Origin of the sequence: Helicobacter muridarum (assembly GCF_000765805.2) — a bacterium.
Classification (GTDB): domain Bacteria; phylum Campylobacterota; class Campylobacteria; order Campylobacterales; family Helicobacteraceae; genus Helicobacter_A; species Helicobacter_A muridarum.
This window is the reverse complement of the sequence record NZ_JRPD02000010.1, coordinates 1-57,671: the sequence shown is the minus strand read 5'-3', so window position 1 is coordinate 57,671 and position 57,671 is coordinate 1. Positions and strand designations below refer to the sequence as shown.

46 protein-coding genes, 4 tRNA genes and 1 pseudogene (1 of these 51 running past the window's edge) are annotated in these 57,671 nt (G+C 32.0%); 21 read left to right on the top strand and 30 right to left on the bottom strand.

The genetic code is table 11. The features are described 5' to 3' along the window. The 4 genes from LS73_RS05680 to adhP form a co-directional block, all read right to left on the bottom strand. On the bottom strand, positions 1 to 1,411 hold the 5' portion of the coding sequence (locus LS73_RS05680) for an anaerobic C4-dicarboxylate transporter (protein ID WP_034558620.1). Its footprint begins 314 nt before the window's first position; 1,411 of the gene's 1,725 nt are visible here — the first part of the coding sequence; its start codon is at positions 1,409 to 1,411; its stop codon lies off the left edge, out of view. Between the two features lie 247 nt (positions 1,412 to 1,658). Continuing rightward, positions 1,659 to 1,734, bottom strand: a tRNA-Phe gene (locus LS73_RS05675). A 451-nt stretch (positions 1,735 to 2,185) separates the two neighbouring features. After that, positions 2,186 to 2,578, bottom strand: a complete 393-nt coding sequence (locus tag LS73_RS05670) for a DUF779 domain-containing protein (RefSeq protein ID WP_034558618.1) — start codon at positions 2,576 to 2,578, stop codon at positions 2,186 to 2,188. A gap of 153 nt (positions 2,579 to 2,731) precedes the next feature. Beyond that, positions 2,732 to 3,790 (bottom strand): alcohol dehydrogenase AdhP, encoded by a 1,059-nt coding sequence (adhP, locus tag LS73_RS05665; RefSeq protein WP_104692120.1) that lies wholly within the window; start codon positions 3,788 to 3,790, stop codon positions 2,732 to 2,734. Positions 3,791 to 4,214: 424 nt separating this feature from the next. Here adhP and LS73_RS05660 point away from each other — a divergent pair, with 424 nt between their 5' ends. Beyond that, complete coding sequence (locus tag LS73_RS05660; RefSeq protein WP_034556852.1) at positions 4,215 to 4,691, top strand: tRNA (adenosine(37)-N6)-threonylcarbamoyltransferase complex ATPase subunit type 1 TsaE; 477 nt, start codon at positions 4,215 to 4,217, stop codon at positions 4,689 to 4,691. 212 nt (positions 4,692 to 4,903) lie between these two features. On the opposite strand, the gene lpxB is transcribed toward LS73_RS05660, so the two are convergent. The 5 genes from lpxB to LS73_RS05635 all read right to left on the bottom strand — a co-directional run bounded on the left by lpxB (position 4,904) and on the right by LS73_RS05635 (position 10,138). Continuing rightward, a complete protein-coding gene (gene lpxB / locus LS73_RS05655; RefSeq protein ID WP_052089462.1) occupies positions 4,904 to 6,016 on the bottom strand; it encodes a lipid-A-disaccharide synthase in 1,113 nt (370 codons plus the stop codon). Next, positions 6,013 to 7,068, bottom strand: coding sequence for a nickel-binding protein Mua (gene mua, locus LS73_RS05650; RefSeq protein ID WP_034556854.1), 1,056 nt, complete (start codon positions 7,066 to 7,068; stop codon positions 6,013 to 6,015). Before mua ends, lpxB begins: the two co-directional genes overlap by 4 nt. Before the next feature lie 10 nt (positions 7,069 to 7,078). Then, complete coding sequence (locus LS73_RS05645) at positions 7,079 to 7,426, bottom strand: hydrogenase/urease maturation nickel metallochaperone HypA (RefSeq protein ID WP_034556856.1); 348 nt, start codon at positions 7,424 to 7,426, stop codon at positions 7,079 to 7,081. 55 nt (positions 7,427 to 7,481) lie between these two features. Further along, positions 7,482 to 8,066, bottom strand: coding sequence for a hypothetical protein (locus tag LS73_RS05640; RefSeq protein WP_034556857.1), 585 nt, complete (start codon positions 8,064 to 8,066; stop codon positions 7,482 to 7,484). A gap of 152 nt (positions 8,067 to 8,218) precedes the next feature. Beyond that, a complete protein-coding gene (locus LS73_RS05635; protein WP_034556858.1) occupies positions 8,219 to 10,138 on the bottom strand; it encodes a dynamin family protein in 1,920 nt (639 codons plus the stop codon). 123 nt (positions 10,139 to 10,261) lie between these two features. Between LS73_RS05635 and LS73_RS05630 the strand changes: the two genes are divergently transcribed. The 4 genes from LS73_RS05630 (at position 10,262) to thiD (ending at position 14,595) form a co-directional block, all read left to right on the top strand. Then, positions 10,262 to 10,522, top strand: coding sequence for a hypothetical protein (locus LS73_RS05630; protein WP_034556859.1), 261 nt, complete (start codon positions 10,262 to 10,264; stop codon positions 10,520 to 10,522). Between the two features lie 32 nt (positions 10,523 to 10,554). Next, positions 10,555 to 11,748, top strand: a complete 1,194-nt coding sequence (locus tag LS73_RS05625; RefSeq protein WP_052089463.1) for a glycosyltransferase family 10 domain-containing protein — start codon at positions 10,555 to 10,557, stop codon at positions 11,746 to 11,748. 128 nt (positions 11,749 to 11,876) lie between these two features. After that, the gene (locus LS73_RS05620; RefSeq protein ID WP_034556860.1) at positions 11,877 to 13,682 is read left to right on the top strand and encodes a nitrilase-related carbon-nitrogen hydrolase; all 1,806 of its coding nucleotides are present in this window, start codon (positions 11,877 to 11,879) and stop codon (positions 13,680 to 13,682) included. 106 nt (positions 13,683 to 13,788) lie between these two features. Continuing rightward, positions 13,789 to 14,595 carry a bifunctional hydroxymethylpyrimidine kinase/phosphomethylpyrimidine kinase gene (gene thiD, locus LS73_RS05615; protein WP_034557395.1) on the top strand — a complete coding sequence of 269 codons (807 nt, stop codon included), beginning with the start codon at positions 13,789 to 13,791 and terminating at the stop codon, positions 14,593 to 14,595. A gap of 457 nt (positions 14,596 to 15,052) precedes the next feature. Here thiD and LS73_RS10210 read toward each other — a convergent pair whose 3' ends face one another. The 3 genes and pseudogenes from LS73_RS10210 to LS73_RS05605 form a co-directional block, all read right to left on the bottom strand. Beyond that, positions 15,053 to 15,670: a methyl-accepting chemotaxis protein gene (locus LS73_RS10210; RefSeq protein WP_412917694.1), complete on the bottom strand. Its 618-nt coding sequence runs from the start codon at positions 15,668 to 15,670 to the stop codon at positions 15,053 to 15,055. A 126-nt stretch (positions 15,671 to 15,796) separates the two neighbouring features. Then, positions 15,797 to 16,714 (bottom strand): annotated as a pseudogene (locus tag LS73_RS10530) (cache domain-containing protein); the annotation flags it as partial. A 369-nt stretch (positions 16,715 to 17,083) separates the two neighbouring features. Then, the gene (locus LS73_RS05605; protein ID WP_034557856.1) at positions 17,084 to 17,977 is read right to left on the bottom strand and encodes a 3'(2'),5'-bisphosphate nucleotidase CysQ family protein; all 894 of its coding nucleotides are present in this window, start codon (positions 17,975 to 17,977) and stop codon (positions 17,084 to 17,086) included. Positions 17,978 to 18,147: 170 nt separating this feature from the next. Here LS73_RS05605 and LS73_RS05600 point away from each other — a divergent pair, with 170 nt between their 5' ends. Next, positions 18,148 to 18,663 carry a DinB family protein gene (locus LS73_RS05600; protein WP_034557857.1) on the top strand — a complete coding sequence of 172 codons (516 nt, stop codon included), beginning with the start codon at positions 18,148 to 18,150 and terminating at the stop codon, positions 18,661 to 18,663. Positions 18,664 to 18,721: 58 nt separating this feature from the next. Here the strand turns inward: LS73_RS05600 and rsmI are convergent, their stop codons facing one another. Together rsmI and rpmE are read right to left on the bottom strand one after the other, a co-directional pair. Next, complete coding sequence (gene rsmI, locus LS73_RS05595) at positions 18,722 to 19,567, bottom strand: 16S rRNA (cytidine(1402)-2'-O)-methyltransferase (RefSeq protein WP_034557859.1); 846 nt, start codon at positions 19,565 to 19,567, stop codon at positions 18,722 to 18,724. A 104-nt stretch (positions 19,568 to 19,671) separates the two neighbouring features. Beyond that, positions 19,672 to 19,875, bottom strand: a complete 204-nt coding sequence (rpmE, locus tag LS73_RS05590) for a 50S ribosomal protein L31 (RefSeq protein ID WP_034557861.1) — start codon at positions 19,873 to 19,875, stop codon at positions 19,672 to 19,674. A gap of 134 nt (positions 19,876 to 20,009) precedes the next feature. Between rpmE and xseB the strand changes: the two genes are divergently transcribed. Together xseB and LS73_RS05580 are read left to right on the top strand one after the other, a co-directional pair. Further along, positions 20,010 to 20,420, top strand: a complete 411-nt coding sequence (gene xseB, locus LS73_RS05585) for an exodeoxyribonuclease VII small subunit (protein WP_034557863.1) — start codon at positions 20,010 to 20,012, stop codon at positions 20,418 to 20,420. Between the two features lie 88 nt (positions 20,421 to 20,508). Next, positions 20,509 to 21,303 carry a carbon-nitrogen hydrolase family protein gene (locus tag LS73_RS05580; RefSeq protein WP_081955550.1) on the top strand — a complete coding sequence of 265 codons (795 nt, stop codon included), beginning with the start codon at positions 20,509 to 20,511 and terminating at the stop codon, positions 21,301 to 21,303. Positions 21,304 to 22,131: 828 nt separating this feature from the next. Here LS73_RS05580 and LS73_RS05575 read toward each other — a convergent pair. The 3 genes from LS73_RS05575 to LS73_RS05565 all read right to left on the bottom strand — a co-directional run bounded on the left by LS73_RS05575 (position 22,132) and on the right by LS73_RS05565 (position 26,957). Further along, positions 22,132 to 24,249, bottom strand: coding sequence for a carbon starvation CstA family protein (locus LS73_RS05575; protein WP_034557864.1), 2,118 nt, complete (start codon positions 24,247 to 24,249; stop codon positions 22,132 to 22,134). Between the two features lie 185 nt (positions 24,250 to 24,434). After that, on the bottom strand, positions 24,435 to 26,291 hold the full coding sequence (locus tag LS73_RS05570) for an NAD(P)H-hydrate dehydratase (RefSeq protein ID WP_034557865.1): 1,857 nt from the start codon (positions 26,289 to 26,291) through the stop codon (positions 24,435 to 24,437). 96 nt (positions 26,292 to 26,387) lie between these two features. Next, positions 26,388 to 26,957 (bottom strand): anthranilate synthase component II, encoded by a 570-nt coding sequence (locus LS73_RS05565; protein WP_034557866.1) that lies wholly within the window; start codon positions 26,955 to 26,957, stop codon positions 26,388 to 26,390. 87 nt (positions 26,958 to 27,044) lie between these two features. Here LS73_RS05565 and LS73_RS05560 point away from each other — a divergent pair, with 87 nt between their 5' ends. From LS73_RS05560 to LS73_RS05520, 9 genes are all read left to right on the top strand, one after another. Beyond that, on the top strand, positions 27,045 to 28,253 hold the full coding sequence (locus LS73_RS05560; protein WP_034557867.1) for an HD domain-containing protein: 1,209 nt from the start codon (positions 27,045 to 27,047) through the stop codon (positions 28,251 to 28,253). Between the two features lie 531 nt (positions 28,254 to 28,784). Beyond that, positions 28,785 to 29,006, top strand: coding sequence for an acyl carrier protein (locus LS73_RS05555; protein ID WP_034558026.1), 222 nt, complete (start codon positions 28,785 to 28,787; stop codon positions 29,004 to 29,006). Further along, positions 29,003 to 30,079, top strand: coding sequence for a 3-oxoacyl-[acyl-carrier-protein] synthase III C-terminal domain-containing protein (locus LS73_RS05550; protein ID WP_034558025.1), 1,077 nt, complete (start codon positions 29,003 to 29,005; stop codon positions 30,077 to 30,079). The genes LS73_RS05555 and LS73_RS05550 overlap by 4 nt, the downstream gene beginning before the upstream one ends. A gap of 101 nt (positions 30,080 to 30,180) precedes the next feature. Then, entirely contained in the window at positions 30,181 to 31,251 is a 1,071-nt protein-coding gene (locus LS73_RS05545; protein WP_034558023.1) for an aromatic ring-hydroxylating oxygenase subunit alpha, read from the top strand. Positions 31,252 to 31,268: 17 nt separating this feature from the next. Then, a complete protein-coding gene (locus LS73_RS05540; RefSeq protein ID WP_034558022.1) occupies positions 31,269 to 32,051 on the top strand; it encodes an SDR family NAD(P)-dependent oxidoreductase in 783 nt (260 codons plus the stop codon). 49 nt (positions 32,052 to 32,100) lie between these two features. Then, positions 32,101 to 32,844 (top strand): SDR family NAD(P)-dependent oxidoreductase, encoded by a 744-nt coding sequence (locus LS73_RS05535; protein ID WP_104717600.1) that lies wholly within the window; start codon positions 32,101 to 32,103, stop codon positions 32,842 to 32,844. Between the two features lie 93 nt (positions 32,845 to 32,937). Further along, the gene (locus tag LS73_RS05530; RefSeq protein WP_052089605.1) at positions 32,938 to 33,615 is read left to right on the top strand and encodes an LbetaH domain-containing protein; all 678 of its coding nucleotides are present in this window, start codon (positions 32,938 to 32,940) and stop codon (positions 33,613 to 33,615) included. 15 nt (positions 33,616 to 33,630) lie between these two features. Next, the gene (locus LS73_RS05525; RefSeq protein WP_114985977.1) at positions 33,631 to 34,629 is read left to right on the top strand and encodes an FkbM family methyltransferase; all 999 of its coding nucleotides are present in this window, start codon (positions 33,631 to 33,633) and stop codon (positions 34,627 to 34,629) included. Next, the gene (locus LS73_RS05520) at positions 34,574 to 34,810 is read left to right on the top strand and encodes an FkbM family methyltransferase (protein ID WP_104692271.1); all 237 of its coding nucleotides are present in this window, start codon (positions 34,574 to 34,576) and stop codon (positions 34,808 to 34,810) included. Before LS73_RS05525 ends, LS73_RS05520 begins: the two co-directional genes overlap by 56 nt. Positions 34,811 to 35,521: 711 nt before the next feature. Here LS73_RS05520 and LS73_RS05515 read toward each other — a convergent pair. From LS73_RS05515 to dnaE, 12 genes are all read right to left on the bottom strand, one after another. Further along, on the bottom strand, positions 35,522 to 37,414 hold the full coding sequence (locus LS73_RS05515) for an NAD(P)-binding protein (protein WP_034557012.1): 1,893 nt from the start codon (positions 37,412 to 37,414) through the stop codon (positions 35,522 to 35,524). A gap of 156 nt (positions 37,415 to 37,570) precedes the next feature. Further along, complete coding sequence (locus tag LS73_RS05510; RefSeq protein ID WP_158654965.1) at positions 37,571 to 38,266, bottom strand: ABC transporter ATP-binding protein; 696 nt, start codon at positions 38,264 to 38,266, stop codon at positions 37,571 to 37,573. 56 nt (positions 38,267 to 38,322) lie between these two features. After that, a complete protein-coding gene (locus LS73_RS05505) occupies positions 38,323 to 39,054 on the bottom strand; it encodes an ATP-binding cassette domain-containing protein (protein ID WP_034557011.1) in 732 nt (243 codons plus the stop codon). A 330-nt stretch (positions 39,055 to 39,384) separates the two neighbouring features. Further along, entirely contained in the window at positions 39,385 to 40,263 is an 879-nt protein-coding gene (gene nikC / locus LS73_RS05500) for a nickel ABC transporter permease subunit NikC (RefSeq protein WP_233708890.1), read from the bottom strand. 8 nt (positions 40,264 to 40,271) lie between these two features. Further along, complete coding sequence (locus LS73_RS05495; RefSeq protein ID WP_034556705.1) at positions 40,272 to 41,231, bottom strand: ABC transporter permease subunit; 960 nt, start codon at positions 41,229 to 41,231, stop codon at positions 40,272 to 40,274. Between the two features lie 86 nt (positions 41,232 to 41,317). Beyond that, positions 41,318 to 43,003 (bottom strand): nickel ABC transporter substrate-binding protein, encoded by a 1,686-nt coding sequence (gene nikA, locus LS73_RS05490; protein WP_236097214.1) that lies wholly within the window; start codon positions 43,001 to 43,003, stop codon positions 41,318 to 41,320. Between the two features lie 504 nt (positions 43,004 to 43,507). After that, positions 43,508 to 43,584, bottom strand: a tRNA-Arg gene (locus tag LS73_RS05485). A 5-nt stretch (positions 43,585 to 43,589) separates the two neighbouring features. Continuing rightward, a tRNA-Leu gene (locus LS73_RS05480) sits at positions 43,590 to 43,676 on the bottom strand. Between the two features lie 53 nt (positions 43,677 to 43,729). Continuing rightward, positions 43,730 to 43,813: transfer RNA gene (locus tag LS73_RS05475), tRNA-Leu, on the bottom strand. Positions 43,814 to 43,897: 84 nt separating this feature from the next. Then, positions 43,898 to 44,233, bottom strand: a complete 336-nt coding sequence (locus LS73_RS05470) for a F0F1 ATP synthase subunit C (protein ID WP_034556704.1) — start codon at positions 44,231 to 44,233, stop codon at positions 43,898 to 43,900. 503 nt (positions 44,234 to 44,736) lie between these two features. Continuing rightward, the gene (locus LS73_RS05465; protein WP_081955475.1) at positions 44,737 to 45,948 is read right to left on the bottom strand and encodes an epoxyqueuosine reductase QueH; all 1,212 of its coding nucleotides are present in this window, start codon (positions 45,946 to 45,948) and stop codon (positions 44,737 to 44,739) included. Positions 45,949 to 46,094: 146 nt separating this feature from the next. Next, positions 46,095 to 49,919, bottom strand: a complete 3,825-nt coding sequence (gene dnaE / locus LS73_RS05460; RefSeq protein ID WP_052089436.1) for a DNA polymerase III subunit alpha — start codon at positions 49,917 to 49,919, stop codon at positions 46,095 to 46,097. Between the two features lie 257 nt (positions 49,920 to 50,176). Here dnaE and murI point away from each other — a divergent pair, with 257 nt between their 5' ends. Then, positions 50,177 to 50,968, top strand: coding sequence for a glutamate racemase (murI, locus tag LS73_RS05455; protein WP_034556702.1), 792 nt, complete (start codon positions 50,177 to 50,179; stop codon positions 50,966 to 50,968). Between the two features lie 86 nt (positions 50,969 to 51,054). On the opposite strand, the gene LS73_RS05450 is transcribed toward murI, so the two are convergent. Continuing rightward, a complete protein-coding gene (locus LS73_RS05450) occupies positions 51,055 to 52,128 on the bottom strand; it encodes a hypothetical protein (RefSeq protein WP_034556700.1) in 1,074 nt (357 codons plus the stop codon). A 248-nt stretch (positions 52,129 to 52,376) separates the two neighbouring features. Between LS73_RS05450 and LS73_RS05445 the strand changes: the two genes are divergently transcribed. The 3 genes from LS73_RS05445 to LS73_RS05435 form a co-directional block, all read left to right on the top strand. Continuing rightward, positions 52,377 to 52,784, top strand: a complete 408-nt coding sequence (locus LS73_RS05445; RefSeq protein WP_233708891.1) for a hypothetical protein — start codon at positions 52,377 to 52,379, stop codon at positions 52,782 to 52,784. A gap of 298 nt (positions 52,785 to 53,082) precedes the next feature. Next, complete coding sequence (gene carB, locus LS73_RS05440) at positions 53,083 to 56,451, top strand: carbamoyl-phosphate synthase large subunit (RefSeq protein ID WP_034556697.1); 3,369 nt, start codon at positions 53,083 to 53,085, stop codon at positions 56,449 to 56,451. Positions 56,452 to 57,126: 675 nt separating this feature from the next. Next, a partial coding sequence (locus LS73_RS05435; RefSeq protein WP_201273578.1) for a restriction endonuclease subunit S occupies positions 57,127 to 57,671 on the top strand: 545 nt, incomplete at its 3' end.

The following is a 57,671-nucleotide window of genomic DNA, read 5'->3' as shown; positions in this document are numbered from 1 at the left end:
ATGCCACTGCCAACAAGAATGGATATTCATTAACAAATTTACCAGCTAACTCTCCAATCTCGTGCTTATATCCTCCCACAAAGGTATTGCCAAGCCAAGCTACTCCTAACACACATACACATGCAGTCATTCCAGACTTAAATGTGCTAGTGTCCAATAACCTAGAAGTATCTACTTTGCATAATATGACAATGAAGGTTGCAATAGCTAGCATAAAGCACATAATTGCCCCATCTCTTGGAAGTCTAACGGGATCTATATAGCTTTTTACAATCTTTGCTAACTTTGTGATTAAGCCCTGATTGGCGGGGGAATTTTCTATCTGCGTAGCAATATTTGCAAAGCTAGATTCTAAAAAAATCCTAAATGTTTCTGCTGTATTATCATGTATTAAAACATCACTCAATATATTTTTTTTAGCCTGTTCTAATGCAGCAATGTAATCATTAGAACGATTAGAATCTTTAGTAAATATATCTTCTGTAAAGCTAGTGTGCAATCCTAATATTTCAGATGAGATAGTTTTCTGTAGGGATTCTATATTGCCTTGCATAAGACTAGTTTTATTTATAGCATCTGTCTTAATTTTATCCAACTCCTTATGTATATCAGCTGGTATAAAACTATTGACATAATTTAGCATTGGCTTACGAAGAACATCAGATATACTAGTAGCATAAAACACTACACAAAGCACGCCTACTAGGAATATTAAAACAGATAGCTTTGCTTGTTTTGGCAACTCCTTGTAACCTTCACCACTGTGAATCTTAATAAGACCCTTTTGCAATCTTTCCTGATATACGGCATCTTTGCGTAAATCAAGAGGAAAAAATTTGCTAACAATAAATGCAGTAACCATACAACCAGAGAATGTAGTTACAATCCAAATTAGAATTAATGTAGGATAGCTCCAGCCAAATTCCTCTAATGCGCCGCTCATATATACTACAGCTGCACTAACGGGGCTAGCTGTAATAGCAATCTGTGAAGATACTACAGCCACAGAAAGTGGGGCTGATGGTTTGATATTTTGCTCTTTTGCAACTTCAACAATGACTGGTATCATAGAGAAAGCAGTATGCCCAGTCCCAGCAAAAATAGTAAGAAGATATGTAACTGTTGGTGCTAAATAGTTTATATATTTTGGATTCTTACGTAGCACTCGCTCTGCTACTTGAACCATATAATCAAGCCCACCTGCAACTTGCATAGCAGTAATAGCCGCAATTACAGACATAATAATGAGAATCACATCAAAGGGAATATCACCTGGTTTCATACCAAGCAACAAACAGAGAACAAGCACACCAAGACCACCAGCATAACCAATCGCCATACCGCCAAGCCTAATCCCCAAAAAGATTGCACCAAATAGCACAAATAATTGCAAAATCAACATAATATCCATTGATAACCTTTTAACTAAAAAATTGTTAATTATACATGGTAAAATTACACATTTATATCATAAAAAACAAAATTAATATCAACAAAAAATATGAAAACTTAAAAGTTTAGTTATAGATAAGCTTAGTTAATTTTGAATTCAAGCATTAAAATAAATTAGAAGAATAGATGATGAAATATCGTTCAACTATTATAAAGGCTACTTTAATAGTAAGCAATAGAATACAAATACATTCTATAAGAAATAATGGTGGCTCGAGGCAGAATCGAACTGCCGACTCAAGGATTTTCAGTCCTTTGCTCTACCGACTGAGCTATCGAGCCAAATAAACCAAGGACATAATTATATCTCAAAAGCCTTAAAAATTACTTAAATAAAGGTTTAAAAGTAAATAAGCCTATAAATAGAGATAATTCTTCAAAGACTAGATTTATTATACTTAAATATTGCGTTAAGATTATAGTCGCATTTAAACAAAAAAATCTAATTGGACTTTTTGCTTGGCTAATTCATCAATCTTTACTAAATCAACATAAAAAGGATCGTAATAATACTAATAATTAGAAACAATAACGGACTTTTAATGAATATATAAAACTGCTCTCTTAAATTACAAGCAAAACATCTATGATTAAGCAATAAAAAAGTAGTATTTCATAAATTGAAACAGTAATTCATATCACTTTTATATCATATTAATCTTTGAATACATCAATATGACGAAATCAATATGAAGTCTTTAAGTCTTAAGTAATGCAATAATGTTAAATAATGCTAAATCTTATTAGCATCTTTTAGTGCGCTATATTCTTCCTCACTAAAAACTCTAGAATCCAAGAAAAAACTCCTGCCACAGCCATATTCTAGAGAGAACTCGCTGCCATTACCATCTTTTACATCAATAATTAATTGGGTATGTTTCCAATATTCAAATTGTGCGCTATGAATATAAAATGGTGCATTCTCTATATAACCAAGCAAAACATCATTATTACCAACCTTAAAATCAGCTTTAGCATAACAATAAGGCACAGAGCCATCGCAACAACCACCAGATTGATGAAAGAGCACTTCTCCATGTTTATTTTGCAATTCTCTAATAAGAGAGGCTGCGCCTTGAGTAGCAACTACTTGTGCTGGCAAATCTAATTGAAATATATCTGACATAAACAATCCTTGATGATAATTAAATATTCAATAATATTAAGATAATAATAGGTATTCTAAATTAATAGTGAGTTAGCAAGCGTGAGAGTAGTCTCCCACGCATAGAAGAAGAATAAGGGCTTAATATATTAAGTTCAACAAATAGAAGCAGAATTATTTTCTGAAATCAAGAACCATTCTACCATCTATCCCGCCCTTCTTCATTCTATCAAAGACATCGTTGATTTCTTCCAATTTAGCAGGAGCTACATGTGCATGCACTTTTTCCTCCTCTGCAAAGTTAATAGCCTCTTGCAAATCTAATCTTGTACCAACAATTGAACCTCGAATAGTTACACCATTTAGAATCATATTGAATATATTAACAGGGAAATCGCCCGGAGGAAGTCCATTACAAGCCACTGTTCCACCTCTTCTAACAACACCTACAGCTTGTTTAAATGCTATTGGGTGAACAGCCGTTACAAGCACACCATGAGTTCCTCCATTTGTTTCCTTAACTATCTTATCAATAGTTCCTTGTTCGCCTAAGTCTTTTGCATTTGCAACAACCTTTGCACCATATTTCTTAGCTAATTCTAACTTATCATCAGCTACATCAATGGCGGCAACATTTAACCCCATAGCTTTAGCATATTGCACAGCCAAGTGTCCAAGTCCTCCGATTCCAGAGATTGTAACCCATTGACCAGGCTTTGCTTCTGTCATTTTAAGCCCTTTATACACAGTAACGCCAGCACAAAGTATAGGTGCAACATTTAAGAAATTGCTATCTCTTTTCAACACACCAACATAATTGGCATCGGCAATAGCATATTCAGCAAAGCCACCATTCACAGAATAGCCGCCATTTTCCTGAGATTTGCATAATGTTTCCCAGCCAGCCATACAGTGATCGCAATGTCCACAAGCACTATAAAGCCAAGGAATACCAACAGCATCACCCTCTTTAATATGAGTAACACCCTTGCCAACCTCTACAACATAGCCTACACCTTCATGACCAGGTATAAAGCCTCCATTTGGTAGTGCTTTTAAATTTGGTTTAACTGGCCAATCACCTTCAAGAGCATGTAAATCTGTATGACATACGCCGCAAGCCTCTATTTTAACAAGAACCTCACCATCTCTTGGTTTTGGAACTTCAACCTCTTCAATTACTAATGGCTTGCCAAATTCTTTAACTATTGCGGCTTTCATTTTTTTTGACATAAAGTCTCCTTGATTTATAACTAAAAAAGTAGCAAAACACAACTACTCCTGCAAAATTGCTACTACTAAATCTTGCAAGCTAACCTAAGTAAAAATCTATAATGTTATAAAATTCACAAATCACTATTGCAGAAATAGATATTTCAATAACATAAAGAATTATGATTTTAGAATATTTTCTAAAACCTTACCAACTAGGGTATATGATATTATCTTAAATAAAGCTTAAAAATAAATCCTTTTTGTAAAAACTCAAAAATATCTATGGATTGTAGATAATTTTGTAAAAAAATGAAACTTTTTGACATAACACTGCAAGACATACTTTACTTCTTTTTTGTAGAATCTTAGATATATGTATAATTTTGTAGCATGAAAGCACAATTTTTATTCATAATATAAATATAAATTCACAAGGAGAGTCATGCAAGCATTGCTAAGCATAGTAACCAAAGAAAATAGCATAGAACAAGTAATTGATTCCATATTGCATTACCAAACATTGGGTATATCAATATTCTTACTTTCTGGAGATATTGGTATTGGTAAAACATTCTTAGTATCACATTACGCAAAAAAGATTCATGCAAAAGGGGTTAGCTCTCCTAGCTTTAGCTTTATTCAAGAATATTCCATACCAAACCAAACAATACATATAAATTATGATAAACACATAGACAATATTCCAAGTATTTATCATTATGACTTATATTTGAAAGATTATTCTTTAGTGAAATATGAGCTTTTTGAATCAATTAGTAAACAAGGAGTGCATTTTATTGAATGGGGCAATAAAGAAATTGCAACACAAATAGATAAGCTAGGATTTTCAAACATACTAATAGAAATTAAGGTTAATAATAATGAAAGAATATACGAATTTTATTCATTTGCTAAATAAATAGTTGGGTTAAATAGAACCTTAAGCAATAAAAAGATTATAAATATACTTAAGAGTTAACAATATTAAAAAAATAAGAATCTTCAAATAAATATTAGCTTGATATGCGCTTTATTATTTGCTAAAATGCTTTAAAACACCTAGCTTAATTATATATCGATATATAATTTGTTATTTTAGATGTTCAACTATATAAAAATCAAATCGCATATTCAATATTCACTCTCAAGCAACCATTCTGCTACATTTTTCGCGCTACCATGCCCTAGATATTGCCTTAACTCCTGAATCCTCTCATAATATTTATTATAATCAAAATTATGATATGCTTGGAGCATGTTTTCGGCATTGCAATCCCATTGTATAAGCTCCTCATGCAAAAATTCATCACCTAGCCCAGCCTTTTGACTCTGCTTATTTTGATCTAATAGCATTGCCTGATAAATAATATTTGCTAATCCTATAAAATTCAGGTTTACAAAGATTCTTGCAATAAAATAATCTATCAATTTAGCCTTATACACAAGCACAAATGGAATCTGCATAAGACTTGCTTCAAGAGTAGCTGTTCCAGAGCAAATAAATGCAAAACAAGCCCCTCTTAATCCCTCCTTTGTATCATAACATAGCTCAAAGCCATCTAAATTGCCATAATGCTTCATCATATTTGTGTCTTTAAATTGAGGCGGAACAATAAGCCTAAGTTTTGCTTGCGGTTTTAAACTAGATAGTTTATTTGCTAGAATTTTATATTCAGGGATTAACTTTTTTATTTCAGTCTTTCTACTACCGGGCATGAATACAAATATATCAGAATTTTTATCACTAAAATTCTCATTATCTGTATAAATATCAAGCAGCGGATGTCCTACATAGCGAATCTTGCTATGATAATAAGGCAACTCAAACTTCCACACAGATGCTAACTTATCGCAAAGAGATTCTATTTCCTTAGCACGCCAAGGCTTCCAAGCCCATACCTGCGGCAAAATATAATACATAATAGATATTTGCGGATTATGCTCTTTGATTAGCCTTGCCAAACGAATATTAAATGATGAACTATCCATAAGCAACACTTGATCGCAAAGGCTAGCCTCAATGCTTAGAATCTTTAAGGCATTTCTAAAAAAAAATATTTTTTGAACTACGTCACTAAATCCCATAACAGAAAACTCATTTGGTAGAAATAAAGCATTGCCTACCTCTGGAGCGCACACACCCATAATCTCACAATGATTAGGCAATATGGAAGCAAGTTTCTTTAGATGTAAGTTTGAGCTAGGTTCTAAAGCACTTACAAAGATTTTCATTCGCCCGCTCATTTTTCATCCCTCAAGGCTTTTTTAATTGATTCTTGCGTCTTGGTGCTTACATCACTTTCTGCTAAAATCTCATTTAACCTGCTAAAAATTTGCTCTACGGTTTCTTTTTTCTTCTCTGCTCTTTGATTCAAATCAAGGGAATCTAAATCAAGCCTAGTGTTGCTTACACTATGGATAGTTTTAGTGGAATCATATGTTGATTGCTCATATTGGTTATTTAATTGCTGTTTGTCTATCTCATTATGTATAGATGATGTAAAAGAATTTTGAACTTTGGCTTGTGGTAGTGATGCAACCTGACTTGCTATGCTTATAGAATTTGCATTAATATCTTTTGGCGAAGGATTAAAGGAAATCGTATTTTCTAGTTTCTCATTTCTATATTTATCATTAGAATCTGTTTGCTCATGAAAGCTTAATGTTTCCTTGAAGCTGTCTTCCTCAAATAAATCTCTAAGTTCAACTGTTAACTTTTCGTTTGCAAGTTCTAATTCTGTAATATATTCCTTAAGCTTTAAAAGTCTGCTGCTAGCCTTTTGATAGGAGATGAGCAAAGAGTCATCATATATCGATTGAGCCGGCCTTGCCATGGCAGTCGAGCCGCTTTTTACAAACACGCTAACTGCGGATAGGGGCTGAAAATCTCTTATAATATCATTAAAATTTAGAACATCAATAACATCATCATCTTGATATTTCATCATTATTTGCTGATTTTTTTCCAAAGGATCAGAATCTAAAGCATTAGCATTTGAACGTATATAGCGAAGTCTTGAGTTAATATCATCTAATTCTTTATTAGCATCTTTTAGAAGATTATTTGCATCCATGATTTCAGAAGTTAGAATCTCAAGCTGCTTTTCTTTGTCCTTGATTTGCAAGTTATATTCGTGTAAACTTTGCTCAAATTCTTTTCTTTTGTTTTCAAATATCTTAACAATTTGCCAAGACTCCTTAATTGTGTCCGCCTTCGCAACAAACTCTAAAAATATTTCTTGCTCATCGATATTTTGGACAATATGCGCTAAAACTTCTCTTTCATCTTCTTTCAAAAATGATCCTTTATGAAATTTCTAATTCTAGTTTTTCCAATCGTATTTCTCTACCAGCAATTATTGTAGTATTCTGACTTTCACAAAAAGGGCAATCAGGACTATTAAGGCTATGAAAAGACTTATTGCAATCCTGACATTCCAGCAATAACTGTTCCATAATTATAGTGATTTTACATTCACATAGAGATTTATATTCTGTTTTTAATACATCAAAAGCACTTACAAGCAATGTCTTCTCTATATTTGCCCTTTCTCCAACACTTACAACAACCTCACTTACAAAATCAGCATTATGTTTATAAACTTCATCTAACATAATCTCAATAAGAGATGCTACAATAGAATACTCATGCATATTTATACCTCTTTACTATAATGTCTTATTTTTAGCATTTATAAAAATATATAATTCAATATCTTTTAGAAAATTTCATATATATTGCTTTGCTTGGCGAAATGCTTTGCATAAAGAATCCAAAAAATGCCACAAATGGATCAAATAACGCGTCATAGGTATTCATAAAACTAGGAATAAATAACCACAATACAAACGCAGTAAGAAGCAAAGTAGAAAGCACCCTATCAATACAATACACAATAGCAATAAGGCACGCACAAATAAACATCTCGCCGCTCAAATCAGCATATTCAAACGTAAGAAATCCCAAAGAATTAAATGAAATGAAACACCAAATAACGAATAATGCTATAAATCCGCGATAACTAATCTGAAAATTAATCTTAGGAATAAAGAATCTTAATAGACTTAGCATACATAAAACCGGCATAAACAAACTTGGCAAATCAAATACAATATATAAAAGCCAAGCAACACCAGAGTAAAATGGAATTAAACATAATATAAATACCACAATAATTAAAGCAAACTTTATCAAAGGATTAGAAAAATAATATGATGGCTTATAGAATGTAAGGCAGAACACTACAATAGAAACAATCATTAAGGCATAAACAAGCAACGCATAAATAACCATAATATCCCTTAAAACATACAAATATAAAAAAATCTAATAAATGCGAATGCCATTAATAAAAAGTCTGAATTATATCCAACTTACAAAACCAAATAAACATAGATAAAATCTAATTAACAACAATGCTCACATAACAATGAATAAACTACGCCCTAGCTTATACTCTGCAAATATGATAAAATATCATTATCACAATCTTGTAGTATCTTGAATTTATCATTATTGCTTTTTATCCAAGATTGTAATAATACCTTTTTATCTTGATGTAGCTTTGTAAGCTCTTCAGAGAGATTCCATAATGCCTTTTTGTATAATGGGAAGTTTAAGCTAAGCTTATCTTGTAGTATTGCATAGTGAATTCCGCTATTAATCAAAATACGCACATTCTCTAATGTTGGATTATATAAGGGCAGTGAATCAGGTGCGCTACGATGCTTATTTAGAGCATTTTCTACTTCAAAATTTAATTTCTCTAACGTAAGATTTATCATATTATTAAAGTCTATATTTAATATATTTTGCAAAAATTGTAATTCATCTTGCATAAAATGCACACAACGCAATGCGTTTTTATCATAATCATGAAATATCTCACACTCTAATGTCTCAATCCAAAATCTCCTATCTAGTACCATTTTACCTATTGCCAAATCATTACCATCATCACTGCAATCAAATTGAAATAATCGTAGGGATTTTGTTCTCCACTCTTCTATTTGCATATATAACTCTTTTGTTTGAGATTCCACAAATGCCTTAAATAAACTACCAAACTCAACAATTTCAAATCCTAGTTTTTTGAATCTTCGCGCAAAGTCATTTTCTTCATTGCAAAGGTAGCTTAGCAACTTTTCTTTAGGCAAAAAGCTAATATTTTTTGTTTGCCTTATCTCTTTTTTGAATCCAAGCTTGCTTTTAGTATCTCGCACAATAGTAATCTCTTTTAATTCGAAGCTATTAAAAATCTCTTGAGCCAAAGAACTAAGAGAGGATTCTAAACTTACAAAAAGAGTTTGAAATATCTTCTCAAGTCCACTTTGTAATGCAGCAAATCTAACCTGCTCTATATAAATTCCAAGCATGCTATCTAAACTAGCAAAGGATTGATTTGATCTGTGAATCCTTTTTTTTTCCATGATTAGTAATGTACGCAAACTTCTTAAAATTCTATATTCCTTAGCATAGATTGCTTGAGGCTTGATATGAATATCTATAAAGTCTAATACTGCTTTAATATTAGAATCTTTTAATAATGCTAAAGCCTCATTGCTATTTGATTCTAATTGCATAGAATCTATTGCCTGCTTTGCAGATATTGGTATTATATCTTCAAAGAATCCGCTAAAAGCTTTTTTGGCATACTCTAGGCTTGTAGCAACTTCATTATCATCTTTTAATCTATCCTTTTGATTTAGCACACAAAGGCTCTTGCTCGCATACTTTTGTAAATATTTTTGCAAAATATCCTTTTCGCTATTCTTGCCTACATTATCAATAAGACTTAACCAAATAATGCCATCGACTTCTTCTAGCAAAGCATTTGTCGTATCAGTATCGCTTTGATTTTGGGAATTAAATCCGGGAGTGTCTAAAAAGGTTACTTCACGAAGTAAATCAAGCGGAACAAATAATCTATAAAAATCAATTTTAGTATTCTCAATAGAGTCTACTTGCTTTAGATATTCTACATGTTTATTAATGACTTGTCCATTTTTATATCGAATCTCTAAGCTAATTTCATCACCATAAGTAATTTCACAAACCTTAGCTGTAACAGGAGTAATTCCACTAGGAAGTATTTCAGAGCCTAGCAAAGCATTTAAAAATGTGCTTTTCCCGCTACTAAACTGACCTATAATCGCCACTTTCATAGGCTTATTGCTATCGCTTAAAAGCCCATTTAGAATCTTTCTAGTATGAGCACTTATAGGCGAGCTTTGCGTAAGGGCATATTGAGATTTTATGATAAGGCTATGTATTGGGGTGCTACTTATTAATTTATTTTTTTCTTTAAGGCATTCTTGAATAAAGGTCTCAAGGATATTTGCGCAAGTAGTTGGTTCTAAAATCATGTTTTTCCTTAGGATAATTCTTACAAATCTTAGAGAAATTAACATTAAAGATTCTATCAGGATTTTTAAAAAAATTACTGCATGTTTATGTTAGAATCCTAGTGGTTTTATTTGGAGGAATAAATGAGATTTCTAAAATTTACACTACGCCGTGCAGATATTCTTCTTATCCCAATTGCTGCAGTCTCAATATTTGGCATACAATACTATACCATTCAAAATAGTGCAATAAACCATCAAGAAAAGCTAGAAAAAAGACTTGAAAAACTAAGTAAAAAATGCCAAACAGGAGAGCAAGAAGCATGCAATGAATATACGCTTGTATTAAATAAAGCACTAGAAGTAGAACTAGAAAAGCAAAAAAATAATCAAAATAATAAATAATTAGCATACAAAGATATAAATTAAGGACAATGATGAAAAAAACTATATCTATGCGCATAGTTGATTGGTGGAATGAGGAAAATGAGGAAAATTTCTATTCAGAACAAATCATTAAGATTTTAGCTAAAAGATATAATATAGTGTATTCATCTAAGCCAGACTTCCTAATATTTGGTCCATTTGGTAAAAATCATCTAAAATATGATTGCGTGAGGATATTCATAACAGGAGAGAATATTAGAACAGATTGGAATATTGCTGATTATGGCATAGATTTTGATTTTATAGAATTTGGTGATAGGCATTTATGTTTGCCATTATTTATGTGGTGCATAAAAGATCTAATCTTATCTGCAATTAAACACAATCGATCGCAAGAGTTTATGGATAAAAAGAAAAAGTTCTGTGGATTTTTAGCTAGTAATCCCAATGGAGCAAAACATAGGGAGGAATTATTTCATGCTATTTGCAAATACAAAAAAGTTGATTCTGGTGGCAAGTGGCTAAATAATATAGGCGGGACTGTAGGCGATAGATACAAGGATTTCTCCTCACCTAAAGCGCAATGGCTACCACAATATAAATTTAATCTATGTCCAGAAAACTCATCTCACCTAGGCTACACAACAGAAAAAATTGTTCAAGCATATGCAAACGGTTGCGTGCCAATCTATTGGGGTGATTGGAGCTTATGTAATAAACAATATGCAAAGGATAAGTTTATATTCAATCCAAAATCCTTTATTAATGCTCATAATTTTGATAGCATTGAAGATTTAGTAGATGAAATTAGACGCATTGATAATGATGATTATGCATATTTTAATATGCTTAAAGAACCAGCGTTTATAGATATTAGTCTAGGCAATAAATCTTTAATAAATGAATCTAAAGAGAATATAACTAAATGGGTAAGAGATATTGGAGAGCTTCACTCTAAAGATTTAGACTTAATATATGAAAACAATAATATAAATCACGATATATCTAAACTTGATATATATATATATATATATATGCAAAGAACCTTAGACTTTTTTACCAATATCTTTGAATCTAGTAATCCAAAAAGAATCCAATTCTCACAATTTAGTATGTCATATTTACAAGACAAACTAATCACAATCCAATATGAAGAAATACTTCGTATTCGCGATAAAAGAATAGAAAGAGTAAAAAAATTTATACCAAGACCTCTTAGGAAATTTATCTTTTCATTTTTCTAATGAAAATGTGAATTCCATATAACAATAACTATAAAAACCTACAAAATAACCAAATTGTTACTAATAGAGTAATTTAAAAGATAATTCCAAAGATTTGGATAAAATCCAAATTTAAAATGGATTCCAAAATGGATTCCAAAACAAAGCTTAATTATGGAATCAAAATGTCAAAAACAGATTCAAACAATAAAATCAATACAAGCGTGGATATGAAAAAGCCCAATAGATTCTACAATCTCATAAAGAGATTCTTTAAAAATCAAATCCCGCTTATATACATCGGAGGAATTCTAGGGTTTATATTTTGGTTACCATTATTAAGCTTTATAGCTGTAGATATATGGGGAGTTTGGGCGAATGTCCTCATTGCTGCATTTTTTGCTCTAATATGCTATTTCTTTATAGCTAAAAACAAAAAACTAGAAATAATAACAGATAATCCAAAAATATTAATCTCTAACAACAATATCAATAGTTTTTATAAAACATATATAGCTAAATTTATATCACAAGAACCAAATATAACCATTCCCAAAATAACCAATACAGTCTGCATAGCAATATGTATAACATTCCTACATATCATGCATAAAAATCCATATATAGCAGTTAGTTTGTCATACCTAGTAAGCATAGCAATTTTGCTTTTCCCAAATAGGAAATATAGATTTTATATTGGGTTTTTCATTGGAGCTTTTGGATTTTATTGGATGGCTCTTAGCCTACGATTTGAACAAGCTAGTGAATTCATACCTGCTTTAATAGTATGTATAGGGCTTATATATGCAATTATATTTAGTATTATATTTTTTTTCCAAAATGTATGGATTAGGATTATAGCAATTTTATCGCTTAGTATAATACACCCTTTCGGATTTAATTGGCTAAACCTAGCATACTTTAGTGCTTATAGTATATTTACACCATCATTAGCCTCACTAGCCTGCCTTTGTGTATGCTTAGTATTCATAACTATGAAAAATCGCTTATCAGTACTTTCAATCCTACTTGCAATAATTAGCTATGACTATAATTTTACTAAACAAAATAATAATCTTTCACAAGATGGAATCCTAAAGATTATAAGAACCAATTATTCGCAAGATTATCGATGGCTAGAAGAAAACAAAGAATCAATCATCAAGGACAATATCGACCAAATAGACAAAGCTATACAAGAAGGTTATAAAATGGTTTTATTGCCAGAAACTAGCTTTACATTTAATCTAAATAAGAGACAAGATATAATAGAGCTATTGTTAGAAAAGAGTAAGAACATTGTAATTTATGCCGGCGGGCTAAGACTTCAAGATATTGATACAAATAACACTAATATAAACAAACACAACAAAGACATATCAAGCCCTTATTACATAGATTCTAAATTAAAGTGGAATGAAGAGATAATATCACCAATCATATTAGGGCTAACATCAATAAGCAAAAGAAAAGATTCGCTAATTGTTGATATATCTCCTAAGCTTAAGCATATAAAATCTAACAATAAAAATATCATTAATGCCAATCAAGAATTAGGTTACTACAACAGCTATTATGTATTCGCAAGCTCTAGCATATATGTCGCAGACAAGACTATTCTTGTGCCATTTGGAGAAACCTTGCCTATGTCAAAATATCTTGACATTGACTTTGGATTCAATGCTGGAGATAGATTATTAAGCCTAGTGTGGAATGACTATAATATAACAATAGCTAACTGCTATGAAGCAACATTTCCATCTCCATATAAAACTGGAGCTAAACATATTCTTGTTGGTAGCAATAATGCGTGGTTTGCTCCATCCACGCAGCACTTTATGCAACAAATGATTATAAAGTATTATGCAAGGCATTATCAAAGTTTCATATATCATGCCACAAACATTACATCAAGTGCTATAATAACACCTAATAACGGTTCAGATTCCTTATAAATTAGAGATAATCATAGAGGAATATTTAAGATATATGAATTCTACAAATCTAAGCAATAGAACGGCTCAAATGAAAAACAAAAGCACAGACAACAATAACACAACAATAAAACCGCAAACAAAAGATATTACAGCAATCTTGACTATAGCAGGTAGTGATTGTAGCGGTGGTGCTGGAATCCAAGCAGATTTAAAAACCTTTGGGGCACATGGACTTTTTGGTATGAGTGTAATTCTAAGTGTAGTAGCAGAAAATACAAGTCGAGTAATTTCAAGCTATGATGTCCCAATTCCTTGTATAAATGAGCAAATTGAAGCTGTGTTCGAAGATATACCGCCAAAAGCAACAAAGATTGGCATGCTTGGTTCACAAGCTATAATTGATTGCATAGCACAAAATATAATATTATACAAACCTAAAAATGTAGTAATAGATCCTGTAATGTTTGCTAAGAATGGATTCCCTCTTATGCCACAAGACATACGTCAGACTTTTAAAAACAATATTTTGTGTTTAGCCGATGTGTTAACTCCAAACATACCAGAAGCAATAGAGCTTTGCGGTTTTGAAATACGAAATATAGAAGATATGAAAAAAGCTGCCATTAGTATATATGACATGGGGGCGAAATCAGTGCTAATCAAAGGCGGACATAGCATGGATAATGCTAATGATATTTTCTATAATGGTGAGTTTCATATATTAGAATCTAATCGAATAGATACCAAAAATACGCATGGAACAGGCTGCACATTAAGCTCTGCAATAGCTGCTAATCTAGCCTTAGGGCTAGATAGCTTAGAAGCAATCAAGAATGCAAAATCCTATGTATTTGGCGCAATTTTGCACTCATTAAACTTAGGCAAGGGCAATGGACCAACAAATCATTTTTACAAATTTAACGCAAAATAGATATATTCATTGCTGCAAACTTCACTGTTTTTACTTACTAACATTCTAATGCTTTGTTGATGGCTATTTAGGACAAAACTAGATATTTATCATTAAATTCTTTCACATATAGCAGAATTTAAGATATCCATATACATTATACAAAGTATTAAGATGATGTTTTTTTTGACTTATGGATATATTAAGTAAATTGTTGACATTATTATTTTATATAATGAATCTAAAGAGATATATGATTTGTAATGTTTAGTTTCTCTTATCATGTCTCTACCTAGGCTAGGTAAAGAATTTCCATAATGAGATGTTTGGACTTAAGCCTCAACATGACAAGAAGATTAAAGTCTAGGCTAATTAAGCATAAAATTAGCATAAATAGGAAACCATAACTAATGCCTATAACCATATCTTTATAATAAAACTATATACTTCTTAATAACAGCCATCAATAAATACAAAACTAACTAAACTTCTTTTTATTTGCATCCTCTAGAATCATTGCAGCTGTTTTTTTAACGCTCTCACCAATTTCCCTAGAATGTGTTGCAATATCAGCACTATCTCTAGTTAAGGAATCCATATTGGAAATAGATTCATCAACTAATGAAATATCTAATGTTTGCTCCTTGATACATTCAGACATATCATTGATATTTTGCGCTAAGACATTTATATTTGACTCAATCTCATTAAGACTTTTTTGTGTTCTCTCTGCTAGCTTTCTAACTTCATCTGCAACAACTGCAAATCCTCTACCATGTTCTCCTGCTCTTGCTGCCTCTATTGAGGCATTTAAAGCCAATAAATTTGTTTGCTTTGCTATATCTCCTATAATTAGAGATATATCACGAATATCATTACTTTGGACAGTTATAGAATCTGTTTTATCATTTATATTTTGCATAGAATCTGCAATATGCCTAACAGCCCTCATAGTTTCACTAAGGCTATCAACTTGGGATTTAGTAATATCACTAAGGTTTTTTGAAGCCTTCTGTAATGACTTAATATCTAAATCAAGATTATTAGCAAATTTAAGAGAAGTGTTAAGTATAGTGCGAATCTCTTGTCCTAGCATGTTAATATTAATTTCAAAATTACCATCTGCATTCTTAATAGATGCAGTAAAATCCATAATTTTATAGCTATCAAAAACTCTTTGAATCTCGTTTAAATTAGAACCTATGATTCTTTGCAAGGAATCAAGCATTGAATTAAAAGTATCCTTTAGAGCTTTTAGCTGTGGATTATTTGGTTCTTGCTCTACTCTTAATGTCAAATTACCATTTGAGACTTCTTCAGCTATAAATTTAGCTTGATCAATAACGCCCCTATCTTGAGATAAACCACTCTCAATCAACTTTATATTAGTATTAATCGAATCTGCTAGCTTACCAAATTCATCTTTAGAGTTAATATCCACCCTAGCAGTAGATTTTATCTCATTATTAACATAACGAAAGAATAAATACAGTCCGTCTTCAATCTTACTAATATTACCTAGTAAATTCCTATAAAATACAATAAATAATGGAATGAATAAAATTAAGAATATAAATACATAAATAATAATAGATTTAAGATTTTCAGATTCTAAAGTATCATCTATGGGATTAGTGATGTCATCGACAATACTTAATAGATTATCAATATACATACCCGAACCAATCCAAATACCATCAGAATTAGGAATGAGTGTAGCATAAGATTCTTTAAGAGCATTTGTATATCGACCATCTGGAAGCGGCTTAGTAAATATATATTCGACAAAGCCGCCTCCTTGGTTTGCCTTTATATTCATCTCATTAATAAAAGCTGTCCCATTTGCATCCTTAAGTTGGCTTGAATCAACACCTATCATATCTTTGCGAGTTGGATGTGCTACAGCTACATTACCTTTGAATGAGAATAAATATCCAGATTTATCATCTTCGAAGCGAAATTTATCGATTGCCTTTGCAATAATATCAATTTTATCTTGCTCATTATCTATACCCTCAATAAGCTGACCAATAACATTAGCTGCAGCATCTACACTTAGCTTCAATTTATTTTGAACATCTGATTTGACAATACTATAAACTTGATCATCAATTTTTTTAATAATCTTAATATTGTCCATATATAAAACCGTAATAAGAACAAAAAATGAGACAAATGATATCAACATAAAAATCAATAATTTAAATTTTAAGGGAAAGTTTTTATACACTGAATGCTCCTTAACCATCAAAATAATAGTTTTAATATATATCAATTTAGTGTAAAATATCAGAAATTTTATAAAAAAAATAGAATTTTCATTATTAAATAAGATCAAACGAAACAATATTACCCTATTATTTGATAAAAATCATCATAAAGATTATAGTTTTTATTATTAAAGTATAGCTAAAGATGGAATATTTTTTGTTCTATATTATGTTAAAAGTAAGTTTGATTTCATCAAAACCTAAATATAAAAAACTAAACTGATTTTATACACAAAAAATCAAGATAGCCCAGATAAAATATCTTGGTAGATGACTCCACCAATTTGAGTGCTACTAAATGCTACAAAATAGTTATTGCTAATTGTTTCTTTATTATACATTGGTGGCTTTTTTGTTTCATAATCGATAATTATTCCACCTGATTCTCTTAATATAATATCACTAGCTGCTATATCCCATTCCTTTGTGCCATTAAACCTTGGATATATATCAGCCTTGCCGCTTGCTAATGCGCAAATCTTTAGCGATGAGCCTAGAAGTAGGATATCTGCGTCATATTTTGCAATAAACTCACTTGATAAGTTATTATTATGGAATCTAGAGCTACAAGCAATAATTTTAGAGGTTTTATTTTTCTGCCCGCCATGCAACCTAATGCTAGAATCCACTAAGAGCTGTCTATCTAATCTAATCTCTGTGGGATTAAGCTCATTTATATTATTCATATTAGAAAAAAGTTTAGCCATATCTATAAGGAAGCTGCCTTGATTCTTGCTAGCAAAATAAAGTTCGCCAACGCAAGGGGCATATACAACGCCTAGCAATATCTCATTTCTATGCACTAGGGCTATATTAATAGTCCACTCACCAATGCCAGCTATAAAGTCTTTGGTCCCATCAAGAGGATCGATAAGCCAATATGATTCTAAATTCTTTCGTCTTGCATACTCAAGAATTGCTTCTTCTGAGCAAATTTCATAGTTATAAAGCGTGCTAAGATTTTCCATGATATAAGAATTGGACTGAATATCTGCCTTAGTAATGGGACTTGCATCATCTTTGATGAAATAGCTAGAGGCATTTGTACTACTATATTCTTGAAATATATTTCTTGATATTTGCCCAGCACCAACAGCAATGCAAATTGTGTCATACAGCATATTAGATAACATAATATCTCCATTAATAAAAGCAAAGATTATAGCAATCTTGAATGAAATATTTAGTCCATTTAAGATTAGATAAACTAAATCTAAATGCGAAATATTGATTGAAATATTGAAATTTTGACACTAATATCATAGAATCCTAATATTGTAAAATATAAAAATAAGGAAAAATAATGAAAGATATTCTTTTGTTGCAGGCAAAATACAATCAATTTGCAGATAATAATCTCTTAGCCACTATCGAAAAAGTAGAATTTTCCAAACTTCAAAGCAATATAGGTTCATATTTTAAAAATGCCATTGGCTCAATAGAGCATTCTTTGGTTGCAAATATTTACTTCTTTGGCTCAATCTTTTCTACATATACAAATAAACAAGTAGATATTAATGAATTGTTAAATATTAGCTTACCTGGAGGCGTATTAAAAGATGAATACAAAAGTAGCTTTGCAGGACTAAAGAAAGCTATGTTGCTAGTAGATTCTAAGATTATAGAAATTGTTGAAAATATTGATGATTTTACATCAAGGGGCAAAATTGAGTTTCCCGGAATTACATTTGAGAAGCCAAGAGGAGAGCTAATTCTAGCAATCCTTAATCACAATATCCATCATAGAGGCGAAGTATCGGCTATACTAGATATACTTGGCATTAGCAATAATTTTGCAGGAATGCTTGGAATGAAATAGAATTAAATATTACATAGACGTTTAAATTTCTATTAAATTTAACAAAATAATATTTAGATTATTTATTTAGTAGTTTGGCATACCACTGCTTTGAACTCTGATCGCTAATTTCTGCTAGCATTTTTGCTTTATACTTAATGCCTATAGGTAAGGACAAAATCTCTTCTTGACTTAGACATAGCTTTTTAGAAAAAATAGCATTTTTGTCTCTTTCAATGATTATGCAATACTCACCTTTCACATTATCAGGGAGATTCTGCAATACAACATTAGCGTATCCTTCATATTCATTCTGATAAAGTTTAGTTAACTCCTTATAAACATATATATGAGCATGAGGAAATACATCAGCTATATCTTGTAGGCAGCACTTAAGCCTCTTTGGAGATTCATAAAATATCATATGAGATTCATTATGACACATTTGCAGGTCTTTTAATCTTTGAATTCTATCTTGTTGTTTATGCGGAAAGAATCCAAGAAAGCAAAATTCCCCTTGAAGTCCAGAGTTAGCAAAAGCTAAGCTAAACGCACTGCCCCCCGGCAAAATGTCGTATTTAATATTATTTAGTTTTGCATATTGTACAAGCAAAGCACCAGGATCATTAATACATGGCATACCAGCATCACTACAGCATACAACAAAAGAATCAAAAAAAACTGGCGTAATGCTTGATAAGAAATCTTGTTGATTATGGGAATGAAAGCTAATGAAACGTTTGGTTTTAGAATCTATTTTGGTGAAATTAAGTTTAATAAAATCCCTACTAGCTAAAATGGATAATAGCTTCTTTGTAACTCTACTATCCTCACATAGAATAATATCAGCGTCATTAAATGCTCTTAACGTTCGAATGGAAATATCATCAATATTACCTATAGGAGTGGGAACAAATACTAGCATTGCTATTAATGGTATTTTAAGATTCTAACTTAGCTACGTTTAAATTTATTTTAAATAAAAGATAATCCATAAGAATTAAGATAAATTGATACTAAATAAAAATCCTAACTCTTTTGATATTTCTTTCTAAATCTCTCAACTCTTCCTGTCGTATCAGCTATCTTATCACTACCTGTATAAAATGGATGGCAAAAACTTGAAATGTCAATTTTCAACTCTGGTTTAGTGCTTAGCACTTCGATTTGCTTTCCACTTGTAACACATATAACTTTACATGGCATATATTTTGGGTGAATATCTTTCTTCATAAATTATCCTTGACACACTTTAAGAATAAGCAATATAAGCTTAAATTTGAACTAGGAATTGTATATAACTTAAGCTTAAATATAGCTTTTATAGATATAATCACAGCTCTAGTTTTTGTTGCAAGGACGCTTATATGCACCAAAATAACAAAGTCATCAGTAAAATTTCCAAACATTCATTAGAATCATTGCAAAAACAAGATGAGGCGTTAAATACCAATATTTCATTTGATTCCCAAAATGCACAAGATAAATATCAAGACTTACAGGAACAAGATTTCAAAGAGATAATATCTAAAAATTCAAATAAATCAAAACAAACACAAGCTGATATAAATCAAGTCAACTATAATGAAGCAAATCAAGATTCCCTTGGCTTTGAAGATCGAGTAGAAAAAGTAAAACTTATCATAGAAAAACTAAATAATAATGAACTAAGCTTAAAGGAGGGCATAGAGTTATATCAAGAAGCAAAAGAGCATCTAGCCCTAGCAAATGAAATACTAGAACAAGCTGAATTCGAGCTAAGAGATATTCTTCAATAGCAATTAAAGCAGAGAGTCTTGCATCAAAGAAATTTAGATCTTATTAAAATAGCCAGAAATTTACAGATATTAGTATAAAGGAGAATCTTTGAAAGAGACTATAACATTTGATTGTAGTAATTATATCGCTATATTACAGTTTGAGAATCTAAATGATACAAATAGAATAGAAGTGTATTTAAAGTCAATTCCAACAAATAGCATTGTCATTATGGGAGAATATGTGCTTGATAGTTTTTTTCATACTAGTTGGTGCACTAAGCCACCAGAATCTATTCGCAATAAACATAAACTAGACTTCCTAATGGATATAAATGCCAAATATCACCATACCATAGTAGTCCCAGATATACAATATAAAAACAAAGGCTACTATAAACATATATCTATTATTAATAAAAATAAAGTTCATCATTATAGCCAGCAAAGGCTTATTCAATATCAGCACTGGAATGAAGCAGAATTCTTTTCTAACGACACTTCAAGGCTAATAAAGTTGCCATTTACATTTAAGACAAATGAGCTAAGATATGGAGTGGTATTTGGATTTGAAGCGCATTTTGATGAGATATGGATGGAGCTAAAAAGAGCTAATATAGATGTAGTCCTAGTGCCTACTGCTAGCACATTTTCATCACAAGCTAGATGGGAAGCCTTACTTACTACGCATGCCTTTACTAATTCTTGCTTTGTAGTTAGGGCAAATCGTATTGGAAAGATTAAAGCAAATGATGGAATGGAATGGGATTTCTATGGACATAGCTTTGTTAGTTTGGGGCAAGATATACTAGATTCGCTTAAAGAAGAGGAAGGTATGCTTTGCTTAGATATTGACAAACAAGCACTAGATTCCCTAAAACAGCTGTGGGGATTTAGAGAGTAAAGCTTTCAAAACTATTAGGAATAAATAAAAGTAGCATATTCAACTAAAATGTATATAAGTCATATAAATTAAAAGCTAATTCTAATAAATTATTTAAATATTTACATAGCAGAATTTAAAAGCCATATTTAAGGCAGCTAATATACATTTACAAAATACTAAGTAGGTTATTGATATTGCTACTTATTAGATTTTATTATGTTAATTTTATATATAGATATATATGCTTTGTAATGTTTAGTATTATATCTGTAAATTAAATATTTAGTTTTGCATATTATTAGTTAGGTTAAAATCTTTAATGATTACAAGAGCTTTATATTATTGTTTTAAGCTTTAATCTATTTAACCTTATCCCTTGTCGTGTTTAGTCTATAGTCATATTGAGTCTATTTCTTGTCATTATTAGTCTTTAGACGAAGAATCAAAAGACAGCCTGCTATCTATTAAATTAGATTCTAAGATATTTGGGCTTTTTGATTAGATGTTTATTCATTGAAGAAAGCAAAGCTTCTTTAGTAAATTTAGTAGCTTATGCCCAACATGACAATTAACACAATAAAGTTTTGTTTGAATCACAAGTTAAGACAGAAATGTTTCGGATTTTACAATACTCAACAAAATTGTTATAGATGTTTTGACTAAAGCCTTAACATGACAAGAGGGTTAAGTGTTTAATATAGTAAAGGATAGTATTTTTAATAAAAATCCGCATTATCCTAAAATCCTATTTAAGCAACAATTCCTATATTGCAATGCTTCCAAGTAGTTAGCATAACAACAAAATAGGCTATTATAGCAAAAGCATCAAGTCAAGCACAATTAAAGCTAACTAAGCTTTACATAGGGCTCTTCTCTCAATGGATATTGAGAGGCGCCATTAATGCATTGCATAGCTATACGAATAGACTGCAATAGCACTATTACAGTTACAATCATAAAAAATATACAAAGTATAGCATCGATTGTATTATTAATAATACTTTGCTTTGATACTCTGATTTCAGTTTCAAGCTTCTTTATAGCCTCTGTATCTGCTGAATTATCTTTCTTAAGAGTATCTAACTGCTCTTGTTTTATTGCTACCTTCGCGCTTGTATTTTGCACAAAAGCCACATGACTTACAGAATCATGTATCCTCTCGCCATTTGCAGGCAAAACCTTTTGTATCCCTGCATACAAAGTAGCGCAAAGAACAAAGCAGGCAGGTAGCGCAACAACCCAAGCATATTTACCTTTACCCATCTTGAACAAGATAGCCATCACAAGCAGCAATGCCATACCAGCAAGCATTTGATTGCTAACGCCAAATAGGGGCCATAAGCTATATATACCTCCTTTTGGATCAATTGTGCCTTGGTATAAAAAATATCCCCAACAAGCTACACATAATGCAGTAGCAAATAATCCGGCAGGAAGAGAATCAAGATTCCCAAGTGGTTTATATATATTGCCCAAAATATCTTGAACCATAAATCTACAAGTTCTAGTTCCAGCATCAACGGCAGTTAAGATAAACAAAGCCTCAAATAAAATAGCAAAATGATACCAAAATGCCATAGATCCAGCTGAAAAAATAGGCATTTTAGAAATAATCATAGCAAGCCCAATAGCAAAAGTAGGTGCTCCACCTGTTCTACTTAGAATTGTATGTTCACCAATATCACTAGCAAGCTGTGAAATATCCTGCGGAGTAACCACAAATCCCCAACTAGAAATTGTTTCTGCAGCAGTTATAACATCTTTACCAATCCAAATAGCTGGTGAGTTAATGGCAAAATATATTCCGGGTTGCAAAATACAAGCAGCAATCAAAGCCATAATAGCAACTGCTGATTCCATAAGCATAGAGCCATAGCCAACAAGCCTTGCATGAGTTTCATTTTCAAGCATTTTTGGAGAAGTTCCAGAGCCAATCAAAGCATGGAATCCGCTAATCGCCCCACAAGCAATAGTAATAAACAAGAATGGAAAGAGATGTCCAGCAAATACGGGACCTGTGCCATCTATGTAACGAGTGAATTTCTGCATTTGTAAATCAGGTGCAACAAAAAGAATGGATATAGCCATTATTACAATAACGCCAATTTTAAGAAAAGTGCTTAAATAGTCTCTTGGAGCAAGCAAAATCCACACAGGCAATATAGCAGCAATAAAACCATAAATCATAATTATAATAGCTAGGGTTGTTTGCTCAAAGCGAAAAATCTGCGACATAGTCTCACTCTCTGATACAATTTGCCCATAATATAAAGCAAGCATAAGCAAAACAAAACCTACAATACTAGTCTCACCAACCCTTCCTGGACGCAAGAATCTCATATATATTCCCATAAATATAGCAATAGGCATAGTCATGGCAATAGTAAATGTGCCCCATGGGGAATCTGCTAAAGCCTTAACTACAACCATTGATAAAATTGCAATGATGATTATCATGATTCCAAAAATGGACAGCATGGCTAGTTTTCCTACTGTGCTACCCATTTCGTCTTTTATCATCTCTCCTAATGAACGACCATTTCGTCTAGAGGATATAAACAACACAACAAAATCATGCACAGAGCCAGCTAAACAACCACCAACTAGAATCCATATCATAGATGGTAAATATCCCATTTGTGCAGCTAAAATAGGACCAACAAGAGGTCCAGCCCCAGCAATAGCTGCAAAATGATGTCCAAAACACACCACCTTATGCGTTGGGACAAAATTTTGCCCATCATTATTAATGATAGCTGGTGTAGCTCGCGTCTTATCAAGACCAAGCACTGTATAAGCTACAAAGCGACTATAAAATCTATATGCGATTAAGTAAATACAAGTTGCAGCAACAACAAGATAAAGAGCTGAAATAGTCTCTCCCTGATGAAGAGCCAACACACAGAAGCAAATAGCACCAACTACTGCTACTGTAATCCATATAACATTACTAATAGGTTTCATTATGCTTTTCCTCATTTTCATTTTATGAGCCCAACAAAGATTTAAATCAAAACTAAGCCTCATAATAATCAATAATATAAGAAAACATAATCTTTTACACAAAAAAACATTGCGATATACAATAAAAACCAATATGATGTTTAAAATTGTATCACTTTATAATTATTGTTTTTTGATGTAACAAATTAAGATAACTTTGTAATCATTTTCAATAGTTTATTTGGCGTGAGCGCATAGCTATCATAGAATCTAAATGCCCTTTGACTAGCTATTGCATGCGCTAGACTTGCATGTAAGGCAGCTTGCAAGCTATGGTAGCCTTGTGATAAAAGGCTTGTAATCATGCCACTTAGAACATCTCCACTACCACCTTTTGCTAGATTTGATCTGCCTTGAGTGTTTATGTAGATTCTATTTTTGTGCGCTATGAGTGTGTTTGAGCCTTTTAATAAAAAAACAACATTGGGAAAATACTCTGTCAAACATTGAGCTATTGGGATTGTATTTCGTAGTATAGATTCTATTGAATCATATTTCATAAGCTTTGATAAATTCATATTGCGCAAGAGCAATAAAAGCTCCTTTGGATGAGGTGTGATTACTACATTATCAAGGTGTTTAAGAATTGGTATTAGCTCTTTGCGAGCAAGAATATCTGCATCAAAAACAAAAGGGATATTAATATGTTTAGATTGCAATTGTTGATATGACTCATTGGCCAATTCATCTCTAGAGTTAAATATATCAACTAATATAGCCCCATCTTGTAAAGCAATCCCACAAAGCCTATAAAGCCAAGCAAATAATTTTTGATATTGTAACTCATCATAGCCTAATCCCATGCCAATACCAAAAGCATATTGCTGCACATTATGATTATTATGTAAGTTAGAAGGAAAGGATTTGGTGTATATTATCTCACAGTCTTTTTTGTGGTCTTGTGAATTATGCAAAAATCCTTCATACATACAAACCTTTCCTGCTCCAAAGCAAAGCGCAGCCCTAGCACTTAACAAAGATGCGCCAAACATCTCTCCTGCTATGATGTAACTTGTGCCATAAGTCCCCTTATTACTATCTTTAGCCTCTCTTAGCGGAAGACATAAATCACTTTTTTCCAACAAAATAAACGATGTTTCACTATTATGCTCATCTAACTTCACATAACTATAATAGGCATCTTGACTTATACCTAATGGCAATATCTTTACTTTGCCTACTATGTCTTTGATTCTAGAATCAAACAAGGAAATATTAGCCACACCCATACATAATGTATAATCAACATTCCCTAATATATCATATATGTCTCCTCTATGTCCTAGAATATTTGGTAATCCACTTGGCATATCGCATGCAATCTTTATAGCAGAACATTTTTTAAAGGCTTGTTGCAATGCTTGGTAACTTATATATGAATGCAATGTTTTATTAGCATTGTTAAACCCGCTACCAAAAATACAATCAACTACCACATCACAGGATTTCAGTGATAGTAAATTCGCTATTAGATTAGAAAAGCTTGGCTTTATTTTAATATCTAGCTCTTTGTCTTGAAACATAGGGATAATTTCTAGAGAGAAATTAGAACTTACACATTGAGATATATCCTGCAATGAGTTAAAAAGTTGAAACATCGACAAAGTCTTACGCTCTATATCTCTAGCATTACAATTAGAATCTAAGCTTTGATTATTTTTATAAGAATCAGCAAAAACTTCACATAAATTTACAATGATTTCATATTGTGCTTTACATAACTTGCTTTTTGGACTATCTAGCATGACAATGCTAATCTTTGCCTTAGGGTATAATGAGTATAAAACCCTAGATGCCACTAATCCATCTGCTCCGTTATTTCCTCCTCCACATAGAAATATCACTTGAGATTGCATATATTTATTTTTATGCCTTTTTAATTGCTTAATGACAAAACGAGCTAGATTTCCGCCTGCATTTTCCATTAATATATATTCGTTTAATGCGAATCTCTCATAACTATAATTATCTAAATCCTGTTTGTTAACAACAATTGGCTGCATAATAATCCTTAAGTAAAATATATTATTATACAATCCGAATATACTTAAGATTTAGCATATATTTTGATATGCTATTTAAGTAGCAAAACAAAAATATTAAGAATCCCCTATTCTCATAGACAAAAAATTTTTAATAATTTTTCTGCCTTGTTGCTGCAAGATAGATTCAGGGTGAAATTGGATTCCATAGCATGGATATTTTCTATGTCGTAAAGCCATGACAATGCCCTCTTTGCTAAATCCTAGTATTTTGCATTCCCCGGGATTTGTGACATGAAGCGAATGATATAATGCTATTCGTAGATTTTGCTTTATACCCTTAAAAAGTGGATCTGGGATAAAAGATAGAGTAGAGCTTTTAGCATGTATAGGGGTTTTCATTTTGTTTACCTCTCCTCCAAATACTTCTGCTATACATTGATGACCAAGACAGATTCCAAGTATTGGCACTATTGGAGCGAAATATGCAATAGCCTGAAGAGAGATTCCAGATTCTTTAGGGCTACTAGGACCCGGTGATACAATCAAATGAGTAAATTTGGTAGTTTTAATATCTTGCAAACTACAATCATTTTGTAATATCGTATAATTAACACCAATACTTCTTAGTTTATAAATTATATTGTATGTGAAAGAATCATAATTATCTAAAAGTAGCACATTCATAACATTTATCCATGACTTAAGATAAAAATTGCAATCATATCCCAAATCTAAAATTTATACAAAGAAACCTAACAACAAAGGATAAACATGCAACATAAGCAAATAAATCTAAATAAGTTACTCTTAGAGAGAATCTTTACAAGTGCCTCAATACATAGATGGAATGACAAAGCATGTCCGCTTAACTTTGTGGAACTAGATAAACAAGCCCATAAGATTATACTTGCATACATACTTGCAAGTATAGAGCAAGATTTAGGATCAGAAATAAATTATAACTCGTTGATACAGAAATTTTTGTTTGAATTCTTTGAGAGAGTAGTATTAACAGACATTAAGCCGCCTATATTTCATAGACTAAAGAATTCATATAGGCAAAAGCTCGCTAAATATGTCAAGGATAGCATTTCAAAAGAGATTGAAGGATATGAATTTTTTAATGATATGGAAGATTTCCTTAGTTACCAAGACTCATCTTTAGAATCAAGAATCTTAAAGGCTGCGCATTTTTATGTATCAAAATGGGAATTTGATATTATTTACTACTTTAATCCAAAACTATATGATATAGAAAACATAAAGAAAATTATGGATTCTGAAATTGAAGATTTCTATGACTTGCCAAGCATGAAAGAGCTTATGCTCTATCAAAATCTAAGGGAATGCATAGGAATGTTTGGTGAGCTTAGATTCCAAAAAAGATGGAGTCAGACGCCAAGAATACCGCAAACTTCTGTATTAGGACATACTCTTGTTGTAGCTATCTGCGCATATCTATTAAGCATAGACTTAAAGCTTTGCAATGCTATGTGCAAGGAGCATTTCTTTTGTGGATTATTTCATGACTTGCCAGAAATTCTAACACGCGATATTATATCCCCTATTAAATGCTCTGTATTGGGTCTTGATGAATTGCTTAAGAGAATAGAACAAGACGAAATGCAAGAAAAAATTTTAAATAAACTTCCAAAATACATTGCCTATGATATTTCATATTGGACTACAAACGAATTTAAAAATAGATTTATAGATAAGAATCATGATATTTGTATAATAAATAATTGCGATGAATTTCTTTATAAGCACAATGATAATGATATATCAAAGCGCGCAATATGTGGGGATTTATTAAAATTCTGTGACAAGCTTAGCGCGTTTTTGGAAGCTAAAATATCAATATTACATGGTGTAAGTAGCCCCACATTGCAAAATGGTGCAGATTCAATATATGCTAGCTTACAACATAAAACAATAAATGGAGTAAGATTAGGTGAAATATTAAGCCCATTCATGTAAAATCTATAATTTTTTGGTATAATGGTATAATATCGAACAAACATCAGTTTAACAATAATTATAGATAAAATAAAAAACGGGAATAAAATATGAATAATATGACAAGATTTAAATTATATATATATATATATATATATATATATAACTAATGTAATTCCTTTATTTTTATATCTTCAGCATATTTATAATCAATCTCAATCTAATAATCCATCAAAATCTAAAAAATCTAAGTCCATAGTCCTTACTAAGTTATATTTATATATAGCAAATAGAAAAATATTAAAATCTAGCATTGCAAAATACCGCTTAATGCAAAGAATCTGCATATATCTAGGCTATAAATGCTTTACCCCCCCCCCCCACAGCAATTTTAAGAGTTTAGGATCTAAGCAATGCAATTTCACCTTAAGTATATCAATATAATGGTTTTTAGTATTGCCTAGAGATACAATTAAGCATAAATAGACAAGTTGGGAAATACTAAAAGTCATTAGACTTTAAAAGTTTAGATTAAATTAAGGAGCGAATATAATGACAAGAGAAGAATTAATAGAGCAAATAGAAGACATACTAATGATAGACATAGGCACTCTAGATTTAGATAAACCATTAAGTGAATATGAAGATTGGGATTCTATGGCACACTTAAGTGTGTTTAGTCTTTTTGACTCCTCATTGCAAATAAAAATTACCACAAAGAGTATTAGAGAATTTAAAACAGCCAGAGACATTTTAGCAAAGGCTAATCTATGAATTGCGAAGTCTCAAATGCCGCCATTAGACATATCACAACAGCCCTGCCAAGCTTAAAAATGATAGGTATAGATAATCCACATTTTGATATAAAAACCAAAAAAAGAATCATAAAAACCACAGGGGTAGATACCACCTATAGATTGCATAGGAAATTTGGACAAGATGACGATGAAACTCTACTCAACCTATATATTGATTGTGGCTTGGATACATTAAGTAGGCTAAATTGGAGTAAAGACTCTATAGATGCAATAATAGTATGTTCACAAAAGCATGAATACAAACTACCAGCTACTGCATGTATATTACAAGATAAGTTAGATCTACCCAAAGAAGTAGCTGCATATGATATATCTATGGGTTGCAGTGCATATCCATACGCGCTATTTACAGCTATGAGCCATATAAATGCCACAAATGGCAAAATGAAAAGAATTTTACTTTTTGTTGGAGATTCGCCAAGTCATGAAGGTTACGATAAATATAGAGGTAGTTTTCTCTTTAGTGATGCAGGTAGCTGCACAGCATTAGAGTTTTCGCCAAATTCAAAAGAAACGTACTTTAGATTTAAGACCATGGGAGATGGATTTGACTGCATTATAGAGCCTATAGGTGGATTAAAGAATCCATTTACAAAAGAATCTTTTGAGCCGTATTATGATGAAGAAGGTGAGCTAGTCTATCCTTGGCATGGGAAAATGGATGGAATAAAAGTATTCGAATTTGCAATCAATGAAGTCCCATTAAACATTAATGAAATGCTTAGATATACCAATATATCCATAGATAAAATAGACTCATTTTATTTGCATCAAGCAAGCAAGATAATAATGGATCAGCTTGGTGCAAAGATTGGCATAACGCAAAAAATGCCAATACACTTACGTGATTTTGGCAATGCTAGTTGTGCATCTATTCCGCTTCTTATGTGTGATAACAAAGATGGATATAAAAGCGAATCTTTGTCTATGTTTGTAACCTTTGGGGTGGGATTAAGCGTAAGCATAGCACTACTACAAGATATGAGATTTAGCACAAATCTAATCTATCGACACAAGAAAAATGAATGATCATGAACTATATATGCCATTTTGCATACATTAATCCCATTAACAAAAATTTCACAGTGTTATAAGAACACAAAAGCATAATCTAACTTTAAGGAATTATAATGAGAGAAAAAGCTATAGACTACACAAGCAGCAAAACAATGTATGAAGAATTTGAGAATCTATACAAACGATTTTGGCATATTGGTGCTCATACTAGCGAAATTCCAAATAATAGGGACTATATAATATTAGATATATATGACTTCCAAGTTGTTATATATAATGATAATGGAAATATCATAGCCTTTAATAATACATGCCCGCATAGGGGTGCTAGACTTATCCCAAATGAAAATAAAATCTTTAGTCGTGGAAATGGGAATATTATATGTAAGTATCATGGCTGGAAATATAGCAATAAGGAATTGCATATTCCAAGCAGAGATGGATTTTGCAAGGATTCTATAGAAGGCAGAGATTTATTACATTATCATGTAGAGTTATGTGGAGAGCTTATATTCTTCTCTTACAATCCCGCACAATCCCTAAAGAAACAGCTAGGAGATTTCTATGATGAATTTAAAGCCATATCGCATAGTATTGATTCTTGTGTGGATATAAATACACATAGCAAATATGAAGCAAATTGGAAAATCTCACTAGAAAACTCAATAGAGGGCTATCATCTACCATTTGTGCATTCCACCACATTTATGCCGCTAGAGCTAGAAGGATTAGCTCCCACAGATACCAATGACGTTATATGCTCACATTCACCAATGGCAAATCAAAAAATCATAAAAAAATATGCAAAGATAAGAAATCTTTTTCAAGAATCAAACTTCTATAAAGAGGGCTATTGGTGCTATCATATATTTCCATTTAGCTTTGTTGCCTCTAGCTTTGGGCTGCATTATTCAATCATGCTCTTTTATCCATCAAATAATCCATACAAAACAAATTTTAGCTCAAGGACATATAGCGTAAAAGCAAAGTCTAAAGATGTACAAGACATATATTATAAGGGCATGATACAAGCTAGTTGGGATATATTAAATGAAGATACAGAGGTAGTAGCCCTAATGCAGCAAGGTGCATCCAAATTCATGAATTTCCCTAACTTTGTATATCACCAAAATATGGAGAATTGGATAGTCAAGTTTCATGAATTATATAAAAAATATATGTGAATACAAGGGGACTAAACATGATTCATTTTAATAATGAACTATTCATCATTACAGGAGGAAGCAGTGGCATTGGTTTAGAGAGTGCTAATCTCTTAGTAAAGCTTGGTGCACGTGTGGTTATTGTTGCAAGAGGAGAGTATAGGCTAAAAGAGATTGTCCAAGATTCAAATAATATAGAAACAAATAGCAATTCAAATTCAAACATAAAAGGCAAGATGTTTTATAGGACTTATGACTTTTCTAATATCTATGATATAAAAGAACTAATAGATTCTATAGTTAGTGAGCATGGAAAGATTAACGGTATCGTGCATTGCGCAGGTATGGGAGTGCTATCTAGTTTAAGAGATATGGACTATGACAAATTAAAGGCAATCTTTGATGTGCATTTCTTTGCAGCTTATGAATTAATTAGAAATCTATGCGATAAAAGAAAATCTAAAGATTTAAGCATAGTCCTAATCTCCTCAATATCAGAATCGCTCACATATAAAGGGCTAAGCCCCTATGCTACTGCAAAAGGTGCTCTCTCTGCTCTAGCGCGCTCCTTAGTGCAAGAGATTGCCCCTCTAAATGCAAGAATAAATAGCATATTACCCGGTATATTAAATACTAATATGACTAAAGATGCAAGAGATTTTGTAAGTTTTGAGATTCTAAATGAAATCAACACCCATTATCCGCTAAAGCATGGAAGAACATTAGACATAGCATATCTAATTGCATTTCTACTATCTCCATGCTCAAGCTGGATAAGCGGAGAAAATATACATATAGATGGAGGTAGGAATAAGATGTAAATACATGCAAATGGATATAACCAATAAATTATAGATAAAAAGGACAATAATGCAAGATGACATATTTAAACTAAAAGATAAGCTAATCATTATTACAGGGGCTAGCTCTGGACTTGGGCTTGCTACATGTAAGTTGCTTGATACATTAGGAGCAAGGGTTATTGGCATTGCAAGAAGAGAAGATAAGTTACAAATTTTAAAAAGAGAATGCAAGAAATTTGAATATAGAGTTTATGACTTTTGCAATCAAGAAGGTATTGGAAAGCTATTTGATTCCATAGTAATAGATCATGGCAAGGTAAATGGATTTGCATACTTTGCAGGTATTAGCGATATTACACCACTTCGAAATATAGATTCTAAAAAGGCAAAAAAGATATTTGATGTAAATTTCTTTAGCGCGCTAGAGTGTATAAAATGCCTCTATGACAAGCGCAAGGCAGCTAATCTAAGTATAGTTCTAATCTCCTCTCAAGCACTGCAAGCAAGCATTCCAGCAAATAGCATATATGACTCATCTAAAGCTGCCCTAACACAGCTTAGCCTATCTATTAGCAAAGATTTAGCAAAGCATGGATTTAGGGTGAATGCAATCTTGCCTGGTCCAATTAGAACAGAAATCATGAAAGGCAAAGAAGATATGCAAGAGCTATGGAAATCTTGGATTAACTCCATACCACTTGGAGAAGGTGAGCCTAGTGATGTAGCAAATCTTTGTGCATTTTTGCTAAGCCCTCTTAGCAAATGGATCGCAGCGCAGCGAATCGTAGTGGGGGGGGGGGGTGGAATTTAGATAAAAAAATAGCCGCATAAAACCTAATAATGCTAATCATAAGATTCCATAGATTCACAGAATTAAGATTCTAATACAACAAAAGGATAAACAATGAAAGAAGTATATATTTATGGTTGCTCCGGCTTTGCAATAGAGCTAGCAGCAAGTGTGCAAACACAAAGCAAGTCAGTGGAAAATCCCTATAAATTCTTAGGCTACATCTGCGATAAGGAATATGTAAATGAAGAATTCAAACAAAAATATAACTATGTAGGAGATGATTCTGTATTAAATAAAGGGGATAGCATTATCTTAGCCATTGGTGAGAATCTAAGCTTTAAAAAAGAGCTTGTAAAAAGGCTAGAAGCTCGTGGAATGCTATTTCCAAACTTCTATCATCTCTCCATGCTAGAGTATGCAAGCGTTGAATATTATGACAGTCTAAATATTGGTAAGGGAAATATATTTCTTTATTGCAGCGGAATTAATGAAAGTATAAAGAACATTGGCAGCTTCAATATATTTCAACCCTACACAGGCGCAGCACATGACACAACCATAGGAAATTATAATGTGCTATCTGCATATTGCAATCTAATGGGAAAATCTAGCATTGGAGACAATAACATACTAGGTGTTAACTCATATCTATTGCCAAAGGCTAGCATTGGCAATAATAATAAAGTAGCACCGGGTAGCTTCGTATATAAGAGGTTTAGAAATAATTGCGTAATAGCAGGTAATCCTGCCACAAAAGTATTTGAAAATACTTCAAGCAAAAATATATAATAATAAGGAAACACTATGCTAAAAGATTTACTAGATTATAAAAAAGATAATTACTTAACAAAACAAAAGCAAACACTAAAAACCAAAAAGTTATTAATATTTGGGGGAATCCTAGATACTTTCAATATAGCATCATTCATTGTAGATTTATTTAACTCAAGAAATATAGACTTTAGCTATATAGCTCATAAAAAATTCATTATGCAAAGAGTAGATGAGGGAGCAATACAAATAAATGGCAATCATTATAAATACAATAATAGAAATGTATACCCACTAGAAGAACATAATCTAAACACAGATGAATACACTGCATTTATTGGAATCTCGCTCCTTGATTTTGCTAGAGAAGAGCTTACAAAATATGGCTTTAGTGATGTGCAAGTTCTAGATCCATTTAGCTATTTTCATGAAATAAGCTATGACTATTTTGCTAATAATTTTGAAGAATTTGAATCATTTTATAATAGTTTAGAAGATTCATTATCAAAGCAAATCATGGAAAATTATTTTCAATCAAGAATATATGGAGATTATAAAGGATTAATGAATACAGCCAATCCGGGATATTTCAATAAATTATTAACATATGGCAATAACGAAGTTTTAATTGATTGCGGAGCATATGATGGTGATACTGCATTAGAGTTTATAGAAGCTTGCCCAAATTATGCTGGAGTATATTCCTATGAAATGGATATTAAGAATCTAGCAAAGCTTAGAGAAAACGCTAAAGGTAAAAAAATAGTAGTAATTCCTAAGGGGGTATATAGCAAGAAAGATACTCTTACATTTAATATAACTCATGATATGTGTAGTCATATTACTGAAGATAAAACTAACAACAAAAATAAAATCTTAGAGCTAGAAGTAGATAGCATTGACAATCTCTTCTATCATGGCAATGATTCGATATATTCCAAAGAAGTTGCTACCCCCCCCCCCCACTATAATCAAAATGGATATAGAAGGAGCAGAGCTAGAAGCACTAAAGGGAGCAGAAAATACAATTAAGAAATACAAACCAAAACTTGCATTATCCATATACCATAGGAGAGAAGACATGCTTAGCATTCCTAAATATTTACAATCTTTAAATTGCGGATATAGATTCTATCTTAGAAATTTTTGGTGGTTTAGTGTAGATATAGTGCTATATGCTATACCTACACATAAGCATAAAGATATAAGATAATTTCAAATTTTAAGTAGCTTTATTTGTAAATATTGGCTTAAGTTGCATGTTATCATTGTAAAAAATAACTAAAATTAACAATAAAACAAAGTCTATCTTATAATTTATGAAATACTCCCAAAGCATAAATGCGGTAGTTTCTATTGCCAACAAATCTAGCCTACTTTTGTAGGTCTTAATAGATTCTCATCTTAAGAATTGATGTCATAACTCTGAATTAAATTATGAAAAATAAAGACTTATATCCATATAGCTAAAACTATGGGCTTTAGGGCTAGGTTTTGGTTAAATATTGTTTAAAATCAAAGTGAATATAAAAATTTAAACTTTGTTATAAGAACTATATTTTATATGATTAATAGATAGTATTGCTTATGAACATTACTTAATATAATTATGACAACATTTTACCATGTCTCTACTCTACGCTAAGATTGCAGCTCTTTGCAATTCTAAATCTTCCTCTTTGTCATGTCTTAAGCGTAAGCCAAGATCTCTAAATATTAATGAGATGTTTACTCCTGCGAAAATGAAGTTTCTTTAGTAATTTAGTCGCTACCGCTAGATAACGCTCAACATGACAAATTGATAAGCCATTGCCCTGCGCCTGCATAGACATCATTAAACACAAAGATTTAAATGGTTTCATCATAATTGATATTCATTAAGAGCTACACCCTTGAAATGATTTTTAAAGACAAAACAACATTATTATAATCTAAGCTCTTTAATTGCTCTATGTGCCTCTTGTATTGCTGTGTGTAGCCAAGGAGACCAACTTGCATCAGAATTTGCGATGGTAATATTGCCAAATGGTTGCCTAGCGGCTTTAATATATTCTTCGCTCTCTTTTTCATCATCAAAGAGAGTATTAATAGAATAAGAATAACAATGGGACCAACGATTAACTGTAATGGCTAAAATATCTTTTTTATGATTAAAGCCAACTCCACCTAGCATACCTTGCAATTCATCACGAATGATTCTTTCATGTTCAGAAAATGGCATAGTAAAAAGCCTATGTCTAGCAGCCCGCCACTGGTCTCTAGCATTTAAGCCCTCATGTGGAGTGTTTTCTGCCCAACCCATATGCAAACACATAGGTTTTTTAGGATCTACTGGGTGCTTATACCCTCCAATATTTACAGGATAGTCAATCTTTACACGTGCATAAGGCATTTGCGGAACATACACTTCGCTAACACCAAGTTTAATAAAAGGTTCCCAATTAGAAATGACAACCTTAGCATACATCATAGTCCCCTTAACGTTCATAGATAGAGCTTCTTTTTGTTTATCGGGCATGCTAGGCACAATGTAGGGTATCATGCCGTTATAGCAAGCCATTACCACTTTTTTAGCAAATACCTTATGTAGCTTCTTATCACCTGCATGCATATAACAAAGCTCTACGCCATCTTTTGTATTTACAGCATTTACCGCCGTGCTTCTTAGACGCAATCTAGTAGGGGAATTTTTCATATCTAGCTTTGAGTAATCAAACTTTGCAAGCACAATAGAATCCATTGTATTGCCCTTTGCAACACCGGGAATAAGATTCCTAACCATAATCCTAGCTACAGAAGCATTACCATCAGGGAAATGATAGTTATATAGATCATCTCTCTCTGCATCGCTTACCTTATCAAGCTCTGGTAATCCTAAATGCTCTAACCCTGGTAGCCAGCAAACCCTAGCATCCTGCATCGAAACAGAATCAATAGTCAAAGCCATGAAATCATTTGTACGTTTTTCAAAATATGAAATTGCCAAATCGCTTAAACCTACCCTGTCTTTTAAAAACTTGGCATAACTTGTTTTATCTGCATACTCTGCTCTTTGTTCTTTATTCATACCCTTAAGCCAATCTTCCTTAGAAGTATGAAGCCTTATTAAATCATCTATATCCTTTTGTGGTAAAGGGAACTCTTTAATAAAATCTTCATCAGACTTTGCATTAAGCCTATGTGGAGGTATATCATCAGCTACAGCCCGCCCAGGATCTCCATTAACAACCTTATCTACTCCATAATAAGCTTTGTTAAAATACACACCGCGGCTAAGACCCATATTAGGATAAAAATCAACACTAAACTTCTGACCAAGTGCATCAATATCAATATTTAGTGACTTTAAAAATTCTACAACCTGTTTACTATATAAAGATTTAGGACTTTGAAATGATTCACTACCACCATAACCTAGCAATAGACTACCATCTGGCAAGGTGAATTCATTGCGCTTTGCATGTCCACCAAAGTCATCATGATTATCTAGGATTAAAATCTTAGCATTCTTGCCTAGCTTCCTTCTACCCAAAGTAGCCGCACAAAGTCCGCTAATACCAGCTCCAACAACAATTAAATCATACTTTTCTTCTACTTTTGCCCCTGCATAATCAAAGCTCTCACCATCGCGCAACATATGTGCAAACTCATAAGCTTCATTAGTATTACCCCTAAGCCCAGTAAGTGCAGGGGGATAATAAATGTCGCCTTTTGTTGGCGTGCTAGCAAACAAATTACCGCCACCATAAAGCATGCCCAAACCACCAACAGCACCTATTGCTACACCATTTAAAAAATCTCGCCTTGTAATTCCCATACAATGTCCTTATTCAATTTTAATTAAAAACTAATAGTTCATTATATTTTTTAACAAGTTTGCAATATAATTTCATTCATATGTAATATTTTGTAAAAATTATGGGCATTAAACCTTAAATATAAATATTTATTATTATCTTAAGTAACAAGAGAGCTATTTTTTACAAATTTCCTCGCTAATAATTCCATTTCCAACATTTGCAATCTCTCCTATGGTTATTAGTCTATTGCAAAAATCACTAGCAAACTCCTTATTGTGCGTGATATAAAGTAATGCACAAGAGTTATTTTGCTGCCATTGCTTTAAAAACTCCAGAATCCTTATAGCTAAAACATAGTCAAGATTAGATGTAGCCTCATCAAGAATAATTAGGCTAGGATTTACTAAAAGTGTACGCATAATGCAAATTCTTTGAGCTTGTCCACCTGAAACCATAGCAGGATAACTTTGCAAGATTCTAGAATCAAGATCTAAAATCTCCAAAAGAGGAATAATTCTTTGCAGTTGTGTCTTCTTATCATTAATATCTAAGAGATAACTTAAAGGCTCTTGTAGATTCTGCAATATAGTAAATCTAGGATTAAGTGAACTTATTGGGTCTTGAAATATAATTTGAACTTGCTTGTAAAATGCTCTTCGTTGAGTTTTAGATAATAAGCCATTAATGTTTCGCCTATTAACTAATACATCATTTAACAAAATGCTACCGCTTGTCTGCTCCTGCAATCCAGCAATAATTCTTGCCAAGGTGCTTTTGCCACAGCCATTCTTACCCATTATGCCTACGCGCTCACCAATGTCTATTTGAAAACTAATACTATGCAGAATCTGCCTATCTATCTTATTCATAAAAAGCCTAATATCTTTATAGCTATAACAAATATTTTGTAAATTAAGTAACATAATTATTCCCTTGACAATAGCTTATCAATTAGCAGTTTACGCAACTCTTTTGCATCAAAGTGAATTGGCTCTATACTATCTTGAATCTTGCCATTATGGATAATAAGGATTTTATGTGCCCTTTGTATAGCTATGCTTAAATCATGCGTAATAAGAAAAATACCTATATTTCTGCTAACCCTAACAGAATCTAAAATATCTAGGATTCTTTGTTGATTTAACTCATCTAAATCACTAGTTGGCTCATCAGCTAAAATAAACTTAGCCTCAGCTAGCAGGGCTATAACTATCATCACTCTTTGCAACATTCCTCCGCTTAACTCAAAAGAATATCGATTAAGGATAGTAGGATCTAGCCCTGCTTCATTAAGAGTTGATTCTACAACCTCTTTTCTATAAGGCTTTTTTACAGCATGTAAGGTTTCTTTAATATGAGATTTCATACTAAATAATGGATTAAAACAAGTGCGAGGATTTTGCATAATGCTAGCAAAGATTCTACCCCTAGCATTAATTGGATCAAGCAACTCACCATTAAGCAAAACCCTACCGCTTGTTAAATTTAGATTTGCTGGGATTATACCTTGCAATACAGATAAACTAAGTGTCTTTCCACTACCACTAGCACCAAGCAAAACAAGTGTTTTACCCTGTGCTATCTCTAGTGATATGCTATGTAATAGAGGATTAGAATCCTTAGTGCTAACGATTACATCTTGCATTGCTAGTGTCATATTTTTCTCCTTTTTATATGAACATTACTATCTTGCTAAATCATTAAAAATGCTTAAGAATCATTAAGATGCTGAAATTTTAAAAAGCTCAACATAACCTCGTATCATGTCAAACTTTCCATTTTTTGTTGTGTTAAAATTCTTAGTCATACTAGGCAAAGCAAAATATAAACTTCACTCTTGCAATATTTGGAGCAAATGATACAAAAATTTTATCTACGAGATTCCTAATAAATACACAAATATTCATATATAATAAAATATGACAAAAAATCTAAACTCCATATTTTGATATTATTAGCTTAATAATATAAATATAAAAACCAATGTCTAATGCAAAGATTCCAAATCAACATCAAAATAATCCCTTAAGCTATCGCCTAATAAATTAAATAACGCTATGGTAATAAACAGTGCTGCACCTGGATATATAACCAATGACGGATTGCTCCATATATAATCTTTACAATCACTTAACATAACACCCCATTCTGCTTCTGGCGGCTGCACACCTAGACCCAAGAAAGATAACCCAGCTATATGCAATATGATATGACCTATATCCATAGTAGCCAAGACTATACACTGTGAAAAAATAGGAATAAGTATATTACGTCTAAAATTTTGCCATTTATTTAGCCCAAATGTTTGCGACAAAAGCACAAACTCCTTATTCTTTAAATGCAAAACAATGCTTCTTACAATTCGAGCATACCAAGCCCAATGCGTAAGTGCTATAGCTATAATAATATTCCCTAGTCCACTTCCAAGCACTCCAATAAGAAAAAGAGAAAGTGCTATAGTAGGCATGCTTAGAAATATATCGCAAACTCTCATTATAACTCTATCTACTACACCTCCCATAAATCCACAAATACCACCAATACTAATACCTAAAAAAAGGATAATAGCAAGAGTAAAGAATGCTGAAAATAAAGAGATTCTAGCACCATATATCAACCTAGTAAAAATATCTCTACCCAAATAATCAGTTCCAAAGATATGGCTTGAGCTAGGAGGGGCAAATTTAGAATCTAAATCTTGGAAATCTGGCGTATAAGACAAAAAATATGGAGCAATAATAATCATAGCTAAAAAGGTAAATATACCAATCAAAGCAATTTTACCTAGCAATGGAAATCTTTTATAATTTAAATTATCCAATTCTAGCTGACCTTGCATTGTTTGGCTATTAGTGGCATTTTTCATATTGATCCTTAATTATCGCTGATTTGTTTTGACTTCATAACTTCGCTCCTTAATCTAGGATCTAGGATAATCAGAAGCATATCCACAAGTAAGTTGCAAACTACAAAAGCCAAACAAAGAACCACAACAAAGCATTGAATAATAGGATAATCATGGTTGGCAATACCCTGTAAGCTATACAAACCAATACCAGGTATTGCGAAAATATTTTCAATCAATAAAGCACCTCCAATAAGCTCTCCTATATGCATACCAAAGGCAGTTACAATTGGTAAAGATGCGTTATAAAAAATATGCTTTAATGTGATTTTTTTAGAATCTAGTGCTCTTAGTTTAGCATAGACAATATGTCTTTCTTTCCTGATTTCAAGCATATTTGTGCGAATTAGCCTTGTATTAATGCAGCTTGACATAAGTGATATGCTTAAACATGGAAGAATAAATGATTGTGGACTATCTAGCCCTAAGGCTGGTAACCAATCTAAATATATTGCAAAAATAATAATTAGCACAAAAGCTAGCCAAAAGTTGGGTATGCAAACTCCAATAAAACAAAAGAAACGAATTATCAAATCTGGTATTTTGTCCTTATACTTTGATGAAAGTATTCCTAGCGGAATAGAAACACAAAGAATAATCAAGAACGAAAGCCCAACTAATAGAAAAGTATTTGGCAAGAAATACATGAAGTCATTACTAACACTTCGCCCTGTTATAAAAGAAGTTCCAAAATCCAATCTTGAAGCCTGTTGTAGCCACATTAAATATTGCTGCAAAATGGGCTTATCTAAACCAAACTCATGTCTCAATGATTCTACAAGTTCTTGTGTTTGTGGGAGATTTGAATGAATTAGGTATTGAGTTATAGGATCTGTCCCGCTTAACCTTAATAATGCAAAAATGACAAACGAAGCGACCAATAATATTGGAATAATTGATAAGATTCTAAACAAAAAATATTGGAACATATATCAAGCCTTTCATTAGCCATTATGAATCAGGAATGCCTTAACTATAAAAACATAAGGATAAATAAAGTATAAAAACACAAATATCAAGGTTTCCTATAAAATTCCCGAAATGGAATTCCAATAGCACGCATATCCATATTTATACCTTGAATATCTTTTCTAGCTATTGATTTATTTGTCTGATATGTCAATGGTATATAGATTTGTGTTGAATAAATATCATATAATAAAGCATGTAATGGCTTTGTTATAGAATCATTTGGAAGCATGATTACAGATTCTATTTCCTTATCTATTTTTGCTTTTTCTTTAAGTGGCTTTTGCGCTATATAATCAACATGACCAACATATCTCATAGAATTTAACATAATGAGCGGCTCATACGGAATGCCCCAAGTCTGGTGAAAACATATATCAAAATCCCCAGTCCTTAGCTTATTATGATATATAGTCTGCTCTGTGGGTATCAATTTAAGGAAAATTCCTACATTTTTAAGCTGATATTGTAATATCTCTGCTATTGACCTTTGTGAAGGATTATTGCCTATATATAGTAAACTCAATGATAACTGCTTATTATCTTTATAATAGAATCCGTTTTTATTTAGTGTATAACCTAATGATTCTATAATAGCTTTTGCTTCATCTTTATCAAAGGATAAAATTGCGTCTGGATAGTCCTTACTTATGTCAGCATTTGGCATATTTGGCGAAAAAAGAAAGTCAGCCTTTGGCTGAAAATTTTCATACACCGCCTTTACAATAGAATCTTTATTAATACTTAATGCAATAGCTCTTCTCATTAATACATTTTCTAGATATTTATTAGCTGGATTTAACACGAGAGATGAAGTAAAAACTGGTGGACTTTGATAAATGCTAAACTCCTTAGTTTTGTCCATTTGCTTGAATATTTCAATAGGAACTTCATCATATCCATAAATCATATCTACTTCACCAGTTTTTAGTGCTACAATCTTAGAATTAGGTTCTACAATAATTTTTGTTTGTATAACATCAAAATAGATTCCATTATTTGCATTTAAATCCCAATAATCTTGATTTTTGATAAATGTATCACCCTTTCCTAAATCTGTTTTAGAAAATACATATGGACCTGTACCAATTGGTTCTAATGGTTCATTTTTAACCAAATCTAAGCTATCTGGAATCATGCTAGGAGCCACAAACCTATATGGACGAATAAGGCTTAGCTCTGATAATGTTGGCGTATAAGGCTTATCTAGTATAATTTGAACTTGATGGCTATCAATGATTTTTACTTCCTTAATAATCATAGCAAGGTTACTCCAAGAATGCCTAGCCCTATTCTTTAATAGAGAATCAAAATTCTTTTTCACAGCATTAGCGTCAAATAACTCTTTATTGGAAAACCTAACATTCTTACGCAATATAAAAGTATATATCTTACCTGTTTTATCTATGCTCCAAGAAGTGGCCAGAGACGGGACAATCTGACCTTTTGAATCAATTTTAACTAATCCCTCATATATCATATTCTGTGCATACATTTGAGCAGCATAACCTTGTGGATTAAGCTTACCGACATTGCTAGAAACAGCAATCTTTAGCATATTACTTTGTAAATCTTTAGCAAAACTAGGCACAAATACTAGAATGAATAAATAAACTAGCATAAATAACAATCGACTAAAGCATGATAAACATAACATAAAGCGGATTATGAAGAATGAACTTATACTAGTATTATTAACAAATATGGCTTTAAATGTAGGACTTAAATCCATAGCATCTCACTTTATCAAAATTACTATTTGTAATTATACCTAAATATTACTAATGATATATATAGTAATATTATCTTAAAACAAAGGTTAAACAATACAATAGAGCTAAAGATTCAAAAATAAGCACTCTAAATATACCAAAACAATTGAGTTATTCTAGATTATGGCTTTTTCTTAAATTAAAATATTCTACTTTAAAGATAAATTATTTAGCTTTCAAAAAGACTTTTTAAGGATAAATATTTTAGAATCTAATAATTTTATATAATAAGCTTGGTGCGATTGAGCTATATTTTGCAGAATTTTAAGCAAATCTAAATAAAAACTTGGTTGTAAGTCAATTATGGCATTAAGCTTGGCTTTGATAGTAATACTATATGGTTGCTTCATAAATATTCAATATTAATTAACAAATAACACAAATTTAAAAGTCGAAATTTAGTATGATAAATATTTTTATGATTTTATCATAATCTAAATTAAGTAAGGCAAATGAAAACAAATTGGTGTCCTGAAAGGGATTTGAACCCATGACCTTAAGATTAGGAATCTTACGCTCTATCCAACTGAGCTATCAGGACTTGAATGGTGCCGAAGGTCGGATTCGAACCGACACAAGGTCGCCCTTACTAGATTTTGAGTCTAGCGCGTCTACCAGTTTCACCACTCCGGCATATATCTTAATAATAAGATAAAAAAGAAACAACAAACAAATTAAAAATAAAGTGGTGCGCTGAGTGAGACTTGAACTCACACGGATCGCTCCGCCACCCCCTCAAGATGGTGTGTCTACCATTCCACCACCAGCGCAAATAAAGGATAAACCATAAATGAATTTATCCTAAATATAAGTCATCTAATAATAAATAAGGTAAACAACTTAAAGACAAAATACTAACTAAATTGGAACAAACCGTAATTAACGAATGGGTTTACAAATATAGCAATAATAGCAAATACTAAAGTATAAATAACCTGTGCTTCAATCAAAGCAATAGCAATAAACATAGTAGCTTGAAGCTTGGATCCTAAGGCCGGATTCCTAGCTGTGCCTGAAATAGCTGCTGCTGCGGTATGTCCCATACCTATACCACCACCCAAAGCAGCGATACCAAGTCCAATCACTGCTCCAACAATCGATAATGCCGCAATAAACTCCTGCCCTGCAATACCATCATCTGCCAAGGCAAATGCTAAACACGCAAAAAACATTAATGAAATTTTCTTCATAGCTACTCCATACATATAAAATTTATCTGCTTTCGGATATATCCCCCTACTTGCTAAAGCGAAAATTCTACACTAAAAAACCATAAAAATAACTTAAAGTTTATAATTTACATAACTTAATCATAAATTAGCGAATACTATATTTTAGTGTATTAATTTGGAGTTTAGTGCAAAATATCGCTTAATAATTCTAAGGCTATTTTATCTATTGCAAAATTAATAACGCAAAGTTTGATTAATAATTCAGTTATATTAAAAAAAATAAAATACCAAAGCAATATAATTAAGGAATTGTTTTATAAATAAATCTTATTTTAAGATTCTTCAATTCATCAAAGCTACAAAAAGCTTTTTAGTAAATCCTAGATTATTTTATTAGCATAGATTATTTGGTTAATATTGCATTAAGATTTGGTTATCTCACAAACAACTTATACTATATTATAAGAACGACAAAGCCCAACAAAATAAAATGATATATAAAAAATTTGGAAGCGTAATAATCATAGCTTACAATATTTGTATTCTTCTATAACATCATAGATATTTTCCTCTTGAAATGTGCTAATAATGCTAACTATAATATCATGAGGTATCTTAGAATCTAAAACAATAATAGGATTCATGCTTTCTATGCCACAAAGATAATGTCTTAATTTTAGCTCTTCTTGATAGCTCGGCGGATTATTAGATAATGACTTAACATCAATATAATTTTTATTTAATAAAAAATTAAACATGTCTATATCAATAAAAACACTATCATCTCTTTTTGAATATCCAACAAGTAAATTAAAATTCTGATTATACTCTTGTTGTTTTGCTGCAATCATATCAATAAAACGCTGCATATTATCAATATCAAAGTCATCTAAATTATAAAGTACATGTAAATCACCAAGTTTTTGCTTTATCCACACTATATTTCCACTTTTTGCAAGATTTTTATCACCGGATCTAGCAATGATATATGAAGGGATAACTTCTTTTTTGTGCATGACTTGCGCATGCAATAATCTCCAAACAAGATGTTTTTTTTGCGTTAAAATATAGCCTATATCAGACTTTTCTAACGCATCTCTACGACTAAATACATGATGTCTAGCCTCTATGCTACCTGGCATAACTTGCTTAGTAATGTTGCTCATCATCTCAAGCGATATTTTTTTTTGTTTGTTACGTTGAGCTTTGAGAGCAAACTGACAACCACAATAATTCTGCCTATACAAATTATCATTTTTTGCAAGCTCATTTTGCTTATTAACACCACCATTTGCACGAACATTAATCTTAACAAATTCAAGATTATTCTCTTTAGCAATAACATCTCCTTGATGATATAACACCTGTTGCTCTTTCATAGGACTACTAAGCAATGTAGTAGTAAACTTTGATATATTAAGCTCTTTAGCAATGCTTGCAGTTTTTAATAAGCGATTATCAAAACATTTGTTACATCTACAGCCCTTTTCTGGCTCATTCTCTAAACCTTTCACATCTTGTAACCATGAATTAACATCATACTCCCCCTCAATTAAGCAAATATTTAACATATTACAACTTCTCCTAACATCTTGCAATCTTAAATCATGCTCTTCTTTGGGATGAATATTAGGATTATAAAAAAATCCTACAAGATTCTCATCTGGATAAGCTTTATGTAATTCTTTTAAAAAATAATGACTATCCACGCTACAACATATATGAACCAACATTAGCATTCCTTATTTATTTTTATATGCAAAGACAATATAACTAGCTATACCCACTACCACAACAAAAACCAAAAAAATCAACAAAGCTAGATCCAAACCCTGCATTACTTCCCCTTTAAGTTAAAGAATATATTTATAAATATAAATCACTCTTGAATATATTGCCAATTTACTTGGGGCATAATTTCTTCTATTTTTGCCTTAATGCTGGCACTTACATAGAAATTGCTCTCTAGGATAATAGCCTTTTTATTGATCTTGTCTCTAAGCCCTATTGCTAATTTTGAATTGCCGCTATACTCCTTAGCAACCTTTGCTATATAAGCTATCTCATCTTCATTTGGCAGGCTATCTAACAATGCACATAGACAAGAATCTTTAGCATCCATGTCTGCTTTTATATCAAGCGGCTCTATGTCATCTACATAGCTTGAATCAGGCTGTTTATCTTGTATCTTATATTTTTTATGAGATATAGAATCATTTGGTAATGATTTAAGCAAAGCTTCCTTCTTTGTCTTTTTGTCTTTTTGCAAAGAAATCTTTGCTTCTTTGCACTCCTCAAGACTCAAAATCTCAAATACTCTTATACCAATTTTATACTCAACATTAACACTACCATCTTCATCTTGAGTAATATCTTCCATCTTATCTAGTTTGCCTAGTATTCCTATTGGATTTTGCAAGTCCATATTGTCTAATATCTTTAGTTGATCTTCAAAGAAAGTTAGTGGCTGCTTACCTGTAAAGTCCATAATTTTACTAGTGCCATAAGCTCTATTATTTTTGCTCATCTTCCTTTGTATTTCTTCTAATTTGCCTAGTATTAATACGTTAGATCCATCTTTTAATCCTTCTAAATTCGCAATCTTTGCCACATTAGAAATTGCATTTATTTCATCCTTAAAATGATCAAGAGGATGCCCGCTAAGATAGATTCCTAAACTTTCATATTCATATTCTAAAAGCAATTTAGAATCTAGCTCAGGCATAATTTCAAAACTTAATGCAGGACGAAAGGAATCTACACCAAATAAACCAGATTTCATATCAGCCTTTTGTTTCAAAATACCTCTACCTATATCACATATATAATCAAGATTTTGCAATAGGCTAGCACGAGTATAGCCAAAGCCATCTAAGCTACCGCTCTTAACTAAGGGCTCTAATATTCTCTTTGTTAATCGACTAAAATCAATCCTAGCAATAAAATCTTCCATATCTTTATAAGTCCCATTGCTAAAGCGTTCATCGATTATATTTTGTAAAGGACCTCCGCCAGCACCCCTAATAGCTCCCAAACCAAAAACAATTTTTTTTACGCCATTATCAAATATCACAGAGAAATCTATTTTAGAAGTATTAATATGAGGAGGAAGCACCTCTAATCCCATACTCTTAACCTCATCAAGATATTTTGCTACTGCCTCTACCTTATGACTTTCACTTGTTAGCATTGCTGCCATAAACTCATGTTCAAAGTAGGTTTTTAGATATGCTGTTTGAAAAGTTAAAACTCCATATGCAGCTGAATGGGACTTATTGAATCCATACTCGGCAAACTTTGCTATTTGATCAAACAATTCTTCTGCTTTCTTCCTATCAAAGCCATTCTTTTCTGCTCCATCGGCAAATTTCATACGATTTTGTAGCATAATATTTGCATCTTTCTTGCCCATAGCCCTACGTATAATGTCTGCTTCTCCAAGTGAGAATCCACCAATGACTTGCACGATTTGCATTACCTGCTCTTGATAAACAATAACACCAAAAGTAGATTCTAGTATTGGCTCCAACTCCTTAAAAACATAAGTAACATTAGCCCTACCATGTTTCCTCTCGATATAATCATCTGTCATACCACTATCCATTGGACCAGGACGAAATAAGGCTAGCAGAGCAATAGTATCATTTATACCGCTTGGTCGCAATCTACGATTTATCTCTTGCATGCCTGTGGATTCTAGCTGGAATATCCCAAGGGTATTTCCGCTGCACAAAGTTTTATACACCTTAGGATCATCAACATCAAGCGTAGATAAATTAACATCTATGCCATTGGTATCTTTAATAATATCAAGCGTATCTTGAACTACAGTAAGAGTCTTTAATCCCAAGAAATCAAACTTTATTAAATCTACCTGCTCTAAATATTTCATAGAATATTGAGTAACAACAACGCCTTTTGTGCGCTCGCTCACATATAGAGGAACTTTATGCCATAACTCTTGATTGGAATCAACAACCAAAGCAGCAGCATGCTTACCTGCATTGCGATTTAGTTTTTCTAATCGCAATGCCATATCCCACACTTTTTTAGCAAGAGCATTTCTTTGTATCAATTCTTGAATCTTTGGTTCTAATTCATAAGCACCCTCTATAAATTTACCATTTTTATCGGTATAACCCTGCAGTGTAATTCCTAGCTTAGATGGAATAAGCTTAGCAAATCTATCTGCATCTTGAATTGGCATACAATAAATTCTAGCTACATCTCTAATAACACCCCTTGCTAGCATTTTGCCAAATGTAATAACTTGCGCTACATTATATAATCCATACTTTTCACGCATATATGTAAACATCTCAGATCGCCTTCTTTGGCAAAAATCTGTATCTATATCTGGCATAGAAATACGTTCAGGATTAAGGAATCTCTCAAAAATCAAATCATATTTAATTGGATCCAAATCTGTAATTTCCAAACAATAAGATACCAAACTACCAGCAGCACTACCACGTCCAGGTCCTACGGGAATCCTATTTAGCTTGGCATAACGTATAAAGTCCCAAACAATTAGCATATATCCAGAAAACTTCATACTAGTGATAATATCAATCTCTTTTTGAAGTCTGTCATAATACAAACCATGCTTAGATTCTGGAACATGCTTTAATCTTTTTTGCAAACCTTCCTTGCATTTATATATGAAGTATTCACTTTCATCTTCTATATCCAAATCTTCTTGATTAGCATATTCTTTAGCAAATATAAAGGTTGGAGGGGTTGGAGGATTCTTATCATCTTTTAAATCTATGATGAGATTACATTTGCTTGCTACCTCTTGAGTATTGTTAAGTGCCTCTGGAATGTCTGCAAAAAGATCTGCCATTTCTTGCGGACTCTTAATATAGAACTCTGATACAGTATGCTTCAATCTTGAGGAATCATTTATATTTTTACCTGTAGCTATCATCATGGCTGCTTCCTGCATATCTGCGTCTTCTTTTGTGCCATAATGAGTATCATTTGTAGCGATCATCTTGATGCCTGTATCAAGGCTTAGTTGTATTAGATAATTATCAATATAGAGTTGGTCAGCTACACCATGTCTCATAATCTCAATATAAAAATCTTCACCAAAAATATCTTGGTATTCTAAAGCTGCTTCTTTTGCTCCTTCGTAACCGCCCGCACCCTGAATAAGTCGTTTTTGCATACGATCGTGCCTCATACTTGGATTTAGATTCAAATTCCATGCAATCTCACCACTTAAACAAGCCGAAGAACAAACAATTCCTTTTGAGTATCGTCTTAGAAGATTCTTATTGATCCTTGAAGTGCGATAAAACCCTTGTATAAAGCTTTGTGAAGAAAGATACATAAGATTCTTATATCCTTCTTCATTTTTAGCATAAAGACAAACATGAAACTTTGGAGAATTAGCTTCTCTATTATCAATTTGGTCTTTATTATGAATATATGCCTCTATACCTATGATTGGCTTTATGCCGTTTTTTTTCATAATCTTATAGAATTCAATAACACCAAACATATTGCCATGATCTGTTATAGCAACACTATTCATACCCAATTCCTTAATCCTTTTGGCAAGCAAGTCTAATTTATTTACGCCATCGAGTAAAGAATATTCTGTATGAAGGTGCAAATGAGTAAAGGAAACATTACTAAAATCACTGCTATCATTTAAGTTACTTTGTGTAGCATGGTCTAAGGGCAGTCTACTCATTGCTTTTCCTCATTACTTTTATTAAAAAATACAACTTTATAATAAATAATTTTAGTGTGCGATCTTACTAAAGAAAAAGTAAAATAAATTTGAATCTAAACTAAAATTTCAATAAATATTTGATTGATATTTTAATTCACAACCTAGTCTAACATTGCATTGATTTATAACCATACAAGCAGCATTCAATCAATAAGAAACAAATAAATAACATATATCAAGACAATATTATAAAGGAACAAAATTAAGGATATTTTATGCAAATAATTAAAAAAATTGGAGTTTTTGATAGTGGTGTAGGTGGCTTAACTGTATTAAAGAGCCTTATTGAGGAAATAGGATTTGAGCATATTGTTTACTATGGCGATACAGCTCGTGTTCCATATGGAAATAAGGACACGCAAACAATAATTAAGTTCTCATTAGAAGCTTTAGAATTCTTTGAGAAATGTGATATTGATTTACTTGTTGTAGCATGCAATACAGCTTCAGCTCATGCCCTAAAAGCTATGCAAGCCCAAAGTAAAATCCCAGTTATTGGCGTTATAGAATCTGGAATCAATGCCTTGGTGCAAAAAAAAATCCCAAAAGACTCCAATATTCTTGTTATAGCCACTCAAGCAACTGTAACTTCTGGTAACTATGAAAGATGTTTAATAGATATGGGATATAACAATATTACAAGTATTGCTACTAATTTATTCGTAAGCTTGGTAGAGGAAAGAATCTTTAATGGAAATGTCGTCAATACCGTATTTAAATATTATTTTCCTGCAGAGTTAAAGCCACAAGTTATTATACTTGGTTGCACTCATTTCCCATTGCTAATAGATGCTCTAAGGAATCACTTTGGCAAAGAAACAATATTTGTTCATTCAGGAGAAGCCATTGCTACATTTTTACAACAGAAATTCAATATAAAACCAAATAATGCTAATCTTGTAGAATTCTTTGCAAGCGACAATACCAAAAAGCTAAAAGCAACAGCTAAAGAATGGCTACAAGAAGGAAGCTATAAAATATTTAATATAAATCAAACATTTTTATAAACACAAATAAAAAATATAAGCTTATCTCATTAAAAAATATTAAATATTAACATTCCAAATATTCTCATAATAACAATAATAAAAATTTAGTCATTGGTTTCAACCACTAAGTTATAATTTTCGCCTAGATATTTAAGCCATTCATAAATATTCATATCACGAAAGAATTTCAGAGGCTTAAAGCTCGAAGAATCGTTATTCTTAGAAGCAAAACTAATTAGTAATTGCTTCTTTTTACCTTTGGCTACATCTCCAATTGCCCTAACAATATCTCTACTTTGATTTCCAAAATATGATGATAATAACATAGGTGCGCTAAGATATATAAGGTTTATATTGCTATCAAAATTGCGTTGCAAGTTTTGCTTCTGTTCGCTTGTAAGACTCTCATCAGAATTTATATATTCAGCAAATGTTTTTTTTGATTCTAATGTAATAGATATTGAATCTATTACATGAGGAATATTATAATGTTGTAGTTTTGGATTATTCACATCTCCATTAATAGCCATAAATATCTCATATAAAACGCCTAATATATGCGATTTTTCGACATCAGGGTAAAATAGGCTATTAATATGTATTTTAGAATTGAAGAGAGATGATTCTAAAAAACAGATATTGTTAGCTGTAATAATTTTGGAATCTTGAGTGGAGATATTATGATGTAAATAATTTTGCTCACATGTCAATTTATTTGGCAGTAACACATTTGCATTGTGAATAAAAAAATTAAGGATAGAATTATTTTCCGAATCTTTAAGTAGCCTATCTATTGATAAATACTCAATCGAAGTTGAAACATTTAAAGAAAATCTATTTTTATCGCTAACATCTTTACTTCTTAAAGAAATATTTGAGAATCTAACATATTCAATATCTTTGCCTTTTTCCAGAGCATCATCTCCATACAAAGCAATGGATTTGCTATTGCATTCATAATCGCTAATTCCACTACATTCAAAAGGAGAATATTCGATTTTTTTGATTCCAAAATCATTATGTGAATTGGAAATATGGGTTTGTATATATTCCATACCATTGTTTAGGTGTTCTTGTATAGACTTTACAACTTTTTGTGACAGGAAGGGTATGATAATCAATAGCAATAAAATTATGACTGCACCTACAATTAGTATGATGCGTGCAAGCCTATTCATCTAATAGCTCCTTACAAAATAAATGGGTAATTTGTCATTCTATCACAATTTTTGCATATTTACCTCATAGCCTATAGATTATAAATTGTAATACACGTTAAGCAAAAAGAACATAACCAAAAATTAGCTGTCTATTTAAGTAAGCTTAAGTTATAAAAAACTCTAGGTTTTTGTTATAATGTATCAGAAAGCAGATTACATCTTTTTTGTAACTCAACATTTATTTGGCTATAGATTAAGGATTTATGATGTCAAGAATCTTATTACTTTTCGCATTTCCTCTTGCATTTGCATTTGCTGGAGCTGCATTTGAGAGTGAAAGCTATCTTATATGGATTGGCTCCAAATGCCCAGCAGGTAGCACTACTTGCACTAACGTAACATACAATCAAACAAGCAAAAATAACGGTAAGACCATTATTATACAAAGAGGAGAGCCAATAGTTGGAAATCTATCAGGCAATTTAATAGGATATAAGTTCATAGACTCAAAGAATAATCAAGTATTTGAATTGTCTATGGATTTAGAAAAAAAATATATGTTATACATAAGAAATCTAAGTGAAAAATCTGTAGGTAAGGCATTCAGACAAGAGAACATAACTCCAATAAATGAAGCAACCTATCAACAAAAGCTCAAAAAGATTAAAAAATAAAATATAATCTCATAAATGCATTTAATATTATTAAATAAAGCTGCACAATATAATACATAATTTAAAATATATTGTATTGACAATTAACAAACATAGATATTAAATCTAATTTGATTTCTTAATATTAATTTACTAGTAAAATATCCAAGATTGAAATATAAAAAATAACTATTTAGCTTATAAAATACATAAACTTATATCATTAGTCCATATGAATAAAACATCTAAAAATAAAATTACATTGCTATATATGGATTAAATATTAGATAAAATCACACAATCTTGAAAAAGGATTTCTATGCCTAAACGCACCGATATTCATACGATTTTACTCATTGGTTCAGGACCTATTGTTATAGGGCAGGCTTGTGAGTTTGACTATTCAGGCACGCAAGCAGTCAAAACGCTTAAATCTCTAGGTTATCGCGTTGTGCTTATCAATTCTAATCCAGCTACTATTATGACTGACCCAGATTTTGCAGACCGCACCTATATAGAGCCTATTACAGAAGAAATTATAGCAAACATCATTGCTAAAGAAAAAGTCGATGCGATTTTGCCCACAATGGGCGGACAAACTGCGCTTAATGTCGCTATGAGTATGTATGAAAAAGGAATGCTAAAGGGAATTACATTTTTAGGAGCAAAGCCAGAGGCAATTAAAAAAGGTGAGGATAGACAGGCATTCAAAGAAGCAATGCTAAAAATAGGCATGGATTTACCAAAATCACGATATGCCTACACAGAGGAAGAAGCATTACTTGCAGCAAAAGAAATTGGCTTTCCGCTTATTATCCGTGCGAGTTATACTCTAGCAGGAGGTGGTAGCGGCGTAGCATATAACATTGATGAGTTTAAAGCAGTGGCAAAAAATGGCTTAGATGTAAGCCCTATTAATGAAATTCTTATTGAAGAGTCGCTTTTAGGGTGGAAAGAATATGAAATGGAAGTCATACGCGATAAATTTGATAATTGTATCATTGTGTGTAGCATTGAGAATCTCGACCCTATGGGTGTTCATACAGGAGATTCTATTACGATTGCTCCAGCTCTCACGCTAACAGATAAAGAATATCAGCGAATGCGCGATGCAAGCTTTAAAATATTGCGAGAGATTGACGTGGATACAGGCGGGAGTAATGTGCAGTTTGCAATAAATCCCCAAAATGGCAGAATGACTGTTATTGAGATGAATCCGCGTGTATCGCGCTCCTCTGCCCTAGCTTCTAAAGCTACAGGCTATCCTATCGCAAAAGTTGCTACAATGCTATCAGTTGGATTCTCTCTTGATGAGATTAAAAACGACATCACAGGCACACCGGCTAGTTTTGAGCCAAGCATTGATTATATAGTTACTAAAATCCCGCGCTTCACTTTTGAGAAATTCCCTAAAGCAGATTCTACTCTTACTACAAGTATGAAATCCATAGGTGAAGTTATGGCGATAGGTGGCACTTTTAAGGAATCTTTACAAAAAGCATTATGTAGCCTTGAGACTGGACTCTTTGGCTTTAATCAAATTTGTAATGATTTAGAGATTATCAAAAAAGAAATTCGCCGTCCTAATGCCAATCGCTTGCTTTACATAGCAGAGGGCTTTGGACTTGGCATAAGTGTTGATGAAATACATGAGCTATGCAAAATTGATAAATGGTTCTTACATGAAATAAAAGAGATTGTAGAATCCGAAAATATGATTACATCACAAATTTTAAGTGATATAGAACTTATGAGACGTATAAAAAGCTATGGCTTTAGCGATAAAATGATAGCACATTGGCTTAAAATGAACGAGGGTATAGAAATAAGTGAAGGCGAAGTATATCAGGCTCGTCTATTACTTGGTGTAACGCATAACTACCATGAGGTGGATACTTGCGCTGGAGAGTTTCCAAGTCTTACGCCTTATCTTTATTCAAGTATTGGAAATTTTGAGCTTATAGAGCATTCAGTATTGAGTAAGCAATCCGCCAAAAGCACTAAAGAGGCAACGCACAAAGTAATAATTATTGGTGGAGGACCAAATCGCATTGGACAAGGCATTGAATTTGATTATTGTTGTGTGCACGCAAGTTTTGCGTTAGCAGATTTAGGAGTGCAAAGCATTATGTATAACTGCAATCCAGAAACAGTTAGCACAGACTATGATACAAGTAGCATTCTTTACTTTGAGCCAATTGATTTTGAGCATGTAAGGGCTGTAATTGAACGTGAAAAGCCAGATGGCATTATCGTGCATTTTGGTGGACAAACACCGCTTAAGCTCGCCCATTCTCTGCAAAAAATCAATGCCAAAATAATAGGCACTTCAGTAAAGGCTATTGATATAGCTGAAGATAGAGAGAAGTTTGCTGCATTTGTAAATGAGCTAGGCTTAAAACAACCTCAAAATGGCATTGCCTATGAGAAAGAGCAAGCTTTTGCTATTGCAAATCGTATTGGATTTCCAACCCTTGTGCGTCCTAGCTATGTGCTTGGAGGAAGGGCGATGAGAATCGTATATGATGATGAAGAGCTAAAAAGCTATATGGACGAAGTAATTGCTGTAAGTGACAGCGCGCCTGTGTTAATTGATAAATTTCTAGAATCTGCAATTGAGCTTGATGTAGATTGTATTAGTGATGGAGAGAGCGTATATATAGGCGGCATTATGGAGCATATAGAAGAGGCAGGAATTCATAGTGGCGATAGTGCTAGCTCACTTCCAACAATCAATATCAACAAAACAATGCTTAAAGAAATCGAATATACAAGCGCGAAAATAGCATTGAAATTAGGAGTAATAGGACTTATGAATGTGCAATATGCAATTTACAATGATGAGCTTTATCTAATTGAGGTAAATCCTAGAGCTAGCCGCACTATACCATTTGTTAGCAAGGCAACAGGAATCCCTCTAGCAAAGGTAGCAACTCGCGTGATGTGGCATTGTGCATTGCGTAATAATTCTGCAATAAACAAAAATTTAACAGATGGTATTTTACAAGAATCATTGCGATTCTATGATAAATATCAAGGGGTTGACTTTAGCAAATCAATTATACAACCTAAAGCTTTAGACTATGTAAGCATTAAAGAATCTGTTTTTCCATTTAATAAATTACCTGGTGCAGATTTGCTACTTGGACCAGAAATGAAAAGCACAGGTGAAGTAATGGGCATTGCAGCTAGCTATGGTATTGCTTTTGCCAAAAGCCAACTAGCATGTAAGAATCCTCTTCCACTAAATGGAAAAATATTTATTTCCTTACGCAATAGTGATAAGAAATATGCAAGTGAACTTGCTAACATTTTTCATAACATGGGCTTTGAGATAGTTGCCACACTTGGGACACATAAGATTATAGTGGAAGCAGGCATACCCGCTACTTCTGTGCTAAAGGTTAGCGAAGGGCGTCCTCACATTAATGATATGATTGCAAACCATGAGATAGCAATGATTATTAACACAAGCAACCATAAAGACAAGCCAGATGCAAGACTTATAAGGCAATCTGTATTAAAAGAAAACATTTCATATTTCACAACAATTTCCGAAGCCAAGAGTGCTGCTATGGCTCTGCAAGAAATGTATGAAACTATGGACTATAAGAGTATGTCTAATAATAAAGTGCAAGAAGCAAAGGCATTACAAGAATATTTATATAATAAATCAAGTTTCAAATAAACAAATCTCAAATAAATATAATTATTGCTTTATCACTTAAGTCTAAATAAAGTAAGATAAGCACGATTAAGGAGCATTAAAAACTTTAACATAAGAGTTAAATATTTAAATAGTAGAAATTAAGAGTTATATTTTATCCAATTAATGGACACTCTACTTATAGATATTATTAGGTTACTTGAGAATTTAAGAGATATTTTCAGGTATTCACCCTCAACATGACAATTCTAAACAAAAGATTCTATGATAAATAGAATCTAAAATCATCTTGTCATTTTATAAAAGGTTAATTAAAACTCATAACACAAAAGGAATACTATGTAAAACAAGCATAAAGCAATCCACAATCAGATAATTAAGGATTCTGTAATGAAATCTTGAAGTATATAAAACTATAGATTGCTATACTATTAAAGTCTCTAGCAATGATGATTTAATTCACTTAGTCATTGCAAGGAGAGGAGCAAATGAATCAATCTATAATATTATTAACCAAACAATATTTAATTGCAAGATTTTAGATTCTAGATTGCTATGAATCTGCTATAAAGATTCTTAAAATAACTAGTCAAATATATGCTACGACTTCGGACAAAGTCTAGCAATGACAAAAGGAATATCATGCAAATACTTAAGTAAATACCTAAATTACTACAATTCCTTAAAAATGAAAAAGTGGAGTTTAAATCTTTAGGGGAGATTGGCACATTTTACAATGGGCTTAATGGAAAGAAAAAAGAGGATTTTAACAGTGGAAATGCAAGATTTATTTCTTATATGAATGTTTTTAATAATCTTAAAGCGAATTTAAATGCAAATGACTTTGTAAAAGTTTTACCAAACGAAAAACAAAATATTATATATCTAGGTGATATTTTATTTACAAATTCTAGCGAAACACACAACGAAGTAGGAATGTCGTGTGTTATTACACAAGAGCCTTTAGAAAATATTTATTTAAATAGCTTTTGTTTTGGTTTTAGATTCAACGATAAAGGTTTATTTCTACCTGATTTTACAAAATATCTTTTTAGAGATGAAGCGGTGAGAAAGCAAATAATAAAAACCGCAAATGGTGTTACTCGCTTTAATATCTCAAAGAAAAAATTTCAAAACCTCCCAATCCCCCTACCTCCCCTAGAAATTCAAAATACAATAGTAGAGATTTTAGATAAGCTTGATTCACTTATTAATGACTTAAATCAAGGAATACCAGCAGA

Bases quoted from the DNA above. Each gene is read 5' to 3' on its own strand.
- LS73_RS05670 (WP_034558618.1), bottom strand. From the start codon at position 2,578: ATGTCAGATATATTTCAATTAGATTTGCCAGCACAAGTAGTTGCTACT.
- adhP (WP_104692120.1), bottom strand. From the start codon at position 3,790: ATGTCAAAAAAAATGAAAGCCGCAATAGTTAAAGAATTTGGCAAGCCA.
- LS73_RS05660 (WP_034556852.1), top strand. From the start codon at position 4,215: ATGCAAGCATTGCTAAGCATAGTAACCAAAGAAAATAGCATAGAACAA.
- lpxB (WP_052089462.1), bottom strand. From the start codon at position 6,016: ATGAGCGGGCGAATGAAAATCTTTGTAAGTGCTTTAGAACCTAGCTCA.
- LS73_RS05645 (WP_034556856.1), bottom strand. From the start codon at position 7,426: ATGCATGAGTATTCTATTGTAGCATCTCTTATTGAGATTATGTTAGAT.
- LS73_RS05640 (WP_034556857.1), bottom strand. From the start codon at position 8,066: ATGGTTATTTATGCGTTGCTTGTTTATGCCTTAATGATTGTTTCTATT.
- LS73_RS05635 (WP_034556858.1), bottom strand. From the start codon at position 10,138: ATGATTTTAGAACCAACTACTTGCGCAAATATCCTTGAGACCTTTATT.
- LS73_RS05630 (WP_034556859.1), top strand. From the start codon at position 10,262: ATGAGATTTCTAAAATTTACACTACGCCGTGCAGATATTCTTCTTATC.
- LS73_RS05625 (WP_052089463.1), top strand. From the start codon at position 10,555: ATGAAAAAAACTATATCTATGCGCATAGTTGATTGGTGGAATGAGGAA.
- LS73_RS05620 (WP_034556860.1), top strand. From the start codon at position 11,877: ATGGATTCCAAAACAAAGCTTAATTATGGAATCAAAATGTCAAAAACA.
- LS73_RS10210 (WP_412917694.1), bottom strand. From the start codon at position 15,670: ATGCTAGGACAAGAGATTCGCACTATACTTAACACTTCTCTTAAATTT.
- LS73_RS05605 (WP_034557856.1), bottom strand. From the start codon at position 17,977: ATGTTATCTAATATGCTGTATGACACAATTTGCATTGCTGTTGGTGCT.
- LS73_RS05600 (WP_034557857.1), top strand. From the start codon at position 18,148: ATGAAAGATATTCTTTTGTTGCAGGCAAAATACAATCAATTTGCAGAT.
- rsmI (WP_034557859.1), bottom strand. From the start codon at position 19,567: ATGCTAGTATTTGTTCCCACTCCTATAGGTAATATTGATGATATTTCC.
- rpmE (WP_034557861.1), bottom strand. From the start codon at position 19,875: ATGAAGAAAGATATTCACCCAAAATATATGCCATGTAAAGTTATATGT.
- xseB (WP_034557863.1), top strand. From the start codon at position 20,010: ATGCACCAAAATAACAAAGTCATCAGTAAAATTTCCAAACATTCATTA.
- LS73_RS05575 (WP_034557864.1), bottom strand. From the start codon at position 24,249: ATGAAACCTATTAGTAATGTTATATGGATTACAGTAGCAGTAGTTGGT.
- LS73_RS05570 (WP_034557865.1), bottom strand. From the start codon at position 26,291: ATGCAGCCAATTGTTGTTAACAAACAGGATTTAGATAATTATAGTTAT.
- LS73_RS05565 (WP_034557866.1), bottom strand. From the start codon at position 26,957: ATGAATGTGCTACTTTTAGATAATTATGATTCTTTCACATACAATATA.
- LS73_RS05560 (WP_034557867.1), top strand. From the start codon at position 27,045: ATGCAACATAAGCAAATAAATCTAAATAAGTTACTCTTAGAGAGAATC.
- LS73_RS05555 (WP_034558026.1), top strand. From the start codon at position 28,785: ATGACAAGAGAAGAATTAATAGAGCAAATAGAAGACATACTAATGATA.
- LS73_RS05550 (WP_034558025.1), top strand. From the start codon at position 29,003: ATGAATTGCGAAGTCTCAAATGCCGCCATTAGACATATCACAACAGCC.
- LS73_RS05545 (WP_034558023.1), top strand. From the start codon at position 30,181: ATGAGAGAAAAAGCTATAGACTACACAAGCAGCAAAACAATGTATGAA.
- LS73_RS05540 (WP_034558022.1), top strand. From the start codon at position 31,269: ATGATTCATTTTAATAATGAACTATTCATCATTACAGGAGGAAGCAGT.
- LS73_RS05535 (WP_104717600.1), top strand. From the start codon at position 32,101: ATGCAAGATGACATATTTAAACTAAAAGATAAGCTAATCATTATTACA.
- LS73_RS05530 (WP_052089605.1), top strand. From the start codon at position 32,938: ATGAAAGAAGTATATATTTATGGTTGCTCCGGCTTTGCAATAGAGCTA.
- LS73_RS05525 (WP_114985977.1), top strand. From the start codon at position 33,631: ATGCTAAAAGATTTACTAGATTATAAAAAAGATAATTACTTAACAAAA.
- LS73_RS05520 (WP_104692271.1), top strand. From the start codon at position 34,574: ATGGATATAGAAGGAGCAGAGCTAGAAGCACTAAAGGGAGCAGAAAAT.
- LS73_RS05515 (WP_034557012.1), bottom strand. From the start codon at position 37,414: ATGGGAATTACAAGGCGAGATTTTTTAAATGGTGTAGCAATAGGTGCT.
- LS73_RS05510 (WP_158654965.1), bottom strand. From the start codon at position 38,266: ATGAATAAGATAGATAGGCAGATTCTGCATAGTATTAGTTTTCAAATA.
- LS73_RS05505 (WP_034557011.1), bottom strand. From the start codon at position 39,054: ATGACACTAGCAATGCAAGATGTAATCGTTAGCACTAAGGATTCTAAT.
- nikC (WP_233708890.1), bottom strand. From the start codon at position 40,263: ATGAAAAATGCCACTAATAGCCAAACAATGCAAGGTCAGCTAGAATTG.
- LS73_RS05495 (WP_034556705.1), bottom strand. From the start codon at position 41,231: ATGTTCCAATATTTTTTGTTTAGAATCTTATCAATTATTCCAATATTA.
- nikA (WP_236097214.1), bottom strand. From the start codon at position 43,003: ATGGATTTAAGTCCTACATTTAAAGCCATATTTGTTAATAATACTAGT.
- LS73_RS05470 (WP_034556704.1), bottom strand. From the start codon at position 44,233: ATGAAGAAAATTTCATTAATGTTTTTTGCGTGTTTAGCATTTGCCTTG.
- LS73_RS05465 (WP_081955475.1), bottom strand. From the start codon at position 45,948: ATGTTGGTTCATATATGTTGTAGCGTGGATAGTCATTATTTTTTAAAA.
- dnaE (WP_052089436.1), bottom strand. From the start codon at position 49,919: ATGAGTAGACTGCCCTTAGACCATGCTACACAAAGTAACTTAAATGAT.
- murI (WP_034556702.1), top strand. From the start codon at position 50,177: ATGCAAATAATTAAAAAAATTGGAGTTTTTGATAGTGGTGTAGGTGGC.
- LS73_RS05450 (WP_034556700.1), bottom strand. From the start codon at position 52,128: ATGAATAGGCTTGCACGCATCATACTAATTGTAGGTGCAGTCATAATT.
- LS73_RS05445 (WP_233708891.1), top strand. From the start codon at position 52,377: ATGTCAAGAATCTTATTACTTTTCGCATTTCCTCTTGCATTTGCATTT.
- carB (WP_034556697.1), top strand. From the start codon at position 53,083: ATGCCTAAACGCACCGATATTCATACGATTTTACTCATTGGTTCAGGA.